Raw genomic sequence first — 56,869 nt, 5'->3', positions numbered from 1 at the left:
CACGAACAGGGCGGCGACGTGCGCAAGGTCGAGGACATGCTGGCGCCACCCGCAGGCAGCGCCGAGGCGCCGGCGATCCGCTTCCTGCGCCAGTACTGCAACTACCTGTCGCCGCGCGGCGGCATGTTCAGCGCCGACACCTGGACCCTGATCGGCACCTATGTCCGCAACACCGGCCTGAACCTGACGATGCTGGTGGCCTGGCTGTGCGCCCTGCTCCTGCTGCCGCGCGTCGCAGTGTGGGCCGTGCACCGCATCGTCGATTCCGGCGGACCGTGGGTCCTGTATGCCGACCTGGCCTGGATGGCGGGCGTGCTGCTGTTCCTCCTCGCCGTGTTCTGCATTGCGCTGAGCATCTCCAGCAAGCCTTCCTCCTCGCGCGGACAGCGCCGCTTCCCGCTGTCGCAAGGCGCGGTGCTCTGGTGGATCAACCTGCCGCTGCTGCTTGCCGGCTTCCTGGGCAGCGTGGGCCTGTGGCAGCACGGCGGCGCGACGCCGTTCTGGGCGGGAGGTGCGCTGCCGGCCCGGGAGCGGCTGTACTGGCTGCTTGCGCCCGGGGTCGCCTACTTCTTCGTGTGGGCCTGCGGCTGGTACCTGGCGCACGACCGCACCAGCGTCTACAGGCGCGCCGGCTACACCTTTTGCGGCGCCGCCCTCGTGGCCGTGATGGCGCTGCTGTGCGCGGCTGCGCGCGCCTTTGCACCAGACACCATGGCCAGGATCATGGCCTCGGACACTTGCGTCTGGCTGCTGATCGGTCTGGTGGCGCTGTGCGTGGCGCTGGTCCTGGCAGGCACCGCACTGGCCGTGTTGCCCCGCCTGCTGCATCCGCATCCCCCGCCGGCCGACCTGAGCGGGCCCGAACTCATGGAGGGTTTCGTGCACCTGCTGTGCGCCGTCGGTGCGCTCGCGACCGGCACGGGGCTGCTGCTGGCCGGCCTGTCCCTGTTGCCCGACCCGCACCTGCACCCGGTGCTGAACAACGCGATCGCCCTAACCACCTTCGGTATGCCCTTGATGATGGCGCTGTTCGCCGGCACCATGACCCTGATGATCGGCCTGATCGGCCGCATGTACAGCGATGCCAGCCGCGAATGGTGGAGCCGCCAGGGCGCCTGGGCCTGGATCTTCGCGCTGGCCTGGGTCACGATGTTCGGCGTGGCGTTCTTCCTGGCGCCGCTGTTGCACTGGGCCTGGCTCACCAGCACGCCATGGACGCACATCAGCACCGCACTCGGCTGGCTGCTCATGACCTGGTTCGGCCTGAAGGCTGGCAGCGGAAGCAAGACGGGAATCTACGGCACGGGCATTCGCGCCACCGATGCGCGTCTCGATCTGGCGGCGCGGCTCGCGCCGTACGTCTTCACCATCGGCGTATTCGCCCTCCTGAGCGCGCTGGTGCAGGCCGTAGTGGCGCCGCCGCAGCTCGCCTGCCCCTCACCGATCAAGCTCACCTGCGTCTACGGGGCGTATACCAGCGCTACTTTGGCGACCGACGGCAACCGGCTGGCCTGGACCTTCGCGATCCTGCTGGGCGCGGCGCTGCTGCTCGGCTGGCGCGTGGACATCAACAAGTTCTCGCTCTACATGCTGTACCGGAACCGCCTGGTGCGCGCCTACTTCGGCGCCAGCAGCTGCGCGCGCAAACCGCACCCCTTCACCGGCTTCGACCCCGGTGACGACCCGCTGCTGGCGGACCTGAAGCAGCAGCGCCCCTGCCACATCATCAATACCTCGCTCAACCTGGTAGGCGGCGAGGAGCTGGCCTGGCGCACCCGCAAGGCAGCATCCTTCACCTTCACGCCGCGCTACTGCGGCTTCGAGCTGCCGGCCGGCTCGGTGGGAAGCGCCGCCGTCCCCGGAGCGACCGGCAGCGATGCTGCGCGCGGCTGCTACCGTCCCACCGGCACATATGGCTCGCGCTCGGGCGCCGGGACCGACGACGACGCCGGCGTGCGGCTCGGGATGGCCGTCGCGGTCTCCGGCGCGGCAGCCAGCCCGAACATGGGCGCGCATTCCTCGCCGCCGCTGAACTTCCTGATGACGATGTTTAACGTGCGCCTGGGCCGCTGGTGCCCGAATCCGCGCAAGGCAGCCTGGCAGCAATCCTCGCCGCGGGTCGGCCTGTTCAGCCTGCTGGCCGAGCTGTTCGGCCTGACCAATGCCGACGCCACCTACGTCTACCTGTCCGACGGCGGGCATTTCGACAACCTCGGCATCTACGAACTGGTGCGGCGGCGCTGCCGCCTGATCATCGCGGTCGACGTGGCCAGCGACGGGGGGCTGGCCTTCGCGGACCTCGGCAATGCGATCCGCAAGGTCGGCACCGACCTGCACGTCCGCATCGATCTCGACGTGTCGAAGCTGGCGCAGCTCGGTGGCGAAGGCCTGTGCGGCGCCAGCTGCGCCGTCGGCACGGTACGCTACAGCCAGGTCGACCAGGGCGGCGTCGATGGCACGCTGCTGTACATCAAACCGGCCATCGTCGGACGCGAGAACGCCGACCTGCTCAACTACCGCAAGGTCCACCCGGCCTATCCGCACGAGAGCTCGGTGGACCAGTGGTTCGACGAGACCCAGTTCGAGAGCTACCGGGCACTGGGCCAGTACATTGGGGAATGCGCGCTGGACGGGGCCGTGGAGGCTGCGCGCACGCGCGATGGCGGGATCGATGTCGCGGTGCTGTGCACGGAGCTGGCGCGGCGGCATGGAAATGCCGCGCAGGGGCAGCGGTGCGAGGAGGTGAGGCGGAACTGGCGCTGACTCAAGCGGCGGCTTCGCCGGCCGCCTCCTTTGCAGGCTCCTCCTCCGCCTTTGGAACCAACCCCATCAACTGCTCCATCAGCTGCGCAAAGCGCTGCTGCCCCGGCTGCAGCCGGTCCACATGCGCCAGCACGTCCTGCGCCTCTTCCATCAACTCGGCGCTGTAGCCGCGCTGCTGCATGTGCGAGATCAGGATCTGCGCCGAGTTGAACAGGATGCGCACGTTGTGCGGCAGCGCCGCGCGGGCATTGCGCATCCACTCGACCGCCTCGGCCAGCTTGTCGGTCTTCCAGAGCAGCACGCCCTGGTTCATCAGGTCGATCGCTTCCTTGCGCGCGCCGCGGATCAGCTTTTCGCCCTCCTCGCCCATGCGCGCCTTCTCGAAGATCTGCTGCACCTCGTCCTGCAGGAAGGTATTGTCGTGGTTGTTGCGGATGACGTAGCACAGCAGGTCGACCGGCGCTTCCTTGACGCCCACTGCGAACAGCAGGGTCGCCATCTCGAGGCAGGTCGGCACGTCGGGACGTTCGGTTGTCGCCTGCAGCAACGCTTCCAGCTCGTCGCCGGCCTTGCGCGCGCGGCGGTAGTCGCCGCTCTCGTGGTACACCAGGCCTTCGGTGATCTTGGTGCGCAGTTCCATGTCCGGATGGTCGGCGCCGAACTCGCGCTGCGCCGCGATCAGCAATTGCAGCGCTTCCTTGGGATCGTTCTTCAGGCCGCACACGCGCGCCAACCCGAGGTAGGCATCCGGCGTCTTGCGGATCGAATACTCGCCGATCGCGATGCACTTGCGGAAGGCCCTCTCGGCCATGCCGACGTTCCCCAGCTTCAGGCTGGCCTGCCCGAGGTTGCGCTGGCGCGGCACGGAATTCGGCGACAGCTTGGCCGCACGCTCCAGCACGTTCAGGGCTTCCTCGTGCTTGCCCATCTTCTGCCAGGCCAGCGCCAGCTGGTCGTAGGCGTCGATGTAGTAGCGGTTCTCGGCGATCACGGTCTGGAACATCTGGCGCGCCTGCTCGAAGTCGCCGTCGGCCATGCGGATCTTGGCCAGCCCGGAACGCGCCCACTGGTACTCGCGCTGCGCCAGCACGCGCTCGTAGGTTTCGCGCGCCTTGGCCGGCTCGCCGCTCTTCTCCATCAAGCGCGCCTTCATGCGCAGCAGGTCGATCTCGTGCGGCTTGTTCACGGCAATCTGCTCGTCGCACAGGCGCGCGGCGCGCAGGTAGTCCTTCTCGGCATAGGCCTGGTCGATCAGGCCGAACACCTGCTTCTTGCGCCAGACGCGGTTCAGGCGGCTCAGGAGCACGCCTTCCGTGATCGGCTTGACGAGGTAAGCATCCGGCTGGTGCTCGGCCGCACCCATCACCGACTCGACGCTCTTCTCGGCCGACACCATCAGGAACACGCTCGAGGGCAGCAGCAAGTTGCGCATGCGCGCCTCTTCCAGCACCTGCTGGCCGTTCTTGCCCTCGCCGAGGTTGAAGTCGCACAGCACCACATCGTAGCGTGTCTTGTTGAGCAGGCCCATGGCCTCGCCGCCGCTCGACGCCTGATCGATGTTGCGCGCGCCCAGGCTGCGCAGGGCTTCGCGCAGCAGCTGGCGCACGCCGATGAAGTCGTCGACCACGAGGTAGGTCTTGGAGGCCCAGTCCACCTGGTCCGAGACCGGCGTGACCAGGGAGCTGACGACGGCGCTCATGGCAGGGTCAGGATGAAGCAGCCGCCGCCCAGCCGGCCGCCGTTTTCAAGGCGCACGGCGCCGCTGCGCCCGCGGTGGCGGTGCATGCGCGCGACCTCGCGCGAGAAGTGCAGGCCGAGGCCGGCGCTGTTGGTCAGGAAGTTGACGCCGGACGCCAGGCCGTTCATCGCCGCACTGCCCGCCGCCAGCAGCGCGGCCGGAAAGCCCGCGCCATTGTCTTCGACGCGGATCTCGAGCCAGCCATCGCGCTCGCGCGCAGCAAGCAGGATGCGGTCGCGCGTGTAGTGCACGGCATTGTTGACGGCATGCGAGACCACGCCGACGATCAGGTCTTCGTCGAAGTGCCAGACCAGCTCGGGATCGATGTCGAGCTCGAACGCGATGCCGCGCGATTCCAGCAGCACGCGTTCGAGGGCGACCACCTGCTCGGCCAGCTGGCCGACTTCGAGCGGCTGCACGTCGAACGGATACTCGGGCGTGCCGACCTGCTTGTACAGCGCCAGCAACTGCATCAGGTTGTCGTTCAGGCGGCGCGTCTGGTACAGCATTTGCGCCATCTGCGGATAGGCCTTCTCGGTCCCAGGGGTGGCGTCGTCGAGCAGGCGTTCGAGCGTGCCGGACAGGACGCTGATCGAATTCTTCATGTCGTGCGCAGTCGACGCGAGAAACATGGACAGGGGCGAATGTGGGTCTTCCATCGGATTGGCTGGATTGCGGCCGAAAAAGTTACCGTAAGTCAATTATACCGCCGGGCGATCTGACACTTTCTGGCGGAATGTAACTTATTGCACTAACGCAACACGTAGGGTGTTCGGCTGTGCCGAATGCGCGTTCAACTCGGGCAAGAACAGACGCATCGTCCATTCACCTGCTGGTTGAACGCGCGGCCGGCTGAGCGCGATCTGGCCCACTGGACCGTGATCTAGTCCACCGGACTAGATCACCCCCTACGACGGACCGCGTGGCATCCTGCGTGCACGCAGCACGAAGCGCGCCGGATCGAGCGCATCGACCAGGTTTGTTTCCAGCGGCAGCGGTTCGCCTTCGAGCTGCGCGGCCAGCAGTTCCGCGCCCAGGGGCGCCCAGATCAGGCCCCGTGACGCATAGCCGAGCAGCGCATGCAGGCCGGGATGGCGCGGCACGTCGCGCAGCCGCTCGGTACTGCCGGCGGCAGCGAAGTCCGGCAGGCGGCCGACCAGCGGCAGGCGGTCCGGGGCCACGCAGCGGAAGCCCACACGGCCCGCCAACGGCGCTCCTTCGGCGGCGGCCGGGTCGGACACGAGGCCGCGCAGGCGTTCGATGTTCTCTTCGTGGCTCGACAGGCGCAGTTGCGGATCGGCGTCGAGGTCATAGGTGGCGCCGGCGCAGGTGATGCCGCCGGCCGCCGGGGTCAGGTAGGCTTCGCGGCACAGCACCAGCGGCAAGGCGGGCAGGCTGCCGCTTGCCAGGTGGCTGACCTGTCCGCGCAGGGCCGCCAGCGGCAGTTCCCGCGATTGCGCCAGGCTGCGCGCACCCGCGCCGTTGGCCAGCACCACGGTCGGCGCCTGCGCGACCACCCTGCCGTCTTCAGCGCGCGCCAGCCATTCGTCCCCATCGTGCTCCAAGGCGATGGTACCGGCGCCGAAGCGGCGCTCCAGCCGGTTGCCGCAGGACTGCAGCATCGCCTCGCACACACTGCCGGGACGCGCCCAGCCTCCCTGCGGGAACAGCCAGCCGCCATCCGGTACGGGAAGCCCGAGCAGCGCTTCGGCTTCGGCACGCTCCAGCCAGCGTGCGAAGTCCGGCGGGTAATGCGCTGCGCGCGCGATGGCGCGCGAGACCTCGGCGTGGCCTGCATCGCGCGCCAATTGCAGCACGCCGCACGCCTGCCCCTCGATGGCGTTGCCGATGCCGCCCAGCTGGCGCCAGGCGCGCAGCGCATACAGGTAGGCGGCGCGGGTCAGGCGGGTCGGGATGTTGTCGTCGCGCGAGAGCAGCGGCATGAAAATGCCGGCCAAGTTGCCCGAGGCTTCCATGCTCGGCGCCGGATGACGTTCGACCAGTGTCACCTGCCAGCCGCGCGCGCACAGGCTGGCGCAGGCAGCGGAGCCGGCCAGCCCCGCCCCGATGACCAGGACCCGCTTCTGCGCTGCCGGCGCTACCTGCGGCACCGGCAGGCGCGGCTTGCGGCTCGCAAAGAGCGCGCTGCTGCCCTCATCGTCGAAGACGAAGCCCTGCGCCTGTAGCGCCGCACGCTGTTCGTCACTCAGTGCGTCGGCATGCAGGCGCGCGCCACTCCCTGCGATGCGTGCCAGCGGCCGCACGAAAGCGGCGCCGGCGATGCCGTGCAGGTAAATATAATCCGGCTGCGCGCCCAGCTGCGCCAGCGCCGCATCCGATGGCGCCGCTAGCAGCGTCAGCGTCAGGCGTGGGTCGTCCTGGGGAATGCGGTGGAAGCCCGGCAGCATGCCATCGGCAAGCGCGACGATGTGCAGCCGTGCGGGGCGCTCGGGATCCGCGCGCCAGGCGTCCTGCAGGGCGCGCACCCGGCCGCCATCGCCGTAGCGCGAGTCGAACACGGTGTAGCGGTCGCGGCCGCGCCAGTGTGCGCGCATATCCACCTCAAGCCCCCGCGAAACAGAAGCAGGCCTTGTCGTGGTCGTTCACCACGCCGATGCCTTGCAGGTAGGCGTAGATGATGGTCGAGCCGACGAACTTGAAGCCCCGCTTCGACAGGTCTTTCGAGATACGGTCCGAGAGCGCGGTCTTGGCGGGGCGCGAACCGTCCGGCCAGTCGTTGACGACCGGCTTGCCGTCGACCCAGCCCCACAGGTAGGCGTCCAGCGTCAATCCCTGTTCGCGCATCGCCAGGTAAGCCTTGGCGTTGCCGATCGCGGCCGCCACCTTCAGGCGGTTGCGCACGATACCCGGATTGGCCAGCAGCTCGGCTACCTTGGCGTCGTCGTAGGCTGCGATTCTGTGCGCGTCCCAGTTGTCGAAGGCGGCGCGGTAGTTGTCGCGCTTGTTCAGGATGGTCTCCCACGACAGGCCGGCCTGCGCGCCTTCGAGGTTCAGCATCTCGAACAGCGTGGTCTCGTCGTGGCAGGGCACGCCCCACTCGTGGTCGTGATAGGCGATGTAGCGCGGATTGGCCATGTTGGCCCAGGAGCAGCGGGTCTGGTTCATCCCCGCAGTATAAACCCGGTGGGCTCAGCCGAGGACCTGGCGGTACAGGTCGAGATAGGCCGCTCCCGCCTTCTCCCAGCTGAACCGGCTCGCATGCTTGCGGGCACGCTGGGCGCCCTCCTCCCGGGCGAAGCGCGCCAGCCCGTCTTTCAGGACCGCGCTCATGTGGTCCGGATCGAAGCTGTCGAAGTAAAAGGCCGCGTCGCCGCCGACTTCCGGCAAGCTGGTGAAGCGCGACAGGAACACCGGGCGGCCGTGGTGCATCGCCTCCAGCACCGGCAGGCCGAAGCCTTCGGCAAGCGAAGGGAACAGGAAGGCGTCGCAATGCGCGTAGTACCAGTCCTTGTCGAACCCGCTGACCGGCCCGGTCACCACCACCCGCTCGGACACGCCGAAGCGCGCCGCTTCCTGCATGATCTTTTCCTTGTAGGGTTCCTTGACCACGCCGGCGACCACGAGCGTGTAGTCATTCGCGCGCAGCAGGGGGACGAGCACATGGAAATTCTTCTTCGGGCAGACCATCCCGACCGCAAACAGGAAACGGCCCTGCGGCACAAAGCGCGGCTGGTGGCCCTCGGGTGCATGGCCCGGATTGGTGCCGTTGTAGATGACCGAAATCTTGCCTTCGGCCTCAGGAAAGAAGCGCAGGATGTCGCCCTTGACGAATTCCGAAATCGCCACAATGCGGTCGGCGCCCTTGATCTTGCGGCTCATGCGCCGCAGATAGCGGTGGTATTTCGCGCTGCCCGGCTGCCGTTCGTACACCTGGTTGAGGTCGTGGACCGTCATCACTGTTTTGGCGCGCACGCGTTCCGGGCCGAAGCGGCAGTACTGGTCGGCGAAATGGACCACGTCGTACTCCCGCTTGCGGGGGAAGTGCCAGCGGTGGTAGCTGCGATGGAGCACATAGGATGCCCCCTCGCCCAGGAAGCCGTCTTGCTGCGGATAGGTGTAGGCGCTCAGCTCGACCTTGCCTTGTCCCTGCCTGGCCAGCTCGCTCGTCAGGCTGTGGCCGAAGGTGTGCAGGCCTGTGTTCTCGAAACGCATGGAGTCGAGGGTGATCAACAGCTTCGGCGTCACGCTGCCGCTTCCTCCTGGCGCTCGCTGCGCTGCTGCTGATTCTGCTGCTGCGTCCTGCGCCAGCCTGCGATCACCTGCGCCACCTGGTGCGCGCTGATTGCGTCCATGCAGCGGCAGTGCGAGGCGTCGGTGCAGTTGCCGCAGGCCTGCTCGCCGCAGAGCGACACGGCCTGCTGGCCAAGCGCGCCCCAGCGGGCAATGTCGATCGGTTTGATCGGGGGGAACAGGCCGAGCGTCGGTCGTCCCAGCGCCGCCGCCACGTGCAGCGGGCCGGTGCCGCTTGCGACCAGGCCGTCCGCCATGCCGATCAGCGCAACCAGGCCGTTCAGGTCGACCTGGCCGCACAGGTTGCGCACGTTCGGGCTGTCCAGCAGCGCAGGCGCCTCGCGCGCCAGCAGTTCGCCCTCGGCCCGGCTGCCCGTGATCCAGACCGCAATGTCGGGGTCGCTGCGCAGCATCGCAGCCAGTTCGGTGTAGCGCGCCAGCGGCCATTCGCGGCCATTGCCGTTGGACTTCGGGTGCAGGATCAGGTTGAAGCGCGATGGGTCGAAAGGATGGTCGGCGCGGGTGTCGCGCGGCGCATGCAGTCCGTACAGGGGCCAGAGCTCGTCCAGGGTCGGCTGGTGATCGATGCCGATCGGCTTGAGCAGGGCGAAGTTCAGCTGGGCTTCGTGCAGCGTGGAACGCGCCCGGCTGAAGTGCGCGAGGCGGTTGCAGCTGATCCAGTGGTGCAGGCGGTGGCTGCTTCCTACCCGGTTCGGCACGTGGGCGCGGCGCGCCGCACGGCCGATCGCCCGGTGCGGGAATGCAAAGATGACGGTGTCGTATTCCTCGTCCCGGAACAGGCGGTCGACGTCCAATTCTTCCAGCGCCAGCACCCGGTCGACATGCCGGCAGCAGCTAACCACCGGCGCGGCATAGGCACGGCACACCATGTCCACCTTGACGCCCGGGACGGCCTGTTTCAGGAAGCCTACCAGCGGCAGGGTGAGGACGACGTCGCCGATGTTATCGGTGCGGCAGATGAGAATGCGTGACAGAGGAGGATGCATAAGCCGGGATTCTGAAGTATCTGCCGGAAGTCATCAAGCATGACCAAGCCATGCCGCTCCCGTCGGTGATTCAACACTGTGTATGTATGCCCGCCCCATCTTTACATGTTCTAGGCAGCAAGACAACAGCTGAGGACCAAAAGGCTACAGGCAGCCCCTTAACCAGTTCTTAATTCACCACATTACACATGCTAAGGTTCGCCTATCTCGGGCTTGCTCCTCTCAATCCAGTTTCGGGCGTCAGGACCTGTTCCAAACAAGCCATTCCCGCCCGGATCTCTACCGGCGTAAACGCCGAAAAGCCCAGCAGCATCCCGGGCGGCGCCGCACATGCCGGGCCGGCCTCCGGGTGGACGTAGTAGGACAACGGGCGCAGGTCAACGCCGGCAGCCATGGCACGCGCCACGGCGTCCGCTTCGCCCAGGGGCCCCGTGATGCGGACGCAGACGTCCAGGCCGGTATCCGCTGGGCCGCAGGCCAGCATGCCACCCAGGCGGCTTTTCAGCGCCCCCAGCATCGCGCCGCGGCGCTCGGCATAGGCATCGCGGGTGCGCCGGATGTGGCGGGCAAAATGGCCCTGCCGGATGAAGTCGGCCAGCACCGCCTGCGGCATCACCGGGCTGTGACGGTCGACCACCGCTTTCGCCTGCGTCAAGGGTTCGACCAAGGCCGGCGGTGCTACCACATAGCCCAGGCGCAGGCCAGGGAACAGCACCTTGGACAGGGTGCCGACGTAGATCACGCAGCCTGCGCGGTCGAGGCTCTGCAGCGAAGCGAGCGGCGGGCCGGTGTAGCGGTATTCGCTGTCATAGTCGTCTTCGACGATCCAGGCGCGGTTCGCCTCGGCCCAGCGCAGCAGCGCGAGGCGCCTGCCCAGGCTCATGGTCACGCCCAGGGGCAGCTGGTGCGAAGGGGTAGCGAAAACCATCGCGGCGTCCGGATAGTGCGTGGCCGCATAAGCGACGTCCATGCCTTCGGCATCGACCGGCACCAGGCACATGCGCGCACCAGCCACCATGAAGGGCGCGGCCGCGCCCTGGTAGCCCGGCGACTCCAGCCACACGCCTTCGCCCGGCGCCAGCAGCAGCTGCGCCAGCAGGTAGAGGGCCTGCTGCGATCCGGTGGTGACGATGATCTGCTCGGGCGTGCAGCGTACCCCGCGCGAGGCATTCAGGTAAGCGCACAGCAGCTCGCGCAGCGGCCTGTGGCCGGCGGCGGCGCCGTAGCCCAGCGGCAGCTCGCGACGGCGCCAGTGGTGCGCTTCCAGCTTGCGCCAGACCTCGAAGGGAAACAGGTCCAGGCCCGGCATGCTCGGCCTGAACGCCCGCAAGGTACCAGAGTGGTGACGTACCCGCGCCATGCTCGACGCCATTGCCAGTCCGCGTGGCGGCAGCGGCCGTGGCCCAACTTGCGTATCCGGCGCGCCGGGCACGATGGCGCCCGGGTTCGCCCCCGGACGCTGCGTCGGGCGCGCTGAAGGCAGGCTGGCGTCCACGAAGGTGCCCTGCCCCACCCCGCCGCGCAGGTAGCCTTCGGCGGTCAACTGCATGTAGGCGGCCAGCACGGTCTGGCGCGACACCTTCAGTTGTTGCGCCAGCGCGCGCGTGGCCGGCAGGCGCGTACCGGGCGCCAGGCGTCCGTGCAGGATGGCGTCCTTCAGCCGTGCATAGAGCTGGCGGAACAGTGGTGTGGCGGCGGTGCGCTCGAGCGGCGCAGCGGTGATCAGGTCGTCGATGTGCATGGCATTGGTACGCTCATCTTCGCCCGGATTGGTACTTTGGGCAAGCCAAATGACCTCGTAAGATGGATGGCCTGACCATCACGGAGGAAAGATGAAGGAATTCGAGGCACGGGTGGCCTGGCAGCGCGCCGGCCAGGCTTTCCTGGACGGGCGCTACAGCCGCGCTCACGACTGGCAGTTCGACGGCGGCCTGCGCTTGCGGGCCTCGTCTTCGCCCTTGTCGGTGCCGCTACCGATGTCCGACCCGACGGCACTCGATCCGGAAGAAGCGCTGGTGGCAGCGGCATCGAGCTGCCACATGCTGTTTTTCCTGTCGATCGCGCGGGAGCAGGGCTTCACGGTGGACAGCTATGTGGACCGGGCCGTGGGCTACCTCGGCGAGGACAATGCGGGCCGCATGGCGATGACCCGCATCGAACTGCGTCCGGCCATCGCATTTGCAGCCGAAGCCGCCGGCGCGCGCCAGCCCACCGGCGAGGAACTGGACGCCATCCACCACGCCGCGCACGAGCGCTGCTATATCGCGAATTCGCTCAAGACCGAGGTTGTGGTCATGCAGGTGCGCTGATGTACCTGCCGACGCGACACCGCCAGCAGGACCCGCGGGCCATGCGGGCGCTGATCAGGCAGCATGCGCTGGGCATGCTCGTCAGCCAGCATCATGGGCTGCCGGACGCCGACCACCTGCCCTTCGAATTCGTCGAGGGGGGCACCAAGGGCTTGGGCCTGCTGCGCGCCCATGTGGCACGCGCCAACCCGGTGTGGCGCCGCGCCAGCCAGCAGGTGCTGGCCGTCTTCCGCGGCCCCGCCGGCTATGTGCCGCCCGACCAGCAGGAAAAGGCCGCTACCGGCGGAAAGGTGGTGCCGACCTGGGACTACCACGTGGTGCACGTGCATGGGCGGCTGCGCGCGATCGAGGAGCCGGGGTGGCTGCTGGACTTCCTGCATGGGCAGACACGGTACCACGAAGCCGGCCAGCCGCACCCGTGGTCGGTAGCGGATGCGCCGCCGGACTATATCGAGGGGATGCTGAAGGCGATCGTCGGGATCGAAATCGATATCGACCGTATCGAAGGGAAGTGGAAAGGCATCCCGCAACGATGATACGGAATGCCAGGGCAGGATCGATACGACGGCTTACTTCTTGTTCGGGATCGGTTCCTTGCCGGTGATGGTGCTGGTGTCATTGCCTGGCGTGCCAGCCGTACCGGTGGCGCCGCGCGCCGTGCGGGCGATCAGTTCGTCCGCGGCCAGCAGGTGCTGCTCGACGATCGGCTGCATCTTCATGGCCAGGGCCTTGATGTCCGGATCCTTGATCTTGTTCATGTTGTCACGCAGCTGCTCGTGGGTGACGCGGTGGTCGCGCCGGCCCGACTGCTTCATGTAGGTGCGATCAAAAATGTCGCCTTTCAGGGCTTCGAGCATGGCGCCCTTGGCCTTGTACTTGACGTTCAGCTCCTTCGGCAATTCAACGCCCTTGGCCTGGGCCAGCGCTTGTACCTCGGCCAGCGTCTTGCTGTGCTCGTCGACCATACGCTGGGCATAGGCCTTGATTTCGGGGTTGACAGCTTTGCTGAGTGCAAGCTTGCCGGTGGCGATCTCGGCCATGTTCGCTTGCGCCATCTCGATCAAGGCGTTGCGGTCTGATCGGTCCAGCTTGGCCGCAGAGCCGCTCGATGATGCAGGGGCGGCGGGGGCGCCGGCAGCTGCGGCAGCGGCCGGCGCCGTGCCTTGCGTGACCGCCTGGGCCTGTGCGGCGCCTGCGGCGAACATTGCGCCTGCGATCGACAGCGCCAGTACACGATGGATACGCAGTGTTTTCTGCATGAGATTCTCCTTGATACACTTGCGTGCAGGCCGGCGGACGCATTGCGCCCGCCGGCGTATCGCTGGCCGGCTGCCTTCCAAGCCAGCCGCCTGCTCCTTGCTGCTTGTTTAACTTCTTACTTGCCCGAGGTGGTGCCGGACTTGGCCGACGACATCTGCTGGGCTGCCTTCAGGTGCTGCTCGACCGTGGGCATCAGCTTGGCGGCCAGTGCCTTGACGTCAGGATCCTTGGCGCTCTTCGCGCCTTTCTGCAGCTTGGCGTGAGTGTCCTTGTGGTCGGCCACGCCCACGGACTTCATGTACTCGCGGTCGAATGCCTCGCCGCTGAGCTTTTCAAGCTTGGCCGAGATGGCCTTGTGCTTGGGGTCCAGTTCGGTCGGCAGGGTGACGCCCTTCTGCTGGGCCAGGGTCTGCACTTCGGTCAGGGCCTTGCCGTGGTCGTCGATCATTTGTTGGGCGAAGGTCTTGACGTCCGGGTTCTGGCTCTTGCTCAGGGCCAGCTTGCCGGTTTCGACTTCGGCCATGTTGGACAGCGCCATGTCGGTGATGGTCTTCCGGTCGGCAGCGCTCAGCTTGGCCGCGCCCGAGCCGGTCGCGCCGGCAGCGCCCGAGGCGCCGGAGGTGGACTGCATCCCGCTGTGGTCCGAAGTCTGCGACTTGGCGCCTTCGGCACGGGTAGTGCCCTGGCTGCCGGAGGCGCCGACCTGCGAGCTGCGGTCTTCCATGCCTTGGCTGCTGGTATTGTTGACGGTACCATCGGCGGCGGTCTTGCCGGTCAGGTTGGGGTTGCCGGTCGCGCTCTGATTGCTCATCGACTGCGCGCTCTGGCCGCTGGTCTGGGCCTGTACGCCGAAGGCGCTGAACATGGCGGCAACGGCGCCAACTGCAAGCAACTTCTTGACGACCTGTTTCTTCTGCATGATGGATCTCCTGATTTTTGAATGGTGGTTGGGGCTGCCGCGCCGGTCTCGGCCGTGCGGCCTCACCTGTCGGTTTGACATCGCGATGTCGAGCGTTTCGAGTGTAGCTCTGCGACTTCTGGAACAGCGCGCGATAGCCGTATTGAAATATTCATGTGATAGGAGGGGTTCATCCCGTGCGCCTGCCACGGCCGCGCGGCGTATAGTGGACCGGCGCGGCCGGTGGCCGTGAAGCGAGGTCATGATGAAAACCGACATATCCCCGATGCACACGTGGCAGGGGCTCCCGCTGAGCCCGGCGCAGAACCGCGAAGTGCTCAATTACATCGCGCGTTGCGACCGCGCTGGCGTCGACTGGAATACGCCCGAGCTGCGGGCCATGCTCGACGACATGCTCAAGCCGCCGGAAGTCGTCGAGGACGGTTGCGATGACATTGCGCATTGCACCGAGAGCGAGGCCTTTGCCGCCACGCACGAGGAACCGGGCGACAGGCTGGCCGACGACATGCGCTGAACCACGCGCGTGGAAACGCGTCAAACGCCTGTCACAATCGGCAGGCAAAATGCGCTTGTCCTTGGGAAGGGATGCTGGCGGCGCAAGCCGCCCTACCGGCGCCGGCGGTCGGGAAATATACCGGCACCAATTCTGTTGCCCTGCGACCGTGCTCCGCGCACGCGCAGGGCTTTGTTTTTACAGCAGCGGGATCAGGATGTCGTAGGCATTGTCCGGGCGATTGCCGTCGTGGAGCGCCGGCGTGTAGCGGCGGTCGTAGCGTTCGATGCGCCAGCCTTCCTCGTCCTGCACCATGCCCAGCTGCTCGATCGCGGCGTAGCCGGTCAGGTAGGTGGCCTGCACGCGCGTCACCGGTCCGCGGTGCGTCAGCATCGCATAGCGGCGTTCCGGGATACGGATGCCGATCATGCCCGGGGGCAGCGAGTTGAGGTCCTGGACCTCGGCGGCGATGCACTCGATGCGCACCCCGTGCTTGTCTTGCAGGCTCACGCCGTAGCGCAACCCATTGGTTTCGCCCAGTTCGCTTTCGCGTTCCAGGAAGGTGCTCCAGATGTCCGGCATATCCGCTTCCAGATCTGAAAGTGGACCTGCAAGCGGCAGCCCGGCGAGCTTCATTTCAGGTAATGTAACAGTCGAGATGTGCATGGTATCGGCTACGCAAGTGGACGAAGAAAATTATAGCCTTAACTCAGTGACAATATTGTCACGCTCGCAATCGTGCGCACCTATTTTTCTCAATCTGGCAGGACAAATGTGCAACAGCGCACACAGCGGTATTGACACCGATCGGTCCAGTGTTGCCCCCCCAGCTTACGCAATACGCACAGGCCGCCTTCGCAACCGTCCACCCTCGCATTCTTGCAGTTCGTCGCAAACGGTCCCCCGGCTCCTTCCTTCTCCCTACAATGGATTCATACCACTTACCGGAGAACACCATGCAACGCCTGATCCTCGCCGCCGTCCTGTCCCTCGCTTCGATCTCGGCCAATGCCGATGAGCAAGTGCGCAGTGTGACGCCTTTCAAGGGCATCGCCGTCCACGGCCCGGTCAGCCTGGTGGTGGAAGCCGGTAAATCCTATTCGCTCAAGGTACAGGGCGACCCGCGCTTCATCGAACGCGTCACCAGCGAAGTGGTGGACGGCGAGCTGCGCCTGGACATGAAGGACAGCACCCGCAACAGCCTGAAAAGTACCGACCGCGTGGTCGTGACCTTGCCTTCCCTGCAGACCTTCAAGGGCGAAGGTGCCGGAGAGATGCGCCTGACCAAGGTGCGCGGCGAGCGCCTGGACGTCAATTACCGCGGCGCCGGCCGCCTGGCCATCGACGGCGAAGTGCGCGAACTGCGCCTGCACGCCCAGGGCGTGGGCGAGGTCGACACCAGGGCCCTGTTCGCGCAGGAGGCCAACGTGAGGTTCGAAGGCATCGGCTCGGTGAACATCCACGCCAAGGAGAAGCTGAATGCCGACGTGCGCGGTATGGGCAACCTCACCTATTACGGCAACCCGCGCGTGGTGAACAAGTCGGTGTCGGGCATCGGCAGCGTGGTCGCCGCCAAATAATCGCCAAGGCCTGCTTAGCGGTTCACGATGTCGAGGAGCACTTCGGCATGGCAGGGGCCGTCGAGCGGGCACCAGCAGGCCAGGTTCTTGCCCCGCAGCGCCACGCGCGCTTCCGCAGCCAGCTGCTGCCCTTCCGGCGTCCCTTCGACCCAGCGCCGGTAGGCCGCCACCGCTTCCGCCACGCTCGGCATGGCCGTGTATTGCTTACCGCCGGGCGTGCCCCCCGGCGTACCCGGCACCGCGTCCGGCATCACCGAGAACGGATTGCCCCAGCGCCCCGGGCGCGCCACCGACACCGTGTTCGGCGGCAGCTTCCAGCCCTTCTTCCTGCTCAGTCGGATGCGGACCGGTTTCATCGCTTCTCCTATAGCCGTGCGCTCTGCGCGTCGCTGTCCCGCGTGCGCTCGCTGCGCCTACTATACCGGTCCGTCAGGTAGTCGGTGCGCCCTCGACGTGGCTGGGGTCGTCCAGGCCCCGGTGGTGCGCAATACCGGGCCGAGGCAGGCCGGGCAGGTCTTGCCGGCCCGCGCTCAGCGCTTTCCAGCCGGGCGGAGCGAGGTGATCGAAGACGGCGTCGCCGATGCGCGAGCGACAGGCATTGCCGGTGCAGAGGAGAGCACGCTCATGGTGGTATTCAATGGATCAGGTCCTGGCGCCGCACACAGGCGTGCACGGGTTGCCGCTGCAGCAGTTCTCGGTAAGGAAGACCAGCAGGTCGTTCATGGTGTCGAAGCGCGCCGCATAGATGATGAAGCGCCCTTCCTGGCGTGCCGTGATCAGGCCGGCATGGCTCAGCTCCTTCAGGTGGAAGGACAACGAGGACGCCGGCATGCCGAGCGCCTCTGCAATCTTGCTCGCTGCCATGCCGACAGGACCGGACTGCACCAGCAGCCGGTAGGTGGCCAGCCGCGATTCCTGGGCCAGGGCGGCCAGCGCCGCGATGGCGGCCTTGGTGTCCATGGTGGCTTCCTTGGTCAATTCCATCATTATCAAATTATAAGGACAATACGCAAATAGTTCGAATGTTATGGAAATCATTTGACAGGATGATGACAAACCGACAGTGCCCGGCAACAAAGTGCCGGCTGCGGTAGAGTGGCAAGCGGCAGCATCGCATCGGGAGAACAGTTTTGTCGGCAGCACGCAGATCGCGTCATGGGGAGCCCTGTACTATGCCTTCGCCGTGCTGGCGCCTGACATCCGGCGCGACCTGCACATCAGCAACGAGACCGCCTTCGCCGCATTTTCCTGGAGCCTGCTGGTGGCGGGCGTAGCGGCGACGCCGATCGGTGCGCTGGTCGACTCGACCTGCTGTCACTGGCGCTGCTGGGGAGCCAGGCATGGGCGGTGGCGCTGTTCTGCCTGCTGTACGGGATGAGCAACGGCATGCTGACGATCGTGCGCGGCACCCTGCCGCGGGTACTGTTCGGCGCCCGCCACTACGGCGCGATCACCGGCGCGATGGCCGCGCCTTCGCTGCTGTTCAAGGCCGCCGCACCGATGATCGCGGCGGCGATCCTGGCCGATGCCTCCGGCCCGGTGCTGCTGCCGCTGATCCTGTTCGGCTGTGCGCTGGCGTCGCTGCTGCTCTACCTGTCCGCAGTCGGCGGGATGCGCGCCCCGGCGCAGGAAGAGGCCGCCCCGCAACGCGAAGCCGCCTGAGCGGGTTTACGCCGCCACGTCCAGCAACGCCGCCAGGTCCTCGAACTTCAGCGGCTTGACCAGGTGCGCGTCGAAGCCGGCGTCGAGCGCACGGCGGCGGTCTGCTTCCTGTCCGTAACCGGTCAACGCGACCAGGCGCACCTGCTCCAGGGCCGGATCGCGCCGCATCTGCGCCGCGATCTCGTAGCCGTTCATGCCTGGCAGCCCGATATCGACGATGGCCAGGCCGGGGCGCTCGCGGCGCGCCAGCGCCAGGCCGTCAAGCCCGTTGTCCGCCTCCAGCACCCGGTAGCCCATCGTCGCCAGCTGCGCCGCCAGCATCTGGCGCGCGTCCTGGTTGTCTTCGATGAGCAGGATGGGCGCCCCAAGCGACGCGTCCTGCGTGGGCTTTGCCGTCGCACCCGGGGTGTCGCCATCTCCCTCGTCGAGCAGCGGCAGGCGCAGGATGAAGGTGCTGCCCTGTCCGGTTCCCGCACTCTCGGCGGAAATCGATCCGCCATGCAGCGCCACCAGGCTGCGCACCAGCGACAGGCCGATGCCCAGGCCGCCCTGCGCGCGGTCGAGCGATACCTTGCCCTGCACGAAGATATCGAACAGCTGGGGCATCAGCTCGGGAGCGATCCCCACGCCCGAGTCGCGCACCGCCAGGCAGGCTTCTCCGCCCCCGTTCGTCAGGGTGATATCGATCGTGCCGCCTTTCGGCGTGTACTTGAGCGCATTGGTCACCAGGTTGCCCACCACCTGCTCGATGCGCGTGCGGTCGGCCAGCACCCAGGCCGGTTCCAGCCGGCAGCCGAGCCGGTGCTCGACCTTGCCGGCGATGCGCAGCGCATCGACCGTCGATTCGATCACCGCGGCCAGGTCCACCGGACGCAGGTCGAGCTGCACCTTGCCGCGGGCCAGGCGGGCCAGATCGAGCAGGTCGTCGACGATGCGGGTCAGGTGCTTGCCCTGCCTTAGCAGGATGTCCTGCGCATGCTCCTTCAGGGCCGGGTTGGCCGCGTCCATGCGCAGCAGTTGGGCCGCGCCGACGATGCCGCTGAGCGGATTGCGCAGCTCGTGGCTCAGCATGGCGAGGAACTCGTCGCGGATCTGCACCTGCTGCTCGGCCACCACGCGCGCTTCCTGTTCGCGCTCCAGCAGCGAAGTCCGCTCGGCCTGCGCCTCGGCCAGCTTGTGTGCAGCCTCGTCGATCGAGCGGTGCAGCTCCTTGACTTCGGCGATGCTGGCGGGAGCCGCCGCGGGCACGCCGCCGTGGCCGAGCGTCGTGGCGGCACTGGCAGCGCCGCGGATCGACGCCACCAGGCGCCGCGCGAAGAACACGGCGGCGCCGGCCGCGCACAGCACCGCGACTAGCATGCCGATGGCCGCCAGGGTCACCGCACGCCGCGCGGCGCCTTCGATCTCCGCCGCCGGCGCCGACACCGCCACCAGCCAGCCGGACATCGGCGAACGGGTGAAGGCGAAGTAGGCATCCACGCCGGCGATGGTTTTCGTCCGCAGCAGGCCCCGTGTCTTGCCGGCCGCCACCCGCAGCAGCTCGGGATTGGCGACCTGGCCGATCCTGTTCGTTTCGCGGCTGCGCGCGATGAAGCGGCCTTCGCGGTCGACGACGGCAAGCGCCCAGCTGGGCGGAACCCTGCGCTGCGCGATCAGCTCATTGAAGTAATCGGTGCCGAACACCGAGGCCAGCACGTAGCGCCGCCCCTCCCCCAGCGGCACCGGGACATTGATGGTCGTGACCGGCACCCGCTGGACGGCGCCCGTGATCAGGCCCGAGACCACGGTGCGCTGGGTGTCGATGACCTGCCGGGTACGCACGCGCACGTAGTCGGGCGGCGGCGGCAAGGGGTCCCCGAGCGGGATCACCGTATTGATGATCTGCTGGCCGGCCGGGTCGAACAGGATCGTGCGGCCGGTCTCGCCGCGGTCGGCACTTTGCGCGTGCTCGTAGAAGGCCTGCATGTCGCCGTGCGCCAGGTGCGGCGAATGCGCCAGCACGCGCAGCGCGGCCTCCGCACTGCTCAGCTCCCGGTCTACCAGCAGCACTGTGGCGCTGACCGTATCTTCCAGTGCCTGGAGCGCATGCTCGCGTTCGGAGCGCAGCAGGGTCTGCAGCGCCACGGCAGCAAACAACGAGATCGGCAGGATGATGGCGCCGATCATGATCAGGAGGTAGGCCCGGATCTTCATGGGGAAGGGACAGTGGGGGAAACGGTAGGAATCGCAGCGCCTGCCGCCGCGATCCCGCATTATGTACATAGTGCCGCCCGGCCCGGCGCACGATGTTCGTGTAGAAACTACCGTTGCCCCGATTCGATCCGCGGCAGCAGCACGGCCAGGATGCCCAGCAGCGGCAGGAAGGACGCCACCCGGTATACGTACTCGATGCCGGTGGTGTCGGCGATGGCGCCCATCACGGCCGCGCCGATGCCGCTGATGCCGAACATCAGGCCGAAGAACAGGCCGGCGATCATGCCCACCTTGTCCGGCACCAGCTCCTGCGCGAACACGACGATGGCCGAGAAGGCGGACGACATCACCAGTCCGATCACCACCGACAGCACGGCGGTCCAGAACAGGCTGGCATAGGGCAGCGCCAGCGCGAAGGGCGCGGCGCCCAGGATCGAGAACCAGATGACGCGCTTGCGGCCGATGCGGTCGCCGATCGGGCCGCCCGCGAAGGTGCCCGCCGCCACAGCGGCCAGGAACAGGAACAGGTACATCTGCGCCGCCTCCACCGATACATGGAAGCGCTCGATCAGGTAGAAGGTGTAGTAGCTCGACAGGCTGGCCATGTAGATGTACTTGGAGAACACCAGCAGCGCCAGCACGGTGAGCGCCCAGATGACGCGCCCGCGCGCCAGGCCGGTGCCGGTATGGACTGCGATTTTCTTCGTCACGCTGCGCAGGTGGCCCGCGTACCAGCGGCTCACGCCGACCAGCACCGCGACCGCCAGCAGCACCAGTAACATGAGCCAGGCGATCCTGCCCTGCCCTTGGCCCACGATGATGGCGGCGGCCAGCAGCGGTCCGAAGGCCGAGCCGAGGTTGCCGCCCACCTGGAACAGCGACTGCGCGAAGCCGAAGCGCCCGCCCGAGGCCAGCCGCGCCACGCGCGAGGCTTCCGGGTGGAAGGTCGAGGAACCGACGCCGATCAGGCCGGCCGCCAGCAGCAGCATGGGGAAGCTGCCCGCGGTCGCCAGCAGCGCGACGCCGCCCAGCGTGACGCACATCCCGGCCGGCAACAGGAAGGGAATCGGGCGCCTGTCGGTATACAGGCCGATCCAGGGTTGCAGGACCGAGGCGGTGCACTGGAAGGTCAGCGTGATCAGGCCGATCTGGGTGAAGCTGAGCGCGAATTCCTGCTTGAGCAGCGGGTAGATGGCGGGCAGCACGGCCTGCACGCAGTCGTTCAGCAGGTGGACGAAGGCGACGGAGAACAGGATCTGCATCACCGCTGCCGGATGTGCGGAAGATGCGGCGGGCGCTTGCGAAGGTGGTATCGACATGAGACGGCAGGCGGTGGAAAGCCTTGCCAGTGTACTACGCGCAGCCGGAAGGCTGCGCCACCGCGTCGAATCCGGCCGCCGCAGCCCCGCCAGGACTAGATGCTGCTTCAGTAGTTCACCGGATAATCCTTCGGGAACCCGCGGCCGCTGAAAGCCTTCTTCTGGGTCCAGTCCTGCGCCGGCGCGGTCCAGAACGTGTCGCTTGCGGGCAGCCCCAGGGCCAGCAGGCTGGTCGAGGCGATGTACATGCTGCCGTTGTTCGAGTACGAATCCCCCAGTCCGGGCTGGTGGCCGCGAAAACCGATGGTCAGGAAGCCGTCCGCCGTGAAGTTGCCGGGCGCATCCCAGATGGCCTTGTGCACCGCATGCAGCGCCGCGCGCACCTGCCCTTCCGGCAGCGAGGCCGGCAACTGCTTGCGCCAGGCCAGCAGCGCCAGCGGCTGGAAGGCGGCGGTACGGTAGGTGAGCGAACGGCCGATCGGCGGGAAACTGCCGTCCGGCCCGACGAAGCGTTCGAGGTGTTCGCAATAGCGCTGGGCGCGCCTGGTCGCTTGCGCCAGCAGTTCCTGGGGCTTGGCCTGCCAGAACCTTCCTTTCTTCGCGACCAGGACGTCGAGCACTTCCAGCAGCATCGGGTAGATGACGTAGGAGTTGTAATAGTCGAAGTGGAAATCCTTGCCGTCCTTGATCCAGCCATCGCCGGCATACCACTCGTTGATCTTGCGGATCGCCCCGTTCATGCGCATCGGATCGTACTCTTCCCCGATCGACAGCAGCCAGGCTTCGTTCATGGCGGCGAACAGCAACCAGTTGGTGTCCGGCGGCTCGACCCGGCGCAAGCCCTTGATTTCCGCAATGATGCGCGCCTTGGTCGCGGCGTCGAGCGGCTCCCACAGGACCTCGGGTGCACGCAGGAGGGCATTGGTGAAGTAGGCGGAATCGACCAACGCCTGGCCTTCCCCGCGCCAGGTCAGGTAGTCCGGGCTGCGCGGATCGACCGCGTTGGCATAGCTTTGCAGCGTCATCTGCCGCAGGCGCTGGCGCAAGCGGCCTTCCGGGGTGTCGTCCACCGGCAGGGCGAGCCAGGGTGCGATGCCCGCCACGAGCCGTCCGAAGCACTCGAGGTAGGCAACCGACTGCCTGCGCCCATCCCAGGTCGGGCTGAGCTCGAGCGGAAACTTCTTTTTCAGTTCACCTTTCGCCATCAGCGCCAGGACCGGCTCGGCCATCCCCTGCAGCAGGCGCAGCATGTAGGTGCGCTCGCCTTCTGCTGCTACTTCGGGTGCGGCGCCGAGGGCCTGGCCGGCGGCGAGCATGCCGGGCACGGCTGGCGCGGCGCCCAGCGCCCGCATGAAGTGTCGTCGTTCCATATCGTCTCCCCTGTTATCGGTCGGCCAGGCGCGCCATCTCGGCCGCGGCCAGCAGCACCGCTCCCACACCGAAGGGCGCGGTCGAGTCCTGGTTCACGACCTGCCCCGGAATCGCGCGCTCGCCGATCGGCTGGACATAGCCGACCTTGCCATCCGCCTGCAGTGCGACGGTGGTGAGGTAATGCCAGCCGCGCTGGGCCGCCGGCAGGTAGGCGTCGCGCGGCAGCAGGCCGTTGTTGATCCCCCACAGCAGTCCGTAGGTGAAAAATGCCGTGCCGCTGGTTTCCGGCCCCGGTGCATGCGCCGGGTCGAGCATGCTGCGGGTCCAGTAGCCCTCGGGCTGCTGGCTGCGCGCCACGGCTGCGGCCATCGCCTGGAAACGCTCGATGTACTTTGCGCGGTAGGAATCGTCTTTGGGAAGTTCCGCCAGCACCTTGGCCAATCCCGCAAACACCCAGCCGTCGCCGCGCGCCCAGAAATCCTTCTTGCCACTGGCGCTCTTGTGCTTCGGAAAGACGTACTTGGCGTCGCGGTAGTACAGCTGTTCCTCCGGGTCGTACATGATGCTGTTCGCGTACTCGTAGTATTCGTGCAGCTTCTCCAGGTACTGGCGGTTGCCGGTGATCCTGTACATCTTCGTCATCACCGGCATCACCATGTACAAGCCGTCGGCCCACCACCAGTAATCCTTGTTGGGGGTGCTCATCTGGTATTCCATCACCTCGCGGGCGCGGGCGATTTTGCGCGGATCCTTGTCCAGTTGATACAGGTCGGCATAGGTCTGGAACGCAATCTGCCAGTCGCCGAACAGGACATGCTCATCGGTCTCGCCATAGTTGTACTTCCATCGGGCCTTGTCGGGCGACTTCGCCCCCATCCAGGCGTTATGCTCGGCCCATTCCTCGGAATAGCGCCGGTAACGCTCGTTGCCGGTCACGCGGTAGGCTTCGATGTTGCCGGTGTGGTAGGCCGCCACGTCCCAGAAAGCCCACTGCTTCGCGGGCGTCTTCGCTTGCCAATACGTGTTGACCTTGTCGATCACGGCGATCGCCTCGTTGCGCTTGATGCCGGCATCTGGTGCCGGTGGCGTGGCACAGCCGCCCAGCACGAAACCCAGCGCAAGCAGGATGCCGGTGAAGTATTTTTTGGGGTGTATGTCGTTCATTGATTGGGTGGGCAGGTAGGTCGCCATTCGAGTACGCCGACTTTCGTCGGGCTAGTAGCCAGGACGCCTTCGGCATCGGCCTGGTGGACGGTTTGCAGGTAGAGGTTGAGCTGGCCGGAGTCGCGCCACAATTCGGTGTCGAAGCTCGGCTCCCACGCTCCCATAGGGCGATCCAGGAGGTCGAACACCTGCCAGCCGCCCGCGCGCAGGTCGGTCGTGCAGGCCACGGACACCTTGTGGCCCCGCTCCGCATCGCGAAACACGACCCAGGCCCTTGGCGCCGCCCCGGCACTGTCGACCAGGATTTGCGGACGGGAGATCGGGATCGCCTTGGTTCCCAGGCCGGACAGCGAGAATGCCGCCCGCCGAAAGGCAAGGTCCTGCGACTGCCAGCCCTTGCCATCGTGGACCACCACGCGGTATTGCGGGACGGCGCTGCCGCTGCTGGTATTGCGCCAATAGCTTGCAATGACGGGGTTGCCATCGCGGTCGGCTGCCATGGCGGTCTGGTTGATCAGTTCACTCCGTTGCGGGATATGCGCCGCCACCTCCGCGGTGCTGGCCGTGATCGGCAGGCGGTAAGGCTCCCCGTTGCTGCGCTCCCAGGTCCGGCCGCCATCCCGCGAGCGGGCATAGGCCAGGTCGTGGTTGCTGGCGACGTCGGGCGACTCGCGCCATACCCAGGAAAGGTGCAAGGTTCCGGTCCGGTCGACGAAGGCCTGCCAGTAGGCGTTGCGCCGCCCTTCCCCGCTCAGGAGATGGTCCTGCAGCCGCTGCCAGGTCCGACTCACCGGGTCGTAGCGGTTGATCACCAGGTCGCCGCGGCCCGAACCGCCGTCACGGTAGAGGAACAGGAGGCCGCCGTCCGGCATGCGGTAGAACTCCGGGTAGGAAACGGACTGTTCGCCGCGCCCGGCCATGGCTTCCTGGGGGCCGAGAGTGAGCGCGCCGGGCGCCATGCCGCGGGCGTAGCGCAAGGGACCGTCGTGGTGGTCCCAGGCCACATGCAGGATGCCGGTACCGTCCACCATGATGCTGATGCTGTTGTGCGCGTCCTTGGCATTGCCCAGGTACTGCGTGGGCGCCAATTGCCAGTCTGTCGCGCCCAGGCGACGCTTGCCCAGCACCACCCTGCCCGTGGCATCGTAGAAGGCGATGTATTGGCTGACTTCATGCGTGACGAGTGAGTTCTTGCGGAACACGACGGCATTGACCGAATTGGCCGACCAGCCATCCGCCACTTCGACGATGCGTACGCCCGCCTGCTGTTTCACAGGTGTCGCGCATGCGCACAGCAGGACAGAACAGGCAAGCCATACTGCGATCGGCAAGGGCCTGGCCAAACGATTCCTTCTCATGATCTCTCCACGCGAATCCCGCTACCTTACTACGCAAAATGCCATGCCCGGAATCAACCTGATGAGCATTATGGGGATGCCCCTGCTACAGCAGGCCGAGTTCCTCTACCATGACCGGTACGAGACTCGATCAGGACATGCCATGACTCTTCATCCATCGCGCCGCAGCTTCCTCGGCGCCGCCGCCGGAACGGCCCTGGCACTGCAGGTACCGGGAGCCAAGGCCGCAGCTCCCCGCTTCGCCGTCGGCGACAAGGACTTCCTTCTCGACGGGAAGCCCCTGCAGATCCGCTGCGGCGAGATGCATTTCGCCCGGGTTCCGCGCGAATACTGGACGCACCGCCTTCGGGCGATCAAGGCCATGGGCCTGAACACGGTCTGCGCCTACCTGTTCTGGAACTACCACGAGTGGCGCGAAGGCCGATACCGCTGGGACGGACAGCGCGATGCCGCGGAGTTCTGCAGGATGGCGCAGGCGGAAGGGCTGTGGGTCATCCTGCGCCCCGGTCCCTACGCCTGCGCCGAATGGGAAATGGGTGGATTGCCCTGGTGGCTGCTCAAGCACCCCGGTGACAATTTCTTGCGCAGCCGGGCGCCCGCTTTCGTGCAGCCGGCGCGGCGCTGGCTGCAGGAAGTCGGCCGGGTGCTGGCGCCGATGCAGGTCACGCAGGGCGGCCCGATCCTGATGGTGCAGGTCGAGAACGAATACGGCTTCTTCGGCGAAGACCGCGACTACATGCGGACCATGCGCCAGGCCCTGCTGGACGCGCGCTTCGATGTCCCGCTCTTCCAGTGCAACCCGACCAATGCGGTGGCCAAGACCCATATCCCGGAACTGCTCTCGGTGGCGAACTTCGGCAGCGACCCGGAACGCGGTTTCAAGGCGCTCGCCGCCGTGCAACAAGGCCCCCTGATGTGCGGTGAGTATTACTCGGGCTGGTTCGACACCTGGGGCACGCCGCACAAGCGCGGCGACAATGCCCGCGCCATCCGCGACATCGACGTCATGCTCAAGGCGAACGGTTCGTTCAGCCTGTACATGGCGCATGGCGGCACCACCTTCGGCCTGTGGGGCGGCTGCGACCGCCCCTTCCGTCCCGATACCACGAGCTACGACTACGATGCCCCGATCAGCGAGGCCGGCTGGCTGGGCGAGAAATTCCGCACCTACCGCGAATGCCTCGGCAGGCACCTGCAAGCCGGTGAAACCCTGCCGGACGCGCCGGCGCACTTGCCGGTGATGGCAATTCCCGCCTTCGCCCTGAGCGAGACCGCTCCCGTCTTCGCAAACTTACCGAGAGCGGTGATCAAGGACGCCTCGCCACGCAACATCGAACAGTACGACATCAGCCGCGGCCTGGTCGCCTACAGCATCGTGCTTCCGCCCGGCCCGGCGGGCAGGCTGGAAGCCGCGAACGCACGCGACCTGGCCTGGGTCTTCGCCGGCGGGCGCCTGCTCGGCACGATGGATACGCGGCACCGCCGCTTCGGCGTCGACCTGCCGGCGCGCACGCGGCCGACCCGTGTTGAGATCCTGCTGTACACGATCGCCCGCGTGAATTTCGGCGTCGAGGTCCATGACCGCAAGGGGCTGCAGGGCCCGGCGATGTTCCGCACCAGGGATGGCGCCGCCCGGGAGCTCACGGGCTGGGAAATCCGCGCCATCGATTTCGGCGACGACGGCGATTTGCCGCCGCTGCGCTGGCACGCCAAACGCGCCGCAGGCCCGGCCTTCTGGCGCGGCAGCTTCGAGGCGAACGAACGGGCCGACACCTTCCTCGACATGTCCAGCTGGGGCCAGGGCATCGTCTGGATCAATGGCCGCTGCCTGGGCCGTTACTGGAGCATCGGCCCCACCCAGACCATGTACCTGCCGGGTCCGTGGATGAAGGCCGGCCGCAACGACGTGGTCGTGCTCGACCTTACCGGACCGCGCGCCAGCCGCATCGAAGGGCGCACCACGCCCATCCTCGACGAGCTGCATCCCGAACGCGACCTTGCGCGGCCGGCAAGCAATGCCCGGCCGCGCCTGGCGGGCGTGACGCCGGTGCATACCGGGCAGTTTGCGAGCGGCCCTGCCACCCAGGAGGCCAGGTTCGAACAGCCGGCACGCGGGCGCCAGCTGTGCCTCGAAGTGGTCGACAGCTTCGACGGCAAGCCGCATGCGGCCGTGGGCGAACTTGCCCTGCTCGGCCTGGAAGGCAAGCCCATGAACCAGAGCGCCTGGACGATCGCCTACGCCAGCAGCGAAGAAGCGCACAAGGAAGATGGTGGCGCCCTGAACGCCATCAACGGCCAGGCAAGCGATTACTGGCATACGGCCTACAGCAAGGGAGTGGCACCGGGTCCGGCGCGGCTGATCATCGATCTCGGCGCGCCTGTCGATATCGCGGGCCTGCGCTACACCCCGCGCCAGGGGCCGGACAGCGTGACGGGCCGCATTCGGCGCTACCGCGTCTATGTCGGCGACCAGCTGGTGCAGCAGATGTAAGCCGGCGCTGCGGGGCGTCAGCATTTCTGCCCAGGCCCTATACTCTCGTTTCGACCTTCTTGCGATGCAGCGCGTCGTAACCCGCAGAGATTGTCATGACGATTGAATTATTGCTGGCGGCAACCAAAGGCTTTCTGTTTGTGCTGGCAACCATGCTGCCTATCCTGAATCCGGCAGCGACAGCACCGATTTTCCTCAGCATGACCGATGGCGCATCGGGCGCGACCCGCACGCTGCTGGCGCGCCGTATCGCGCGCAACATGTTCTGGCTGATGACGGGCTCGATGCTGGTTGGTTCGTACGTGCTCGATTTCTTCGGTATTTCGCTGCCCATCGTCCGCATCGGTGGCGGCCTGCTCCTGGCTTCCGTGGCCTGGCGCCTGTTGGGCGCGACACCGTCCACGCCTGACAGCCGCGCAGCCCTGGCCGAGGCGTTCACACCGGACCATGCACACCGCCAGGCCTTCTATCCATTGACCTTCCCGATCAGCTGCGGTCCGGCCTCGATCTCGGTCGCCATCACGGTGGGCGTTGCCCTGCACGATGTCCAGCTGATGGTGTCGCTGGCGCGCATGGGCGGCGCCCTGCTGGCGCTTGCCGTCATCGGCGTGCTGCTCTATCTCGCCTTTCGCTATGGGGAGCACTTCCTGCGCCTGATCGGCGAGGCAGGAACAGCCGTCTTCCTGCGCCTGACCGCCTTCATCCTGCTGTGCCTCGGCGTACAGATTGTGTGGGATGGGGTCAGCGAATTGTTGCTCGAGATCCTGACTGTCTCTCCCCACATGGTCGCGGCCGAGGCGGCCGACCTGGTCCGGCATGGGAAGATGCTGCATGTTTAAGCTACACCTTGCACGAGGAAGCTGTGCGCTCGGACTGGCGGGCTGCGTGGCCTGGACCGACGTCGTTGCCCAGACCGCGCCCAGTGTCGACTTCTACGGCTCGCTGCGCACCCAGCTCGAGGCGGTCAGCCCGGATCGCGACGATCGCCTGGATGGCTATCTGGGCTCCCGGGACGCCTACTCGCGGGTGGGGGTCAAGATCGACTATCCGCTCGGCAGCCAGCTGGCGCTGACGGGTCACCTGGAGCTTCCCGTCGATTCGGCAAACTTGCGCATGCGCGACCCCTACGACCAGGGCGATGCCAACCGCCCCCATGGAGAGCGGATCAGGCTCGCCCAGATCGGATTGCGGAGCCGATTCGGCACCCTCGGCTACGGCCAGCAGTGGATGCCCTACTACAATGCGGTCGCGGCGCCGGTGGACATGTTCAGCACCTATTACAGCGGCTTTGCGACCTATACCGTCTTTCGCGTGGCCCAGACGCTTTCCTATTCGACGCCCGAAGTCGCTGGGTTTTCACTTAGCGCAGGCTATACCGGCAGCAGCGGCAATGCACGCTCGACCTCGCGTATCGACGCGCCGCGCCGGCAAATCGCGGCCACCTATACCTTCGACAATACCCGCCTTGCCGCAGGCATCGATGACCGGGGCGACGCCGGCGATGGACGCAACCGCCTGTATGGGCTGTCCGCCAGCCATCAAGCCGGCAAGCTCTACCTGGCCGCCAAGATCGAACGTTTCGACACGGGGAACCGTCAGCGCGGCAGCTTCTCGAGCGATGGCAACCAGGCCATCAACCTGTTCGGCAGCTATGCCATGGGCAAGACCACCTTCAAGCTGATGCTCGCGAGAGTGGAAAGTTATGGCGACAACATCGTCCATCTCGGCGTCGACCATCAACTGACGGACGACTTCAGGGTCTTCGCCGAGTATTACCGGGAAGGCGGAACCGCCGTCCTCACACCGCGCCGCGGTGGGCTGGACGACTTCGATGCAGGCATCAGTGGCGGCCAGGCGATTGCCGTCGGACTGCGCTACGATTTCTGATTGCGTCGATCCCTGAACGGGGGCGCCGATGCCGGTACAAGCTTGTGTCGCAGATAAGCAACTCGGCAATACAAGCAGCGCGCCGGACGTGGCTCAAGCGGTCCACAATCAAGCAAGCCCGTCATCGTGGAGTTGCCATGAGAATCGTACTTGCTGCTGCATGCGCTGCATGTGTCGTTGCTCCATCAATGCCCGCAGCGGCGCAGACGGCGCCGCAGCCCCGCATCGAGTTCACTCTCTACGACACGCAAACCGAGCTTCGGAGCCTGTCCGGCGACCCGTTGCCGCTCGCGCCGGCGCTCGGGTGGCAGCGCCATAAACTGAACGCGCGCACGTACAGCGAGCATACGATGGCCATCGATGAGCGGCCGGACGCCGCGCTCGCCTCGAAAACCCACGTCGAGGTAGTGGATGGCCCCGGCTATTCACAGCTCACGGTAGACCAGATCATGGGCGACATGCACGCCGTCGCAGGTTTACCGGGCCATCGCCGGATTGGGCAACGAGTGATTTTTCATACAGCAGCAACGTGGTCCTGACGCTGCCGGCGCGCTCGGTGCTGACGATGAGCGGGAAGATCGATGTGAAGAGCGCCGCTGCACGCGCGCAGAACTATACGTGGTTCGAGCGCAGACTGACCCCGCACCAGGACGGCACCATGGGCAATTTCTTCGTACTCGATACCTGGGCACCGCAGGAAGGATTCAGCATCTCGGCAGTCAATCCACTGGACGTGGAAGCGACGTTTTCCTACTACTCGAGTTTGGGCGGCCTCGCATTTTCCGTGATTGCCGTGCCAGAACCCCCGGCGCCCGCCATGGCGGCCGCCGGCGTGCTGCTCATGGGGGCGGTACTGCGCCGTCAGCGGCGCCGGCTGGCGCCACCTCAGTCTCGACGTATGTGAGGGTCAGTCGAACTTCGAAAAGTCCGGCTTGCGCTTCTCGAAGAAGGCAGTGAAGGCTTCCTTCGCTTCCGGCGCCAGCAGCATGGCGGCAAAACGCTCGTTCTCGGCGGCGATGGCCGCTTCGATACCTTCGAGGCGCGGACGCTTCATCAGCGCCTTGGTGGTGCGGATCGATGCAGCCGGCAGCGCCACCAGCTTGGCGGCCTGCTGTTCGGCGAAGGTGCGCAGCTCGGCGGCCGGCAGCACGCGGGTGACCAGGCCCATCTCGAAGGCTTCCTGGGCGCCGAAGGCTTCGCCCAGCAGCAGTTTCTCGGCGGCGCGCGGATAGCCGGCCAGCTGCGGCAGCAGCAGCGAGGAGCCGAATTCCGGGCACAGGCCGAGCTGGGTGAACGGCACCGAGAACTTGGCGTTGTCGGCGCAATAGACCAGGTCGCAGTGCATCAGCATCGTGGTGCCGATGCCGATGGCGGCGCCGGCGACGGCGGCGATCACCGGCTTGGTCGAGCCGTGCAGGGCCCGCATGAACTGGAAGACCGGGCGGGCTTCGCTTGGTACGCCCGGCACCGGGGCCGAATTCTTCATGAAGTCGTCGAGATCGTTACCGGCGGTGAAGATCTCCGGCTTGCCGGCGATGAGGATGGCGCGTATGGCGGTATCCTGCTCGGCATCGAGCAGCGCGTCGGCCATCATTTGATACATCGCGGCGGTGATCGCGTTCTTGCGCTCGAGGCGGTTGAATTCGATGGTCAGGAGGCCGTTGGCCTTGTTGATCAGCATGTCCATGTTTCAGGGTCTCCGATTTTTCTTGGGCTAGATGACCGCGTGGGCGCACGGCAGGCCACTGGCCTCCCGTGCCCTGCCTACCCTACGTTAAATATGCATGTGGGCGGAAGATCCGCCCACATTTTGTAGGGTGGGCGGGTCTCCCGCCCACGCGGTGATACGTGGCGGCTGCGTAATCGCGCCGCCCTCTTCCATTAAACGCGCTCGATGATGCCTGCGGCGCCCATGCCGGCACCGACGCACATCGTCACCATGCCGTACTTCAGGTTGTTGCGGCGCAGTGCGTGCACGACGGTCGCGGCGCGGATCGCGCCGGTGGCGCCCAGCGGGTGACCCAGCGCGATCGCACCGCCCATCGGGTTGACCTTCGACATGTCCAGGCCCAGGTCGCGCGCCACGGCCAGCGCCTGTGCGGCGAAGGCTTCGTTCAGCTCGATCCAGTCCAGCTGGTCCTGGGTGATGCCGGCGGCGGCGCAAGCGACCGGGATCGCGGCCTTCGGGCCGATGCCCATGATTTCCGGCGGCACGCCGCGCACGGCGAACGAGGAGAACTTGGCCAGCGGAGTCAGGTTGTGCTCGCGTAGGATCTTCTCGCTGACGACGATCAGCGCACCGGCGCCGTCCGACATCTGCGACGAGGTCGCGGCGGTGACGGTGCCCTTGGCGGCAAAGACCGGCTTGAGCTTGGCCATCGATTCGATCGAGGCATCGGCGCGCGGGCCTTCGTCCATGTCGACGGTGCGGCGCGAAACCTTGATCTCGCCGGTTTTCAGGTCCGGCGTGCGGGTGATGATTTCGACCGGGGTGATCTCGTCCTTGAAGAAGCCCGCCTGCTGCGCGGCGATGGCGCGGCGGTGCGATTCCAGGCCGAAGGCGTCCTGGTCTTCGCGCGACACCTTCCACTGCTCGGCCACCTTCTCGGCGGTCAAGCCCATGCCGTAGGCCAGGCCCACGTTCTCGTCCTTGAAGGTCTCCATGTTAATGGACGGGTGGTGACCCATCATCGGGACCATCGACATCGATTCGACGCCGCCGGCGATCATCACGTCGGCTTCGCCCACGCGGATGCGGTCGGCCGCCATGGCCAGGGCGGTGATGCCCGAAGCGCAGTAGCGGTTGACGGTGACGCCGCCCACGGTGTTCGGCAGGCCTGCCAGCACCACGGCGTTACGCGCCACGTTGAAGCCCTGCTCCGCTTCCGGGAAGGAGCAGCCGACGATGGCGTCGACGATCAGGGCCGGGTCCAGGTTCGGCACGGCTGCCATGGCGCCGCGGATGGCGTGCACCAGCAGGTCGTCCGGGCGGGTCTTGTTGAACATGCCGCGTGGCGCCTTGCCGATCGGGGTACGGGTCGCTGCGACGATGTATGCGTCTTGAAGTTGTTTGCTCATGATTGTGTCGTCCTGTTCGTTCGTCGCTTAGTTGCGCACCGGCTTACCGTTTTGCATCATGCCCATGATGCGTTCCTGGGTCTTCGGATTGCTCAGCAGCGCGATGAAGGCCTTGCGTTCCATGTCGAGCAGCCACTGCTCGGACACGACGCTGCCCTGGTCGATGTCGCCGCCGGTCACGATCTCGGCGATGGTGTCGCCCAGGTGGTAGTCGTAGGCCGAGATGAAGCCGCCGTCACGCATGTTGACCAGCTGGCCGCGGATCGTCGCCCAGCCGTAGCGGCCGGTGACGGTGACCGGGCGGCGCGCCGGGGCGCGGTAGCCGGCGTCGAACATGGCGCGCGCGGTGGTCTTGGCCACGTGCAGCAGTTCGTACGGGTTGAAGACGATGATGTCGTCTTCCTTCAGGTAACCCATGGCCTTCGCTTCCAGGGCCGACTTCGACACCTGCGCGGTAGCCGCGTTGGTGAAACCGGTCTTCAGGAATTGCAGGATGTCGTTGCCCTTGGCCTCAAGGAAGGCGCGCACGGCCGCTTCCTTCAGGCCGCCACCGGCCGGCACCAGCCCGACGCCGACTTCGACCAGGCCAATATAGGACTCGATCGAGGCCACGCGCTTCGATGCGTGCAGCGCCAGCTCGCAGCCGCCGCCGAGCGCCAGGCCCGCGACAGCGGCAACCACCGGGATGTTCGAGTACTTCATCTGCATGAAGGTGTCCTGCAACTCGCGCACCATCGGTTCCATCGCCTTGGCGCCGCCCATCATGAAGGCCGGCAGGGCCGACTGCAGGTCGGCGCCGGCCGAGAAGGCACCGCCTTCGGCCGCGTCGGTGTTCCAGATCACCAGGCCCTTGAAGTTCTTTTCTGCTTCGGCCAAGCCACGCTGGATGCCGCGCACCACGCCTTCGCCGATGACGTGCATCTTGGTCTTGAGCGAGATGATGAGGACATCGTCGCCCGAGTGCCACAGGCGCACCGAGTCGTCCTCGAACACGGTGGTGCCGAAGGTCTTCGGATCATTGGTGCTCGAGCCCACCACCGGCGCGCGGAACTGCTGGCGCTGGTAGACCGGCAGGTCGGACACAGGCACGTAGGCGTTCTTCGAGGCCGAGTACGAACCTTCGGCGGTGTGCACGCCCTTCTCGGCGACCGGGCCTTCGAACACCCAGCTTGGCAGCGGTGCGTTGCACAGGGCCTTGCCTGCGTCGATGTCTTCCTTGACCCACTGGGCGATCTGGGTCCAGCCGGCGGCCTGCCAGGTCTCGAACGGACCGACGCTCCAGCCGAAGCCCCAGCGCATCGCGAAATCGACGTCGCGCGCGTTGTCGGCAATGGTGTCGAGGTGGAAGGCGATGTAGTGGAAGGCGTCACGGAAGATCGCCCACAGGAACTGCGCCTGCGGGTTGGTCGATTCGCGCATGGCCTTGAACTTCTTGACCGGGTCCTTTTCTTTCAGGATGCGGCCGACGATGTCGGCAGCCTTGGCGCCGCTCGGCACGTATTCGCCGGTGGCGAAGTCCAGGCGCTGGATTTCCTTGCCGACCTTCTTGTAGAAGCCGCCGCCGGTCTTCTGGCCCAGGGCGCCCTTCTCGATCAGCTTGGCCAGTACGTCAGGCGTCTTGTACAGGCTGAAGAACGGATCGTCCTGCAGGGTGTCCTGCATGGTCTTGATGACGTGGCCCATGGTGTCCAGGCCCACGACGTCGGCGGTGCGGAAGGTACCCGACTTGGCGCGGCCTAATTTTGCGCCGGTCAGGTCGTCGACCACGTCCACCGACAGGCCGAACTTCTCGGCTTCGTGGATGGTGGCCAGCATGCCGAAGATGCCGACGCGGTTGGCGATGAAGTTCGGGGTGTCCTTGGCGCGCACCACGCCCTTGCCCAGGGTCGAGGTCAAGAAGGTTTCCAGCTGGTCCAGGATCTCCGGACGGGTCGCGGCGGTCGGGATCAGTTCGACCAGGTGCATGTAGCGCGGCGGGTTGAAGAAGTGCACGCCGCAGAAGCGCGCCTTCAGTTCGTCGTCGAAGCCTTCGGCCAAGGTATTGATCGACAGGCCCGAGGTGTTCGAGGCGAAGATGGCGTTCGGGCCGATGTGCGGAGCGACCTTCTTGTACAGGTCGTGCTTCCAGTCCATGCGTTCGGCAATGGCTTCGATGATCAGGTCGCACCCGAGCAGCGCCTCGAGGTTGTCCTCGTAGTTGGCCACTTCGATCAGGGCCGCGTCGTCCTTGTTGCCCAGCGGGGCCGGCGACAGCTTCTTCAGGTTCTCGATGGCGCGCAGGACGATCCCGTTCTTCGGGCCTTCCTTGGCGGGCAGGTCGAACAGCACGACCGGCACCTTGGCGTTCACGCAGTGCGCAGCGATCTGCGCGCCCATCACGCCGGCGCCCAGCACGGCGACTTTCTTGACGATGAAATTGGACATTCTTATTTCCTTGGATAAGTCGTGGCCCCGCCAAGCTGGCAGGACCACGTGATGGTGTGTTAGAACAGGTCTGCGTCCATGGCCAGCAGGTTCGATGCACCCGAACGTGCCTGGCGGATCAGCATGGCGGTTTCCGGGTACAGGCGGGCGAAGTAGAAGCGCGCGGTGTGCAGCTTGGCTTCATAAAACTTGTCATCGGAATCCTGTTTGGACAGCGCGATCTTCGCCATCTGCGCGAAGAAGTAGCTGAACACCAGGTGGCCCACGACGCGCAGGTAAGGCACGGCGGCCGCGCCCACTTCGTCCTGGTTCTGGAAGGCCTTCATGCCGATTTCCATGGTCAGCTTGCCGACCTTGTCGCCGAGCTCGCCCAGCGGGGTCACGAATTCCGACATCGACTCGTCCAGACCGTTCTCTTCGACGAAGTTCTTGATTTTTTCGCCGAAGGCGCGCAGCTTGGCGCCGTTGTCCATCAGGATCTTACGGCCAAGCAGGTCGAGCGACTGCACGGTGTTGGTGCCTTCGTAGATCATGTTGATGCGGGCGTCGCGCACGTACTGCTCCATGCCCCATTCGCTGATGTAGCCGTGGCCGCCGTACACCTGCATCGCTTCCGAAGTGGCGATCCAGCCGTTGTCGGTAATGAAGGCCTTGACGATCGGGGTGAGCAGCGCGACTTCGCCGGCGGCTTCCTTGCGCACTTCTTCGTCCGGGTGGTTCAGTTCACGGTCGATCTGCAGCGCCACGTACGAGGTCAGGGCGCGCGCGCCCTCGGCGTAGGCCTTGGCGGTGAGCAGCATGCGGCGCACGTCCGGGTGCACGATGATCGGGTCGGCCGGCTTGCTAGGGTCCTTCGGGCCCGACAGCGAACGCATCTGGATGCGCTCCTTGGCGTAGACCAGCGCGTTCTGGTACGCGACTTCGGTCAGGCCCAGCGACTGCATGCCGACGCCCAGGCGGGCGGCGTTCATGAACACGAACATCGCCTGCAGGCCCTTGTGCGGCTGGCCGATCAGGGTGCCGATCGCGCCGTCCAGGTTCATCTGGCAGGTGGAGTTGCCATGGATGCCCATCTTCTCCTCGATGGCGCCGCAGGCGATGCCGTTGCGCTCACCGACGGAACCGTCGGCGTTGACCTTGAACTTCGGCACCAGGAACAGCGAGATGCCCTTCGAGCCTTCCGGAGCGTCCGGCAGGCGCGCCAGCACCAGGTGGACGATGTTTTCCGACATGTCGTGCTCGCCGGCCGAGATGAAGATCTTGGAGCCGGTAATTGCATAGGTGCCGTCGGCCTGCGGTTCGGCCTTGGTGCGCAGCAGGCCCAGGTCGGTGCCGCAGTGCGCTTCGGTCAGGCACATGGTGCCGGTCCATTCGCCCGAGACCAGCTTCGGCAGGTACAGCTTCTTCTGCTCGTCGGTGCCGTGCTCCTTCAGGCACTCGTAGGCGCCGTGCGACAGGCCCGGGTACATGGTCCATGCCTGGTTCGAGGAGTTCAGCATCTCGTAGAAGGAGTTGTTCAGGGTGACAGGCAGGCCCTGGCCACCGTATTCCGGATCGCAGGCCAGCGCGGCCCAGCCGCCTTCGACGTACTGTTTATACGCTTCCTTGAAGCCCTTCGGGGTGGTGACGGCCTTGGTGGCGGCGTCAAAGTGGCAGCCTTCGCGGTCGCCGCTGTGGTTCAGCGGGAACAGCACTTCCTGCGTGAACTTCGCACCTTCTTCGAGCACCTGGTTGATGATGTCGGCGTCGATTTCCTGGTAGGCAGGCAGGTTCTTGAACTCTTCGCTGACATTGAGGAATTCGTGCAGAACGAACTGCATATCCCGGATTGGCGCGACGTACTGACCCATGGTTTTCTCCTGAACGAAGGTAAAAATATATTTGACTGGATGGCCTGGTTATTGAGCCGGGGTGCCTTGCGGCGGATTTGGGTTGCGGTAGTTCTCGACCAGCCGCTCGAAGCCGCGGCGTGCACGCTCGACCGCGCCCGGCATGCGCAGGAAGCGGGCGTCGTGGTGCAGGGCCAGGATCAGCCCGTACATCTCGTAGACCAGCTGCTCGGCGTCGGTGTCGGGCCGCAGGTGGCCGACCTCGATCGCCTGGTGCGCGGCGCGCTGCAGGGCGCCCTGCCAGGCCTGCACCATCTTGACCAGCTCCTCGCGGATCGGGCCCGGACGGTCGTCGTATTCGACGGCGCCGCTGATGTAGATGCAGCCGGACGCAATCTCGACCGACACGCGCGCCAGCCAGCGGTCGAACATCGACTGCAGGCGCGGCAGGCCGCGCGGCTCGTGCACGCTCGGGAAGAACACTTCCTGCTCGAAGCGGTGGTGGTACAGCTTGACCACCTCGAGCTGCAGGTCTTCGCGCGAACCGAAGTGCGCGAACACGCCGGATTTGCTCATGTTCATCCGGTCGGCCAGCACGCCGATGGTAAGGCCTTCGAGGCCGTCGCGGCTCGACAGCTCGAGCGCCACGTCCAGGATCGCTGCCCGCGTGAGTTCGCCCTTGCGCATGAATTTGGCTGATGTAGTAATGACTGCCCCTGAATCGAAAAAATCCGAACGCTCGTACTATTATCTACCAGAGTTGAAATGTCAAACGGGAACTTAGAGGCGAGATTCTATTGATGCAGGACAACGGCAGATGGAGAAACCATCCGCAGGACGTTCCCGGCCGGATGCGGGCGGGACAACGTTGTCGCAGATGTAAAGGTACCGCATTTTTGACGCTTGTGGTGCACGGGCAGCATTGTGCAAAGCCCGTGCACCGATGACATGTCACTAGGTCGCCAGCATGCGCAGCACCAGACCCGTGATATAGGCGCCATAGGTGCCGAGGGCATAGCCGAGCACCGCCAGCAGCACGCCGACCGGCGCCAGCGCCGGGTGGAAGGCGCTGGCCACCACCGGCGCCGAGGCGGCGCCGCCGACGTTGGCCATCGAGCCGACCGCGAGGAAGAACAGCGGCGCGCGGATCAGCTTCGCCACCAGGAGCAGCAGGCCGCCGTGCACCGCGATCCAGATCAGGCCCAGCAGGAACAGCCATGGGCGGTCGAGCAGCGCATTCAGGTCCATCTGCATGCCGATGGTCGCCACCAGGAAGTACAGCATGGCCGAACCGATCTTCGATGCCCCGGCGCCTTCCAGGCCGCGCGCTTTCGTGAAACTGAGCAGCAGGCCGAAGGTGGTCGCAAACACCACGATCCAGAAGAAGGACGAGGTCAGGCTGTAGTCCTGCAGCCGCCATTCCTGCGGCAGGCCGGCGATCCAACCCACGGTCGGGCCGGTCAGGGCATGCGACAGGCCGGTGACGCCCAGGCCCACGGCCAGGATGACCATGATGTCGGCCAGGGTCGGCACGCGTGCATGCTCGGCCTGGAAGGTCTCGATGCGCGCCTTGAGGGCATTGATGGCGCTCAGGTCGGCGCCGGTCCAGCGGTCAAAAGCCTGGGCGCGCCCCGTCATGAACAGCAGCACGGCCGTCCACACGTTGGCCACCAGCACGTCGACCGCGACGAACTGGCCGAACACATTGGCCTCGACCTCGAACACTTCCTTCATGGCGGCCTGGTTGGCGCCGCCGCCGATCCAGGCGCCGGTAATCGTGGTCATGCCACGCCAGGTTTCGCCCGCAACCGTCTCGGGGTGAATCACCCGCATGATCTCGAACGAGGCGACTGCGCCGAGCATGATGCCCGCGGTACCGGTCAGGAACATGATGATCGCCTTCGGGCCGAGCCGGACGATGGCGCCGAAGTCGATGGCGATACAGAGCAGCACCAGCGCGCTCGGCAGCAGGTAGTCGCGCGCCACCGGGTACAGCTTCGACAGGCTACCGTCGATGACGCCCAGGGTGTTCAGGATGGCCGGGACCAGGTAGCACAGCAGCAGGGCCGGGACGTAGGTATAGAACTTCTTCCAGAAGCCGTCGGGCCGCGAAGCGGACCAGAACACGAGGCCGAGGATCGTTGCGAGGATGCCGAGCACGACGGCATCGTTGGTCACCAGTGGAACAGCAGTCTGCATGGAAATAACATGAAGAGGTTGGCGGAGACCGCCAAGCCGCTTCGCGCATTCTCATGCGCCTCAGCGATCCTTGCGGCCGGGACATCGCATTCTACATTCCCCGGAGCAAAGAAGGCCGAGATTTGCCTGCACAAATGTTTCTGCCCTATTCCTCGCCGATGCGCGTCATGGCGCGCCGGTCGCGCTTGGTCGGCCGGCCCTTGATGTCCATGCTTGGCTCGGGGAACAGGCGGCGCGCCGTTTTGTCGTTCTCGCGCTTGGCGATGCTCTCGTCGGTCTCGAAATACAGGGTGCGGGCGACCGGCGCCGGGCCGCGCGTTCCCGAAATGGCGGCCACGATCACTTCCCAGCGGTCCGAGCCGTTGTCGATGAAAATCCTGTCGTTTACCTTGACGTTGCGCGCCGGCTTGACCGGCTCGCCGCCGATGCGCACGCGGCCGCGGTCGACCGCGTCGGCCGCCATCGAACGCGTTTTAAAAAAGCGCGCCGCCCACAGCCATTTATCGATGCGTACGTTGTTGTCTTCCATAATCCGATCCATTCATGCATAGCCGATCGCGAAGATCCGCATGGCCAGTTTATACATCAAGTAGGCTGCTCCATAGCTCGCACGCTTGAACCAGCCGATGTGCGCGAATTCCTCGGCGCGCACCGGCACGCCATCGGCGATGCCGCGCTCGATGTGGGCGCGCATGGTAGCAGCAAACTTCTCGTCCAGTACGACGACGTTGGCTTCCTGGTTCAGGAACAGCGACAGGCCGTCGCAGTTGCTCGATCCGACCGTGGCCCAGTCGTCGTCGACCACCGCCACCTTGGCATGCAGCTGGGTCTTGCGGTATTCCACCACCCGGATGCCGTCGGCCAGCAGCTTCGGATAGAAGGAATGGGCCACCATGTCCTGGATGCGGAACTCCCCTACCCCGATGAGCAGGGTCACCTGCACGCCGCGCCGCGCCGCGTGGGCCAGCGCCTTGCGGAACTTGCGTCCCGGGGCGAAATACGGCGTGGCCAGCAGCACGCTGTGCCTGGCGCGGCCCAGCGCCTGCAGGTAGGCACGCTGGATCGTGGAACGGTTGCGCAGGTTGTCGCGCACCACGAAAGCGGCGCGCGCCGGGTGCGCGCACGACTCCGGCGGCTCCCTGCGCATTTCCCTGAACAGCTCGATGCGCTGCCGGATCTTGAGTCGGCCGGCGCGCAGCCATTGCCCCTGGGCCTCGTCATGGATCTGGGCCACCAGGGGGCCGCGTACCTGCACCGTGAAATCCCAGCGTGGGGCCGGCAGCCGATGGTGGTCGGCGTGGTCGCACTGCCAGTCGTCGTTGATATTGATGCCGCCCACGAAGGCGACTTCGCGGTCCACGACGGCGATCTTGCGGTGCGAACGCGCGATGCCGCGCCGGCACCAGGGATTGAACACGCGGTACTGGACGCCTGCTTCCGCGAAGGCGGCGCCGAGGCGCTTGGCGGGGAGGTGCTCGGTGCCGATCCAGTCCACCAAGACCCGCACCTTGACCCCGCGCCGCGCGGCACGCATCAAGGCGTCCCGCACGGCTTGGGCGGTGTCGTCCTCGCCGAAGATATAGGTTTCGAAGAAGACCTCGTACTGCGCCGCATCCAGCGCCGCGATCAGCGCCGGGAAGTAGGCGATGCCGCTTTCCAGGAGGGTGACGTCGTTGTTGTCGATGAAGCTGACGTGGCGCATGGCCTGCAAGGATGCTAGGCGAGCTGAAGTTCCGCCACGATCGGTGCGTGGTCGGACAGCCTGGCCCACAGCGGGCCGTGCATCACCTGCGCGTTGTCCACCTTGAAACCGCGTACGTAGATGCGGTCGAGGCGGAACCAGGGCAGCATGGCCGGAAAGGTGCGCGCCGGCGCCAGGCGCGGCTGGCGGCGCGGGGGCGGCTGGCGGCCGGCCCAGCTGCGCACCATGTCGCCCAGCGGCGAATGCGGTCCGAGTTCGTCGAATACCTCCTTGACGCCGAGCGCGTTGCGCAGGCGGTCGCTAAGGGTGTTACGCCAGTCGTTGAAGTCGCCGGCGATGATGACCGGCTCCCCATGCGATGAAGCATTGACGTGCTCGATCAGGGCGTCGGCCTGGCGTCCACGGCTGCCTTCGAACAGGCCCAGGTGCACCACGTAGCAGTGGACTTTGCCGGCCTGCGTGTTCAGCACGCAGTGCAGGATGCCACGCTGTTCGTAGGCATGGTCGGACACGTCGTGGTTGTGCGAATTCTCGATCGGGAAGGCACTCAGCAGCGCATTGCCGTGGTGGCCATGGTCGTACACGGCATTCATGCCATAGGCACTGTGGTGCTTCTCGTTCTTGAAGTAGTCGTACTGCGCGGTTTCGGGCCAGTGCCGGTGCGCATGGTCTTCCTTGCCGTAGCGTGCCTGGAAGCGGTCGTGCCGCCCCTGCACCTCCTGCAGGAAGACGATATCGGCGTTGAATTCCGCAATTGCTTTCTTGAGAGCGATCACCCGGGGCGTACTACGCAATGACGAGACGCCCTTGTGAATGTTGTAGGTAGCCACACGAATTTTCATGGGAACATTCTAACCGCATCGGGCGGTTGTCCTCGTGGAACGAGGCCCTATTGTGCGCTGCCGGGTGATCTGTTCGCGGGGCCAGCCCGCTGTGTTCAGACAAAGGCCATCTGGTTGGACACGGCTTCGTGGCCGCTCACGATCATCCGGCGCGGACGCGTCGATGCTCGGGACACTTCGTCGTTCGACACCAGAGGCCCGGACAACCGCAAGCCGGACAACAGGTCGATCTGGATGCAGCCGTTGCCGATGCTGATCTCTTTTACCTTATTGTCGTTCTTCAGTTCGAGGTCCATGTTTTCTCCCTGTAGATCTATCTGGTTAGAGTTGCGTCGCGAAAATTGTTACAAGCGACCTCATCGACGATATGCTAGAGATTGACGACTGTCAAACGACGAATCTATCGTGCAAATGAGAAAAATACTAATTTCCTTCGGTAAATTAATTACCAAAATCATCTCGAAAAACTCAGCAATATCCGCAAAAACAACAGTTTATGAGAGCAAATTAGCATCAAATGCGCGCTAATGAGCTGACAGTTGTCAAGGAAGTGAATAACTGTGCACGAAAAAAAATTCGGTAGCTGTTGTGCTATCACGACAGTTTATTTTCCCGCGGAAATTAACAATTCCCCTATGCATGGGGGATAGTTCACAAAAATTACTCAGCGGAATGGACCTGACGGGGCAGCTGCAGGATGGCCTCGGCGTTCGAGGATGAGAAGCAGCGGTCCGCTGCCTCAAGGTAAGGCAACCACGCGTATTGCGTGTGCTCGCGCGGACTGAGGATCACGGCGATGTCGCGCGGGACGCAGACCGAGAACACGTGCTCGGTATTGTGGGTGACGCCGGGAGCGTAGCGGTGACGCCAGACCGGGTAGATTTCGTAGATGTTGGAGAGCTGCCAGTCGTGCAGGCGGATCCGCTGTCCGTCGGCCATGATGCCGGTTTCCTCGAACAGTTCGCGGGTGGCGGCCTGGATCAGGGGTTCGTCGTGGGCATCGAGCGAGCCGGTGACGGATTGCCAGAAACCCGGGCGGTCGGCGCGCTCGATGAGCAGCACCTCCATGTCGGAGGTATGGATGACGACCAGGACCGATTCGGGGATCTTGTGGGGCATGGGCAGATAAAACAAACGCGGGCGCAGCCATTATATGGCCAGGCCCGCGTTGGCTGGAGGCATGGCCGGCAATGCCGGCCATCCATGCGATTTAAGCGACCTTCGGCTCGTTACGCAGGCGGATATGCAGTTCCTTGAGCTGCTTCTCGTCGACTTCCGAAGGCGCGTTGGTGAGCAGGTCCTGCGCACGCTGGGTCTTCGGGAAGGCGATCACGTCGCGGATCGATTCCGAACCGGTCATCAGGGTGATGAGGCGGTCCAGGCCGAAGGCCAGGCCACCGTGCGGCGGCGCGCCGTACTGCAGGGCGTCGAGCAGGAAGCCGAACTTCAGCTGGGCTTCTTCGGCGTCGATCTTCAGGGCGCGGAACACCTTGCTCTGCACGTCTTCGCGGTGGATACGGATCGAGCCGCCGCCCAGTTCCCAGCCGTTCAGGACCATGTCGTAGGCCTTGGCGACGCAAGCGCCCGGGTTGGTCTCGAGCATGTCCTCGTGGCCATCCTTCGGCGCGGTGAACGGGTGGTGGGTGGCGTTCCAGCGGTCGCCGTCTTCGTCGTACTCGAACATCGGGAAGTCGATGACCCACAGCGGCGCCCAGACGTCGTCGAACAGGCCGGCCTTCTTGCCGAATTCCGAGTGGCCGATCTTCACGCGCAGCGCGCCCATCGAGTCGTTGACGACCTTGGCCTTGTCCGCACCGAAGAAGATCAGGTCGCCGTCTTCGGCGCCGGTCAGTTCCAGGATCTGGGACAGGACTTCGTCCGAGATGTTCTTGACGATCGGCGACTGCAGGCCCTCACGGCCCTTGGCCTTCTCGTTGACCTTGATATAGGCCAGGCCCTTGGCGCCGTAGATGGCGACGAACTGGGTGTAGGCGTCGATTTCCGAACGCGGCATCGAACCGCCCTGCGGCACGCGCAGGCCGACCACGCGGCCGCCGGCCATGTTCGCGGCGGAATTAAACACCTTGAACTCGACCGACTTCATCAGCTCGGTCAGTTCGGTGAACTGCAGCTTGACGCGCATGTCCGGCTTGTCCGAACCGTAGGAGCCCATGGCGGTGGCGAAGTCCATCACCGGGAACGGGTTCGGCAGGTCGATGCCGGCTGCGTTCTTGAAGACGACGCGCATCATGTCTTCGAACAGGTCACGGATTTCCTGTTCGGTCAGGAACGAGGTTTCGCAGTCGATCTGGGTGAATTCCGGCTGGCGGTCGGCGCGCAGGTCTTCGTCGCGGAAACACTTGGTGATCTGGTAGTAGCGGTCGAAGTTGGCGACCATCAAGAGCTGCTTGAACAGCTGCGGCGACTGCGGCAGCGCGAAGAAGTTGCCCGGGTTGACGCGCGACGGCACCAGGTAGTCGCGTGCGCCTTCCGGGGTCGACTTGGTCAGCATCGGGGTCTCGATGTCGATGAAGCCCAGGTTGTCCAGGTACTTGCGCACTTCCATCGACACCTTGTAGCGCAGGCGCAGGTTGTGCTGCATCTGCTGGCGGCGCAGGTCGAGCACGCGGTGGGTCAGGCGGGTGGTTTCCGACAGGTTGTCGTCGTCCAGCTGGAAAGGCACCGGCACCGAAGCGTTCAGCACTTCCAGGTTGGTGGTGTTGATCTCAATCTTGCCCGACTTCAGGTTGGCGTTGGCGGTGCCTTCCAGGCGGTTCACCACCGTGCCGGTGATACGCAGGCAGTACTCGTTGCGCACGTGCTCCGCGGCCTTGAACACCTCGGCGTTATCCGGATGGCAGACCACCTGCACCAGGCCTTCGCGGTCGCGCAGGTCGATGAAGATCACGCCGCCGTGGTCGCGGCGACGGTGCACCCAGCCGCACAGGCTGACGGTTTGGCCCAGCAGTTCCTCGGTGACGAGGCCGCAGTAGTGAGTACGCATGGAGGACATAGTTTTCGTTCCAGGTTGGTTGATTCGGTTAGGCCGCCGTCGCATGCGCCGGCCCCTGTTCTTTGCTTGCTGCGTTGTTCTTTTTTATTCCGGAGCGACGACGCCCATCGAGACGATGTGCTTCAGGGCCGCGTCCACGGACATGTTCAGTTCCACGACCTTGCTGCGCTCCATCATCAGGAAGAAGCCCGAGGTCGGGTTCGGGGTGGTCGGCACGTACACGCTCACGTAGTCGCCCACCAGGTGGTTCTTCACGTCGCCGCCCGGCACGCCGGTCAGGAATGCGATGGTATAGGAATCCGCGTGCGGGTACGGGATCAGCACCGGTGTGCGGAACGCGTTGCCCGAGGACGAGAACAGCGTGTCCGAGACCTGCTTGACGCTGCCGTACAGCGAGCTGACCACCGGGATGCGCTTCATCACGCGGTCGCCCACGCGCACGATATACCTACCGACCAGGTTATTCGTCAGCAGGCCGGTGAGGAAGACGATGGCGAGCGTCAGGACCGCGCCGAAGCCAGGCACGTCCATGCCGAACATGTTGCGCGGCTGCCAGGCTTCCGGCACGAACAGCAGCGACTGGTCCAGGGTGCTGATGATCATGCTCAGCACCCAGGCGGTGATCACCAAGGGCACCAGCACCAGCAGACCGGTCAGGAAATATTTGCGCATCACGTTCTCTTGTTCTTGTTCGGGCTGCGGCCTTCGGCCGCAGCTTTTACTTGTCGAGTACTCAAGTACTGCTCTTGTCGCCGCCTGCCGCCGCCGGGGCCGGCGTGCTGGCCGCACTGCTGCCGCTGTCGGACGAGGTTGCAGCCGGGGCCGCAGTGCCGCTGGCCGTACCGGTCGCCGGCGCGGTGCCGCCACGGAAATCGGTCACGTACCAACCCGTGCCCTTGAGCTGGAAGCCGGCAGCGGTCACCTGTTTTTTGAAGGCTTCCTTGCTGCACGACGGGCAGACCGTCAGCACCGGGTCAGAAATTTTTTGCAGTACATCTTTGGTAAAACCGCATTCATCGCAGCGGTAGGCGTAAATCGGCATCTTTGACTCCGCAAAAATCTTCAAAACCCTGAATTATAAAGCTTTTACGGGAGGCGTTGCCTATCCAGGCCGCAGTCGGCGGCCCAGGGCAGCCCCGGCTGTCACCGCAGGTGTTGTTTTTCGTCATCGTCTTATACTGTTTCGTTTGCTCAAGAACAGGCTCGGGTGATTAAATAGCATCTTTCTTAAGAACATGATGGCAACAGGCAAGCCTTGCTGCCCACAGTTAAGAAGAAACAGAAGATTTTGCGCGGTGCTGCACCGCCGCTGGTCCGTAAAAGAACGCTGTACTTATGAAGCCCGCCTATGCGGGCTTTTCTTTTGTCTGTCGTAGGGTGGGCAGGTTTTCCTGCCCACGCGTTCAACCGGCGCCAGCACGGCCGCAGCGGATCACCTCATCGCTATCACCGCGTGGACGGGGAACCCGCCCACCCTACGGCACACGGTATGCTTAACGGCGCTGCCAGACCATCCAGCGTTCCTTGCCAGCGAAGATCGGAATCGAGTCGGCGACTGGCGCATCCTCGACGAGGTCGAAGGTCGGCGCCAGCAAGGCGTCCAGCCCTGCCCTGTCGATCCCGAAGGGCGGACCTTTTACCGTTTGGTCAAAAAAGAAGAAGCCGCCCAGCCGGCCACCCGGCGGAAGCAGCTCCGCCCAGCGCGCCGCAAGCCGTGGCCGCATGGCGGGCGGCAAGGCGCACAGGAAGGCGCATTCGTAGATGAATTCGAGCGATTGCGGTGGTTCCCATGCAAAGAAATCCGCCTCCACGACGCGTTCACCCCACTGCCCCGCCAGCGCCTTGCCGCGCGCTACCGCCTCCGGCGCGAAATCGATCGCGAACGCATCCCAGCCGGCTTCGCTCAGATAGACCAGTTCGTAGGCACTGCCGCAGCCGGGAATCAGGGTCCGGAGCGGCGCCGGGCTGCGCGCCACGAAGTCGCACACGGCCTGCGGCACGCCGCCGCGGTCCCAGGGAGTAAACGATCTGGCAAAACGCTCGTCCCAGAACTGCGGATCGAGCGGATCGCGGCTGGCAAAGCTCGGCGGATCAGCCGCCATGCATCAGGCTGTAGCCGGCGGCGATGCTGCCCGCCAACACTACCACGGCTGCCAGGAAGGCCAGCAGGCGGTTGGTGCGGCGCTGTTCCAGCAGCACCAGGGCAAGCAGGTCGGTCTGCGATACCGGCTGGCCGTGGTGAGTGCCCGTCACGCTCGAATGCGCCTGGCGCTCCAGCGTCTGGTGCAGCAGGCGCGGCAGTTGCGGGAAGATGTGGGCGTAGCGCGGTGCCTCGGCGCGCAGTCGCTCGACCATGCCCTGCCAGCCCACCTGCTCGCTCATCCAGCGCTCCAGGTGCGGCCTGGCGGTCTTCCACAGGTCGAGTTCGGGGTCGAGCTGGCGGCCCAGGCCTTCGATGTTGAGCAGGGTCTTTTGCAGCAACACCAGTTGCGGCTGCACCTCGACGTTGAAGCGGCGCGAGGTCTGGAACAGGCGCAGCAGGATCTGGCCGAAGGAAATGTCTTTCAGTGGACGATCGAAGATCGGCTCGCAGCAGGCGCGCACCGCGGATTCGAGTTCGTCGACGCGGGTGTCGCGTGGCGCCCAGCCCGATTCGATGTGGGCCTCGGCCACCCGCTTGTAGTCGCGGCGGAAGAAGGCCAGGAAGTTCTGCGACAGGTAATCCTTGTCGAAGTCGTTCAGGGTGCCGACGATGCCGAAGTCGAGGGCGATATAGCGGCCGAAGGTTTCCTTCTCGATCGACACCAGGATGTTTCCGGGGTGCATGTCGGCGTGGAAGAAGCCGTCTCGGAACACCTGGGTGAAAAAGATCTCGACGCCATCGCTCGACAGCTTCTTGAGGTCCACGCCTTCGGCCGCCAGGCGGTCGATCTGCGACACCGGGACACCGCGCATGCGCTCCATGACGATCACGCTGCTAGAGCAATAATCCCAGTACATCTCCGGCACCATCAGCAGGTTCGATTCCGCAAAATTGCGGCGCAGCTGACTGGCATTGGCGGCCTCGCGCATCAGGTCGAGTTCGTCGTGCAGGTACTTGTCGAACTCGGCCACGACTTCGCGCGGTTTCAGGCGGCGGCTTTCGGCCCAGACCTTCTCGATCAGGCGCGCGGCCATGTCCATCAGCGCCAGGTCTTCGTCGATGGTCTTGCGCATGCCGGGACGCAGCACTTTTACCGCGACCTCGGTGCCGTTCTTCAGGGTAGCAAAGTGCACTTGCGCAATCGACGCCGAGGCCACCGGCACCCGGTCGAAGCTGCCGAACAGCTGGTCAGGATGGGCGCCGAGCGCCTCGGTGATCTGGGCGATCGCCAGGTCGGAATCGAAAGGCGGTACGCGGTCCTGCAGCAGCGACAGCTCGTCGGCAATATCCTGCGGCATCAGGTCGCGCCGGGTGGACAGCACCTGGCCGAACTTGATGAAGATCGGCCCCAGCTCTTCGAGTGCCTGGCGCAGGCGGATGGCACGCGGCGAGGTAATGCGGCGCCAGAAGAACAGGGTGCTCATGAAGCGCGCGGTGCGTGGCGCATGCAGGCTCGTGACCGCGATTTCATCGAGACCGTACTTGGTCGCGACGGTAAGGATTTTCAGCAGGCGCAGGAATTTCAATATCATCAGTTATCCGGACTCAGTATCACACTCGGGCGGCCCGCGCCAGGGGGCGTGGCCTGGGCCTGCGCCTGCGCCAGGCGCTGCTCCAGTTTCGCGATGCGCTTGGCGGTGCGCTCGACGTCGTCGCGCAGGCGCACCACGTCGGCGGCGAATTCGTTCACCGCGCTCGGGCGCACCAGCACCGGCCGCTCTTCCAGCAGGAACTCGGCCACGTTCTCGGCCAGCCGGCGCCCGGCGCCCAGCACGCCGGTGGCGGTGCCCTTTGTCCCCTGCACCAGGCCGCGTGCGCCGAGCGGACCGACGATGCGCTCCAGGTCATACTCGGCATCCCAGCGCAGGCCCTTCGACAGCGTCGAGATGGCGTTGGCAAACTCGGCGTCGCCCTCGATCTTTACATACGAAAAGGCCCGGTCGCGATTCTGGGCAATGAGCGGCAGGTCGGTCAGCTTGACGCGGATGGTCACGTTCGCCGGGCCCTCGGCCGTGCCGGGCTCGAGCATGCCATCGCGCGCCACGCGGAGGCGCAGCGCGAGCTTGCCGCCGCTTCCAAAGTCAATACAGGCTTCCTTGCCGGCATGGCGGACGAGCGATTCGCGCGCCCAGGCTTCCTGGACCAGCAGGTGGTTGATCGTGGCGACGGCAGGCGTCGCCAGCATGGCAGAACTCGGGAACATGGCAGCAAAGGTGAATGGAAAAAACCTAAAAAAAACCGCCCGGTGTTAGCGGGCGGTTCGATCTTACCAGTTTGCCGGGGACAAACCCGGCAGCACGAATATTAACTGGAAAATATTATGCGACCTGCTGGATACCGGCCAGCACCCAGCCGCCCTGGCCCGACAGCGGCTTGGACATGTTCCAGACTTCCACGAAAGGCTCGGCCGGCGCGTTCGGGGCGGTACGGATCATGCCGTTGAACTGCACGCTCGCCAAGTAGTCGGTGGCGGTGGTCTCGATGCCCAGCAGCTGGCCGTCGATCGTCACCACGTCGGTGAAGTCGGTGGCACCGTTGCGCTCCTGGATCTGCATCTTCAGCTCGGCGAACACTTCCGGCGACGTGAACTCGCGCAGGTCATTGGTGTCGCCGCGGTCCCAGGCGGCCTGCATGCGGATGAAGGACGCTTTCGCATGGCGCAGGAAGGCCTCCTGGTCGAAGTCGCCCGGCACGCCCCACTGCTGGTGCATGGCCGGGGCAGCGCTGTCAGGCTTGCCCAGGTTAACGTTACCAAACTGCGCGCCACCGAACTGGTTCTGGCTCTGGAAACCCGCAGGCTGGCGCAGGCCGGAACCGATTTCCGGGGTCGAGACTGCACCGGCGGCCGGGTTCGGCGAGGCGCCGGCCGGCACCGGGTTGGTGTAGCCGCCGCCGAAGGCCGGGTTGGCCGGGGTGTCCTTGCGGCGGAACATGCGCACGATGAACAGCACGGCCAGCGCCAGCAGGCCGATCATGAGGATCGCCGAGATCGCGCTCGCCAGTGCGCCGCCGATGCCGAGGTGCGACAGCAGCGCGCCCAGGCCGAGGCCCAGCAGGGCGCCGCCGAGGATGCCCTTCCACATGCTCGGACGCTTGGCCTGCGCGGCAGCGGCCGCACCGGCGGCGCCGGCCGCTGCAGGAGCGGCGGCGGGCGCGCGCTGCGGCTGCATGCCCGGGGTCGGCGCCGGCGCCGGGGCCTGCATCTGCTTCACGGGTTGCGACTGGCGGCCGATCGAGCGCTTGCCGCCCATCGGGCGCGCAGTCGCTTCCGCGATCATCGATACTGCGGTGATCGCCAATACCATCGTTGCGACGAATTTTTTCATGTCAGCTTCCTCAGTGTTCTTACACGCATTTATTACAGCTTAATACCGGTGTGCAATGCAGCCACACCCGCCGTCAGGTTGTGATACTGGACCCGCTCCAGTCCCGCGTCGAGCATCATGGACTTCAGGGTTTCCTGGTCCGGATGCATGCGGATCGATTCCGCCAGGTAGCGATAGCTTTCGGCATCGCCTGCAATCTTCTGGCCCAGCCACGGTAGCACCGAAAACGAATACAGGTCGTACGGCTTCTGCAGCGGCGCAATCACTTTCGAGAACTCCAGCACCAGCAGCTTGCCGCCCGGCTTCAGCACGCGGCGCATCTCCGCCAGTGCCTGGTCTTTGTGCGTCATGTTGCGCAGGCCGAAGGCCACGCTGACACGGTCGAAATAATTGTCCGGGAACGGCAGCTTTTCTGCATCACACAGCAAAGTTGGGGTCACCAGGCCCTGATTCAATAGTCTATCCCGGCCCACGCGCAGCATCGATTCGTTGATGTCGGTGAGCCAGACCTCGCCGGTGCGGCCCGCCTGCCTGGCAAAGGCCTTGGCCAGGTCGCCGGTGCCGCCGGCGATGTCGAGCACCTTGAAGCCCGGACGCACGCCCGCCTGCGCGATCGTGAACATCTTCCAGGCCCGGTGCAGGCCAGCCGACATCAGGTCGTTCATGACGTCGTATTTCGAAGCGACCGAATGGAAGACCTTGGCGACTTCCTGGACCTTCTGGTCCTCGGCAACGGTCTTGTAGCCGAAGTGGGTGGTATTGGTCATATATGCCTGCGGTGTAGGGTTGCCGCATTATACAAGCTGGGCGCTGCGTTGCCGGACGCCTGGAAGGCTGCGCACGCTTGCATTTTTTACCGACAGCAAACATTTCCTCTTTGTATAATCGTCAATTCCGCTGCTGGGCGGAGCTCCTTGCCATGCGTATCCGAACCCGCCTCCTGATCCTGGTCTTATCGGTCCTGGTACCGTCCTTCATTGCGGCGGCGCTAGCGGTGTCCTACGTCTATCGCGAAGAACAGAAATCGCAGGCGCAGAGCGTGGGCGAGGCCACGCGCGCCTTCGCGCTCATGGTCGACAACGAACTGCAGGCGCGCACCGCCGTCCTGCGTACGCTGGCCAGCTCGCCTTCCTTGCACGGCGGCGACCTGCGCGCCTTCTACGAGCACGCCCGGCGCATGGCTCCCGCCTGGGATACCGCCATCGTGCTGGCCGATCTCGAAGGGCGGCAGCTCGTCAACACGCGCCGGCCATTCGGCGCGTCCCTGCCGACGCGACGCTCATCGAACGTCGGCGACTTGATGCGGCGCGGCGGTCCCGCCGGCACCTACGTGTCCGACCTCTTCATGGCGCCGATCGGCAAGATCTACGATTACACGGTGCAGGTGCCGGTCCTGGTCGACGGCGCGCTGCGCTACCACCTGCTGCTGGGCGTCAGCGTGGCGACTCTGCAGGAATTGGTCGAACGCCAACATTTCCGCAACGAGTGGATCGCCACCATCGTCGACCGCCAGGGTGTGGTGCTGGCCCGCTCCCGTACCCCAGAACGATTTGTCGGAAAGCCGATGCGCACCTCGAGCCGTGAACTCCTGAAACGCTCCCGGGAAGGCGTCTACGACAGCCGTACGCTCGATGGCATCGACGTGCGCGCTTTCTACAGCACGGTGCCCATGTAGGAATGGAAAGTACTGGTCAGCATTCCAGTCAGCGAAACCCGGCGCGTGCCGCTGCAGGCGACGGCGATGCTGGCCGGGCTGATGGCGGCGCTGCTCGCGGCCGGCGTGCTGGCAGCGCGCTGGCTGGCGCAGCGTGCGATCGGGCCGATCGAGCACCTCGGCCTGGCCGCCGACGAACTCGGCCAGGGCAAGGAACCGAGCTACCGGCCGCAGGGCATCGCCGAAATCGACAGCGTGGCGCAACGCATGCTCGATGCCGGCCGCCAGATCCGCCATGCGCAGCAGGAGCTCGAACGCCGGGTCGCCGAAGCAGTCGCCGCCACCGAACGGGCGCAGGGCGCCCTGCTCAAGTCGCAGAAGCTGGAAGCCCTGGGCCGCCTGACCGGCGGCATCGCCCACGAATTCAACAACCTGCTGCAGACCCTGAGCACCGCGCTGCAACTGGCCGAGCTCAAGACCAGGGACGAGCCGGTGCGTGGCCTGCTGCAGACCTGCAAGAAGACCGTGCAGCGCGCCACCGGCCTCACCGGCCAGCTCGGCTCCTTCGGGCGCATCCAGGAAGCGCGCCAGGAAACGGTGGATGCCTGCCAGCAGCTACGAAGCGCGCGCCAGCTGATGAGCGGCGCGCTGCGCGAGGACATCGCGCTGCAGATCGCATGCGACGAGCCGGCCTGGCCCGTGAGAATCGAGCCCCTGCAGTTCGACCTTGCGCTGCTGAACCTGGCCGTCAATGCACGCGACGCCATGCCGCGCGGCGGCATGCTGCGCATCGAGGCACGCAATGTCACCCTGGCCCATCCCCTTGGCACCTTAGCGCCCGGCGACTATGTGCGCGTGACCGTCAGCGACACCGGCAGCGGCATGACGCCCGAGGTGCTGGCGCGCGCCCTCGACCCTTTCTATACCACCAAGGGCCAGGGCCAGGGCACCGGCCTCGGCCTCCCGCAAGCCTACGCCTTCGCCCTGCAATCGCAAGGCCTCTTGCAGCTCGACAGCGAACCTGGCAAGGGGACGCGGGTGGACATCTACCTGCCGCGCGCGCAACAGCCGGCCGAACAGCCGCCGGCGCCGCCGGACGATATGCCACTGCCGCGCGGCCGCGGCACCGTGCTGTTCGTCGAGGATGACCCGCTGGTGCGCGAAGCGGTGTCGCACGCGCTCGAGGACGCCGGCTTCGAGGTGCTGGCGGCGCACGACGGCGAACAGGCCGTGGCCCTGCTCGACGGCGGCGCCCGTCCTTGCCTGGTGTTCTCCGACATCGTCATGCCGGGTAGCGTGAGCGGCATCGACCTGGCGGGTATCGTGCGCCAGCGCGACCCCGGCCTGCCGGTGGTGCTGGCCACCGGCTATACCGAGCGCCAGGCCGCGATTCCAGGCGTGCAGGTACTCGCCAAACCCTACGCGATCGAACGCCTGGTGACCCTGCTCGCCAGTACCGCTGCCAACAGCAAACCCTAAAGATAAATACTCTAATGCATTGATTCCTGTAGGAATTTTTGCGATGTAGATTACCAACTCAACAATACTCGTGCGCCGAAAGGTGGCCGTTTCTGTTTAAATAACGGTCAACACGGTGTCGGACGAATCCGGCATTCATCCCCCGGTTTCCTAGAAAACGTCCGGGTGGCCAGCCGACGATGTCGCCTGCATTACCAGTAATAACGAATAACAACGAGGTTAATGTGTCGGTCAAACGACTCTTATGCATTACGACTGAGGGGAACGCAGGCGTGCGTGCCGCCTGCGGGGAGTTGCGGGGCTGGGACGTGTGCACGGTCGACAGCATCGCAGCCGCGCGCAAGGTGCTGGCACAGCAGCACTATCCGGTCGGGCTCCTGCTCGACGGCGACGGCAGCCTCGAGCACGACGACACCGAACGCTTCCTGCAGCAGCAGCACCACATCCGCTGGATCGGCGTCTTCGGTCCCGACCTCCTGCACCGGCCGCAGCTGCGCCACGCCATCGCCACCCACCTGTGCGATTTCCATACCCGTCCGGTCGACACGGTCCGCCTGCACCATTCACTCGGGCACGCGCACGGCATGGCGATGCTGGCCAAGTCCACGCCCCCGCACAAGCGCGCGTCCAGCAGTCGCCGTATCGACGGCAACTCGGTGGCGATCCGGCGCCTGCGTGCCCACATCGACAAGATCGCCGCGGTCGATGCGCCGGTGCTGATCTCCGGCGAGAGCGGCAGCGGCAAGGAACTGGCGGCGCAGGAAATCCACGCGCAGTCGCCGCGCGCCGGCGGCCCCTTTATCGCAATCAACTGCGCCGCGATTCCGCCCTCGCTGATCCACTCCGAACTGTTCGGCTACGAACGCGGCGCCTTCACCGGAGCGGCCAAAGAGAAACAGGGCCTGATCGAAGCGGCATCCGGCGGCAGCATCTTCCTGGACGAAATCGGCGACCTGCCGCTCGACCTGCAAGCCAGCCTGCTGCGCTTCCTGCAGGAACGCACCATCTACCGTGTCGGCGGCACCCGCACAGTGACGGTCGATGCGCGCGTGATCGCCGCCACGCACGTCGACCTGCCCAGGGCAGTGGCCGAAGGACGCTTCCGCGAAGACCTGTATTACCGCCTCAGCGTGTTCCCGATCCGGGTACCGCCCCTGCGCGAACGTAAAGACGATCTTCCCCTGCTCACCGAGATCATATTTAACAAATTTGCTGACGAAAAGAGCCCACAGCTCAAGGGCGTCAGCAAGCAGGCCCTGCGCGCCATGGCCCAGCATCATTGGCCGGGAAATATTCGCGAGCTCATCAACCGCATGCGGCGCGCCATGGTGTTGGCGGAGCACCGTCTCATCATGCCCGAAGACCTCGAACTGGCACCGCAGGACGACGCCATCATCCTGCGTGACGGCCTCGATCATTCTCGGGGCAGCGCCGAGCGCACCGCCATCTGGAACAGCCTGGCCAAGTGCGGCAACAACATCAGCCAGGCCGCGCGCGAGCTCGGTGTCTCGCGCATGACGCTGTACCGCCTCATGGCCAAGCATTCGATCGCCCCCTGACCAAGTCCTGGCCCGGCCCTTTCCCCGCCTTCCTTTCCTCCTACATCCTTGAAGCAAGCGCGTTGTCGCGCTTGCCCCTGCACGCCTGTACCCGCTGTTACAGCCTGATACAGTCCGGTGACAATTCCGTGACAACTGTCACAACTTTGAGACAACTTTTTTCAGAGTTATTGAACTCCCTCATCAATTCAGTCCTACAAACTTGCTCAGCATAAAAACCATCAATTTAATCAAAGACTTGCGAAGCAAAAACGAGCTGGCACGCAAACTGCTAATAGGAGGATGGACCGGTGACATGGAACGCCGGGCATTTCAACTTTTTCAGTGATTCACAAAGGGGAGTAACAGATGAAGCGCACTATTCTGGCGACCGCAATCGCCCTGTCGTTCGGCGTGGCACATGCACAAAACTCCAACACCGTGGACCGCGTCCGCGGCGACAACACCCAGACCACGAACGTCGACCGTTCGAACAACAGCACGAACACCGACAGCAGCGACCGCTCGGATAACAGCACCCGCACCAACACGAACACGAACACGAATACCGACAGCAGCGACCGCTCGGACAACAGCACCCGTACCAACACCAACACGAACACCAGCACCGACAGCAGCAACCGTTCGACCACCAACACCGATAACAGCGACCGCTCGACGACCGACAACAGCGACCGCTCGATGACCACCACGAACACCACCACCAACACCGACAGCAGCGACAATTCGGACAACAGCTCGCGCGATTCCTCGGGCCAGAACCGCAGCACCGGCTCGTCCAACGCTTCGGCAGCCGGCGCAGCCGCCGCCAACAACGGTGGCAACGCGACCTCGAGCATGAGCAACTCCTTCAACACCTCGACCGCCAACTCGACCAGCACCCTGAACGGCAACGTCAGCGGCAACAACATCCACAACATCGGCAACGTTGCCGCCAACAGCGGCAACGCCAACGGCGCAGCCGGCACCGGCGCAGCAGGCGGCGTCGCCACCGGCGGTGCAGCCAACGGCGCTGACGGCGCTGCGGGCGGCGCAGCCGGTAGCGCCAACGGCGCATCGGCCGGTGCAGGCGGCCAGGGCGTGAGCGGCGCGGCTTCGAGCGGCGCAGCCTCGATCGGCAACGCAGCCGGCGGCGCAGGCGGCGCAGGCGGCAACACCGGCAACGCATCGAGCGGCATGGGCGGCTCGGGTGCAGCAGGCGGCATGGGCGGTTCGGGCGCTGCCGGCGGCTTCGGTGGCGCAGGCGCAGGCGGCAACGCCGGCGGCGCAGGCGCAGCCGGCGGCTCGGGCGGCTTCGGTGGCGGCGCGACCGCAACCGGCGGTTTCGGCGGCGGTTCGACCGCAACCGGCGGCCTGGGCGGCGCATCTGGCGCTACCGGCGGCATGGGCGGCGCAGGCGCGTCGGGCGCTGCAGGCACCGGCGGCCTGGGCGGCGATGCCACCGGCGGCGCGGGCGGCAGCACCGGCGCCCTCGACGGCGGCAACGGCGGCAACAACGGCGCCACCACCGCAGGCAACGGCGGCTTCGGCGGCGGCTCGGGTGCCACCGGCGGCGCGGGCGCAGCAGGCGGCAACGGCGGCATGGGCGGCATGGGCGGCTCCTCGACCGGCTCGACCCAGACCGCATCGAGCGGTGCAGGCACCGGCGCTGCCGGCCAGGGCGATAACGGCGCAAGCAGCGGCGCAGTCATGCCTGGCACCGATGGCGGCACCGGTGGCACCAGCGGCACCGCAAGCATCACCGGCGGCTCGGTGGCCTCGGGCGCCAGCACCAACGGCGACACCATGAACACCGGCGGCGATTCGACCTCGGGCGCCGGCGGCGCAGGCGCAGCGGGCGGCATGGGCGGCTCGGG

The 56,869-nt window shown here is 65.6% G+C and carries 53 protein-coding genes (1 of these 53 cut by a window edge); 16 read left to right on the top strand and 37 right to left on the bottom strand.

Annotation, left to right across the window (positions count from 1 at the left end; genetic code table 11):
• Positions 1–2,763 carry the 3' portion of a patatin-like phospholipase family protein gene (locus MA09_RS16125; RefSeq protein ID WP_081897640.1) on the top strand. 471 nt of this gene lie to the left of the window's left edge, so the window shows 2,763 of its 3,234 coding nt (coding positions 472–3,234); the start codon falls outside the window, past its left edge; it ends in the stop codon at positions 2,761–2,763.
• A gap of 1 nt (position 2,764) precedes the next feature.
• On the opposite strand, the gene MA09_RS16120 is transcribed toward MA09_RS16125, so the two are convergent.
• The 7 genes from MA09_RS16120 to MA09_RS16090 form a co-directional block, all read right to left on the bottom strand.
• Entirely contained in the window at positions 2,765–4,462 is a 1,698-nt protein-coding gene (locus MA09_RS16120; protein WP_036250685.1) for a tetratricopeptide repeat protein, read from the bottom strand.
• Positions 4,459–5,160: a sensor histidine kinase KdpD gene (locus tag MA09_RS16115; protein WP_036250683.1), complete on the bottom strand. Its 702-nt coding sequence runs from the start codon at positions 5,158–5,160 to the stop codon at positions 4,459–4,461. The genes MA09_RS16120 and MA09_RS16115 overlap by 4 nt, the downstream gene beginning before the upstream one ends.
• Before the next feature lie 249 nt (positions 5,161–5,409).
• Positions 5,410–7,056, bottom strand: a complete 1,647-nt coding sequence (mnmC, locus tag MA09_RS16110) for an FAD-dependent 5-carboxymethylaminomethyl-2-thiouridine(34) oxidoreductase MnmC (RefSeq protein WP_051933523.1) — start codon at positions 7,054–7,056, stop codon at positions 5,410–5,412.
• Between the two features lie 7 nt (positions 7,057–7,063).
• The gene (locus MA09_RS16105) at positions 7,064–7,627 is read right to left on the bottom strand and encodes a DNA-3-methyladenine glycosylase I (RefSeq protein WP_036250678.1); all 564 of its coding nucleotides are present in this window, start codon (positions 7,625–7,627) and stop codon (positions 7,064–7,066) included.
• Positions 7,628–7,651: 24 nt separating this feature from the next.
• Positions 7,652–8,707: a glycosyltransferase family 1 protein gene (locus MA09_RS16100; protein ID WP_051933522.1), complete on the bottom strand. Its 1,056-nt coding sequence runs from the start codon at positions 8,705–8,707 to the stop codon at positions 7,652–7,654.
• Entirely contained in the window at positions 8,704–9,759 is a 1,056-nt protein-coding gene (locus MA09_RS16095; RefSeq protein ID WP_051933521.1) for a glycosyltransferase family 9 protein, read from the bottom strand. Before MA09_RS16095 ends, MA09_RS16100 begins: the two co-directional genes overlap by 4 nt.
• 202 nt (positions 9,760–9,961) lie before the next feature.
• Positions 9,962–11,500: a PLP-dependent aminotransferase family protein gene (locus MA09_RS16090; RefSeq protein ID WP_036250676.1), complete on the bottom strand. Its 1,539-nt coding sequence runs from the start codon at positions 11,498–11,500 to the stop codon at positions 9,962–9,964.
• A gap of 91 nt (positions 11,501–11,591) precedes the next feature.
• On the opposite strand from MA09_RS16090, the gene MA09_RS16085 reads away from it, so the two are divergent.
• Both MA09_RS16085 and MA09_RS16080 read left to right on the top strand, forming a co-directional pair.
• Positions 11,592–12,068, top strand: a complete 477-nt coding sequence (locus MA09_RS16085) for an OsmC family protein (protein WP_036250673.1) — start codon at positions 11,592–11,594, stop codon at positions 12,066–12,068.
• Positions 12,068–12,604 (top strand): FMN-binding negative transcriptional regulator, encoded by a 537-nt coding sequence (locus tag MA09_RS16080; RefSeq protein ID WP_036250671.1) that lies wholly within the window; start codon positions 12,068–12,070, stop codon positions 12,602–12,604. Before MA09_RS16085 ends, MA09_RS16080 begins: the two co-directional genes overlap by 1 nt.
• 33 nt (positions 12,605–12,637) lie before the next feature.
• Here MA09_RS16080 and MA09_RS16075 read toward each other — a convergent pair whose 3' ends face one another.
• Both MA09_RS16075 and MA09_RS16070 read right to left on the bottom strand, forming a co-directional pair.
• The gene (locus MA09_RS16075) at positions 12,638–13,327 is read right to left on the bottom strand and encodes a DUF4142 domain-containing protein (protein WP_051933520.1); all 690 of its coding nucleotides are present in this window, start codon (positions 13,325–13,327) and stop codon (positions 12,638–12,640) included.
• A gap of 116 nt (positions 13,328–13,443) precedes the next feature.
• Positions 13,444–14,247, bottom strand: coding sequence for a DUF4142 domain-containing protein (locus MA09_RS16070; RefSeq protein ID WP_081897639.1), 804 nt, complete (start codon positions 14,245–14,247; stop codon positions 13,444–13,446).
• A 241-nt stretch (positions 14,248–14,488) separates the two neighbouring features.
• Between MA09_RS16070 and MA09_RS16065 the strand changes: the two genes are divergently transcribed.
• Positions 14,489–14,761, top strand: coding sequence for a hypothetical protein (locus tag MA09_RS16065; RefSeq protein WP_036250669.1), 273 nt, complete (start codon positions 14,489–14,491; stop codon positions 14,759–14,761).
• 177 nt (positions 14,762–14,938) lie between these two features.
• On the opposite strand, the gene MA09_RS16060 is transcribed toward MA09_RS16065, so the two are convergent.
• On the bottom strand, positions 14,939–15,406 hold the full coding sequence (locus tag MA09_RS16060; protein WP_036250667.1) for a GyrI-like domain-containing protein: 468 nt from the start codon (positions 15,404–15,406) through the stop codon (positions 14,939–14,941).
• A gap of 290 nt (positions 15,407–15,696) precedes the next feature.
• On the opposite strand from MA09_RS16060, the gene MA09_RS16055 reads away from it, so the two are divergent.
• The gene (locus MA09_RS16055; RefSeq protein WP_036250664.1) at positions 15,697–16,320 is read left to right on the top strand and encodes a GIN domain-containing protein; all 624 of its coding nucleotides are present in this window, start codon (positions 15,697–15,699) and stop codon (positions 16,318–16,320) included.
• A 14-nt stretch (positions 16,321–16,334) separates the two neighbouring features.
• Here the strand turns inward: MA09_RS16055 and MA09_RS16050 are convergent, their stop codons facing one another.
• From MA09_RS16050 to MA09_RS16045, 3 genes are all read right to left on the bottom strand, one after another.
• Positions 16,335–16,676, bottom strand: coding sequence for a DUF4326 domain-containing protein (locus tag MA09_RS16050; RefSeq protein WP_036250661.1), 342 nt, complete (start codon positions 16,674–16,676; stop codon positions 16,335–16,337).
• 73 nt (positions 16,677–16,749) lie between these two features.
• Positions 16,750–16,959 (bottom strand): hypothetical protein, encoded by a 210-nt coding sequence (locus MA09_RS24665; RefSeq protein WP_152594690.1) that lies wholly within the window; start codon positions 16,957–16,959, stop codon positions 16,750–16,752.
• 3 nt (positions 16,960–16,962) lie between these two features.
• Complete coding sequence (locus tag MA09_RS16045) at positions 16,963–17,280, bottom strand: helix-turn-helix transcriptional regulator (RefSeq protein ID WP_036250748.1); 318 nt, start codon at positions 17,278–17,280, stop codon at positions 16,963–16,965.
• A 103-nt stretch (positions 17,281–17,383) separates the two neighbouring features.
• Here MA09_RS16045 and MA09_RS24660 point away from each other — a divergent pair, with 103 nt between their 5' ends.
• On the top strand, positions 17,384–17,698 hold the full coding sequence (locus MA09_RS24660; protein ID WP_152594686.1) for a hypothetical protein: 315 nt from the start codon (positions 17,384–17,386) through the stop codon (positions 17,696–17,698).
• Positions 17,668–17,982 carry a hypothetical protein gene (locus MA09_RS16040; RefSeq protein ID WP_036250659.1) on the top strand — a complete coding sequence of 105 codons (315 nt, stop codon included), beginning with the start codon at positions 17,668–17,670 and terminating at the stop codon, positions 17,980–17,982. Before MA09_RS24660 ends, MA09_RS16040 begins: the two co-directional genes overlap by 31 nt.
• A 6-nt stretch (positions 17,983–17,988) precedes the next feature.
• Here MA09_RS16040 and MA09_RS23775 read toward each other — a convergent pair whose 3' ends face one another.
• The 5 genes from MA09_RS23775 to MA09_RS16015 all read right to left on the bottom strand — a co-directional run bounded on the left by MA09_RS23775 (position 17,989) and on the right by MA09_RS16015 (position 25,387).
• Positions 17,989–20,175 carry an ATP-binding protein gene (locus MA09_RS23775; RefSeq protein ID WP_051933517.1) on the bottom strand — a complete coding sequence of 729 codons (2,187 nt, stop codon included), beginning with the start codon at positions 20,173–20,175 and terminating at the stop codon, positions 17,989–17,991.
• A gap of 107 nt (positions 20,176–20,282) precedes the next feature.
• Positions 20,283–21,437: an MFS transporter gene (locus MA09_RS16030; RefSeq protein ID WP_200883079.1), complete on the bottom strand. Its 1,155-nt coding sequence runs from the start codon at positions 21,435–21,437 to the stop codon at positions 20,283–20,285.
• 164 nt (positions 21,438–21,601) lie between these two features.
• Complete coding sequence (locus MA09_RS16025) at positions 21,602–22,864, bottom strand: DUF2264 domain-containing protein (protein WP_036250654.1); 1,263 nt, start codon at positions 22,862–22,864, stop codon at positions 21,602–21,604.
• A gap of 13 nt (positions 22,865–22,877) precedes the next feature.
• Entirely contained in the window at positions 22,878–24,029 is a 1,152-nt protein-coding gene (locus MA09_RS16020; RefSeq protein ID WP_081897638.1) for a glycoside hydrolase family 88 protein, read from the bottom strand.
• Positions 24,026–25,387 carry a BNR repeat-containing protein gene (locus MA09_RS16015; protein WP_051933516.1) on the bottom strand — a complete coding sequence of 454 codons (1,362 nt, stop codon included), beginning with the start codon at positions 25,385–25,387 and terminating at the stop codon, positions 24,026–24,028. The genes MA09_RS16020 and MA09_RS16015 overlap by 4 nt, the downstream gene beginning before the upstream one ends.
• Positions 25,388–25,529: 142 nt before the next feature.
• Between MA09_RS16015 and MA09_RS16010 the strand changes: the two genes are divergently transcribed.
• The 5 genes from MA09_RS16010 to MA09_RS15990 all read left to right on the top strand — a co-directional run bounded on the left by MA09_RS16010 (position 25,530) and on the right by MA09_RS15990 (position 30,669).
• On the top strand, positions 25,530–27,878 hold the full coding sequence (locus MA09_RS16010; protein ID WP_036250650.1) for a beta-galactosidase: 2,349 nt from the start codon (positions 25,530–25,532) through the stop codon (positions 27,876–27,878).
• A gap of 95 nt (positions 27,879–27,973) precedes the next feature.
• Complete coding sequence (locus MA09_RS16005; RefSeq protein ID WP_051933515.1) at positions 27,974–28,717, top strand: MarC family protein; 744 nt, start codon at positions 27,974–27,976, stop codon at positions 28,715–28,717.
• Positions 28,710–29,765, top strand: a complete 1,056-nt coding sequence (locus MA09_RS16000) for a porin (protein ID WP_036250647.1) — start codon at positions 28,710–28,712, stop codon at positions 29,763–29,765. Before MA09_RS16005 ends, MA09_RS16000 begins: the two co-directional genes overlap by 8 nt.
• A 137-nt stretch (positions 29,766–29,902) precedes the next feature.
• Positions 29,903–30,304: a hypothetical protein gene (locus MA09_RS15995; protein ID WP_152594683.1), complete on the top strand. Its 402-nt coding sequence runs from the start codon at positions 29,903–29,905 to the stop codon at positions 30,302–30,304.
• Positions 30,295–30,669 carry a hypothetical protein gene (locus MA09_RS15990; protein WP_036250641.1) on the top strand — a complete coding sequence of 125 codons (375 nt, stop codon included), beginning with the start codon at positions 30,295–30,297 and terminating at the stop codon, positions 30,667–30,669. The genes MA09_RS15995 and MA09_RS15990 overlap by 10 nt, the downstream gene beginning before the upstream one ends.
• Positions 30,670–30,672: 3 nt before the next feature.
• On the opposite strand, the gene MA09_RS15985 is transcribed toward MA09_RS15990, so the two are convergent.
• The 19 genes from MA09_RS15985 to ubiE all read right to left on the bottom strand — a co-directional run bounded on the left by MA09_RS15985 (position 30,673) and on the right by ubiE (position 51,088).
• Positions 30,673–31,452, bottom strand: coding sequence for an enoyl-CoA hydratase (locus MA09_RS15985; RefSeq protein WP_036250638.1), 780 nt, complete (start codon positions 31,450–31,452; stop codon positions 30,673–30,675).
• A gap of 194 nt (positions 31,453–31,646) precedes the next feature.
• The gene (locus tag MA09_RS15980; protein WP_036250635.1) at positions 31,647–32,843 is read right to left on the bottom strand and encodes an acetyl-CoA C-acyltransferase; all 1,197 of its coding nucleotides are present in this window, start codon (positions 32,841–32,843) and stop codon (positions 31,647–31,649) included.
• Positions 32,844–32,870: 27 nt separating this feature from the next.
• The gene (locus tag MA09_RS15975; protein ID WP_036250633.1) at positions 32,871–35,267 is read right to left on the bottom strand and encodes a 3-hydroxyacyl-CoA dehydrogenase/enoyl-CoA hydratase family protein; all 2,397 of its coding nucleotides are present in this window, start codon (positions 35,265–35,267) and stop codon (positions 32,871–32,873) included.
• Positions 35,268–35,326: 59 nt separating this feature from the next.
• Positions 35,327–37,117: an acyl-CoA dehydrogenase C-terminal domain-containing protein gene (locus MA09_RS15970; protein WP_036250630.1), complete on the bottom strand. Its 1,791-nt coding sequence runs from the start codon at positions 37,115–37,117 to the stop codon at positions 35,327–35,329.
• Between the two features lie 48 nt (positions 37,118–37,165).
• On the bottom strand, positions 37,166–37,783 hold the full coding sequence (locus tag MA09_RS15965) for a TetR/AcrR family transcriptional regulator (protein ID WP_036250627.1): 618 nt from the start codon (positions 37,781–37,783) through the stop codon (positions 37,166–37,168).
• A 267-nt stretch (positions 37,784–38,050) separates the two neighbouring features.
• Positions 38,051–39,295, bottom strand: a complete 1,245-nt coding sequence (locus MA09_RS15960; RefSeq protein WP_036250625.1) for a DUF819 domain-containing protein — start codon at positions 39,293–39,295, stop codon at positions 38,051–38,053.
• 145 nt (positions 39,296–39,440) lie between these two features.
• Positions 39,441–39,824, bottom strand: a complete 384-nt coding sequence (locus MA09_RS15955) for an RNA-binding S4 domain-containing protein (protein WP_036250622.1) — start codon at positions 39,822–39,824, stop codon at positions 39,441–39,443.
• A gap of 12 nt (positions 39,825–39,836) precedes the next feature.
• On the bottom strand, positions 39,837–40,997 hold the full coding sequence (gene clsB / locus MA09_RS15950; protein ID WP_036250620.1) for a cardiolipin synthase ClsB: 1,161 nt from the start codon (positions 40,995–40,997) through the stop codon (positions 39,837–39,839).
• 14 nt (positions 40,998–41,011) lie between these two features.
• A complete protein-coding gene (locus MA09_RS15945) occupies positions 41,012–41,839 on the bottom strand; it encodes an endonuclease/exonuclease/phosphatase family protein (RefSeq protein WP_036250618.1) in 828 nt (275 codons plus the stop codon).
• A gap of 95 nt (positions 41,840–41,934) precedes the next feature.
• Positions 41,935–42,135 carry a hypothetical protein gene (locus tag MA09_RS15940; RefSeq protein ID WP_036250617.1) on the bottom strand — a complete coding sequence of 67 codons (201 nt, stop codon included), beginning with the start codon at positions 42,133–42,135 and terminating at the stop codon, positions 41,935–41,937.
• Between the two features lie 364 nt (positions 42,136–42,499).
• Positions 42,500–42,958 carry a dihydroneopterin triphosphate diphosphatase gene (nudB, locus tag MA09_RS15935; protein WP_036250616.1) on the bottom strand — a complete coding sequence of 153 codons (459 nt, stop codon included), beginning with the start codon at positions 42,956–42,958 and terminating at the stop codon, positions 42,500–42,502.
• A 91-nt stretch (positions 42,959–43,049) separates the two neighbouring features.
• Positions 43,050–44,843: an aspartate--tRNA ligase gene (gene aspS, locus MA09_RS15930; RefSeq protein WP_200883081.1), complete on the bottom strand. Its 1,794-nt coding sequence runs from the start codon at positions 44,841–44,843 to the stop codon at positions 43,050–43,052.
• 93 nt (positions 44,844–44,936) lie between these two features.
• Entirely contained in the window at positions 44,937–45,524 is a 588-nt protein-coding gene (locus MA09_RS15925) for a DUF502 domain-containing protein (RefSeq protein ID WP_036250612.1), read from the bottom strand.
• A gap of 61 nt (positions 45,525–45,585) precedes the next feature.
• Entirely contained in the window at positions 45,586–45,894 is a 309-nt protein-coding gene (locus MA09_RS15920; protein ID WP_036250610.1) for an FmdB family zinc ribbon protein, read from the bottom strand.
• 451 nt (positions 45,895–46,345) lie between these two features.
• Complete coding sequence (locus MA09_RS15915; RefSeq protein WP_036250607.1) at positions 46,346–46,954, bottom strand: methyltransferase domain-containing protein; 609 nt, start codon at positions 46,952–46,954, stop codon at positions 46,346–46,348.
• Positions 46,944–48,527, bottom strand: coding sequence for a ubiquinone biosynthesis regulatory protein kinase UbiB (gene ubiB, locus MA09_RS15910; RefSeq protein WP_036250605.1), 1,584 nt, complete (start codon positions 48,525–48,527; stop codon positions 46,944–46,946). Before ubiB ends, MA09_RS15915 begins: the two co-directional genes overlap by 11 nt.
• On the bottom strand, positions 48,527–49,180 hold the full coding sequence (locus tag MA09_RS15905) for an SCP2 domain-containing protein (RefSeq protein WP_229440756.1): 654 nt from the start codon (positions 49,178–49,180) through the stop codon (positions 48,527–48,529). Before MA09_RS15905 ends, ubiB begins: the two co-directional genes overlap by 1 nt.
• 133 nt (positions 49,181–49,313) lie before the next feature.
• On the bottom strand, positions 49,314–50,321 hold the full coding sequence (locus MA09_RS15900) for a Tim44 domain-containing protein (RefSeq protein ID WP_036250602.1): 1,008 nt from the start codon (positions 50,319–50,321) through the stop codon (positions 49,314–49,316).
• 32 nt (positions 50,322–50,353) lie between these two features.
• Positions 50,354–51,088 carry a bifunctional demethylmenaquinone methyltransferase/2-methoxy-6-polyprenyl-1,4-benzoquinol methylase UbiE gene (ubiE, locus tag MA09_RS15895; RefSeq protein WP_036250600.1) on the bottom strand — a complete coding sequence of 245 codons (735 nt, stop codon included), beginning with the start codon at positions 51,086–51,088 and terminating at the stop codon, positions 50,354–50,356.
• Between the two features lie 152 nt (positions 51,089–51,240).
• Between ubiE and MA09_RS15890 the strand changes: the two genes are divergently transcribed.
• The 4 genes from MA09_RS15890 to MA09_RS23770 form a co-directional block, all read left to right on the top strand.
• A complete protein-coding gene (locus MA09_RS15890; protein WP_036250597.1) occupies positions 51,241–51,996 on the top strand; it encodes a cache domain-containing protein in 756 nt (251 codons plus the stop codon).
• A 45-nt stretch (positions 51,997–52,041) separates the two neighbouring features.
• Complete coding sequence (locus tag MA09_RS15885; RefSeq protein WP_152594682.1) at positions 52,042–53,454, top strand: ATP-binding protein; 1,413 nt, start codon at positions 52,042–52,044, stop codon at positions 53,452–53,454.
• 179 nt (positions 53,455–53,633) lie between these two features.
• Complete coding sequence (locus MA09_RS15880) at positions 53,634–55,013, top strand: sigma-54 dependent transcriptional regulator (protein ID WP_081897637.1); 1,380 nt, start codon at positions 53,634–53,636, stop codon at positions 55,011–55,013.
• A gap of 348 nt (positions 55,014–55,361) precedes the next feature.
• Positions 55,362–56,869, top strand: a 1,508-nt coding sequence (locus MA09_RS23770; protein ID WP_051933511.1) for a hypothetical protein, incomplete at its 3' end; no start/stop codon positions are given.

The sequence above is a fragment of the Massilia sp. BSC265 genome, assembly GCF_000740675.1.
Classification (GTDB): Bacteria; Pseudomonadota; Gammaproteobacteria; order Burkholderiales; family Burkholderiaceae_D; genus Telluria.
This window is presented reverse-complemented; position numbering and strand designations above follow the sequence as displayed.

Bases quoted from the DNA above. Each gene is read 5' to 3' on its own strand.
- MA09_RS15965 (WP_036250627.1), bottom strand. From the start codon at position 37,783: ATGCGCAAGGGCGAACTCACGCGGGCAGCGATCCTGGACGTGGCGCTC.
- MA09_RS16000 (WP_036250647.1), top strand. From the start codon at position 28,710: ATGTTTAAGCTACACCTTGCACGAGGAAGCTGTGCGCTCGGACTGGCG.
- MA09_RS16050 (WP_036250661.1), bottom strand. From the start codon at position 16,676: ATGAAACCGGTCCGCATCCGACTGAGCAGGAAGAAGGGCTGGAAGCTG.
- MA09_RS15920 (WP_036250610.1), bottom strand. From the start codon at position 45,894: ATGCCGATTTACGCCTACCGCTGCGATGAATGCGGTTTTACCAAAGAT.
- MA09_RS16055 (WP_036250664.1), top strand. From the start codon at position 15,697: ATGCAACGCCTGATCCTCGCCGCCGTCCTGTCCCTCGCTTCGATCTCG.
- MA09_RS15890 (WP_036250597.1), top strand. From the start codon at position 51,241: ATGCGTATCCGAACCCGCCTCCTGATCCTGGTCTTATCGGTCCTGGTA.
- MA09_RS16115 (WP_036250683.1), bottom strand. From the start codon at position 5,160: ATGGAAGACCCACATTCGCCCCTGTCCATGTTTCTCGCGTCGACTGCG.
- MA09_RS15980 (WP_036250635.1), bottom strand. From the start codon at position 32,843: ATGAGCAAACAACTTCAAGACGCATACATCGTCGCAGCGACCCGTACC.
- MA09_RS15940 (WP_036250617.1), bottom strand. From the start codon at position 42,135: ATGGACCTCGAACTGAAGAACGACAATAAGGTAAAAGAGATCAGCATC.
- MA09_RS15985 (WP_036250638.1), bottom strand. From the start codon at position 31,452: ATGGACATGCTGATCAACAAGGCCAACGGCCTCCTGACCATCGAATTC.
- MA09_RS16060 (WP_036250667.1), bottom strand. From the start codon at position 15,406: ATGCACATCTCGACTGTTACATTACCTGAAATGAAGCTCGCCGGGCTG.
- MA09_RS16025 (WP_036250654.1), bottom strand. From the start codon at position 22,864: ATGGAACGACGACACTTCATGCGGGCGCTGGGCGCCGCGCCAGCCGTG.
- MA09_RS15970 (WP_036250630.1), bottom strand. From the start codon at position 37,117: ATGGGTCAGTACGTCGCGCCAATCCGGGATATGCAGTTCGTTCTGCAC.
- MA09_RS15955 (WP_036250622.1), bottom strand. From the start codon at position 39,824: ATGGAAGACAACAACGTACGCATCGATAAATGGCTGTGGGCGGCGCGC.
- MA09_RS16095 (WP_051933521.1), bottom strand. From the start codon at position 9,759: ATGCATCCTCCTCTGTCACGCATTCTCATCTGCCGCACCGATAACATC.
- MA09_RS16015 (WP_051933516.1), bottom strand. From the start codon at position 25,387: ATGAGAAGGAATCGTTTGGCCAGGCCCTTGCCGATCGCAGTATGGCTT.
- MA09_RS15960 (WP_036250625.1), bottom strand. From the start codon at position 39,295: ATGCAGACTGCTGTTCCACTGGTGACCAACGATGCCGTCGTGCTCGGC.
- MA09_RS16045 (WP_036250748.1), bottom strand. From the start codon at position 17,280: ATGGACACCAAGGCCGCCATCGCGGCGCTGGCCGCCCTGGCCCAGGAA.
- MA09_RS16065 (WP_036250669.1), top strand. From the start codon at position 14,489: ATGATGAAAACCGACATATCCCCGATGCACACGTGGCAGGGGCTCCCG.
- MA09_RS23775 (WP_051933517.1), bottom strand. From the start codon at position 20,175: ATGAAGATCCGGGCCTACCTCCTGATCATGATCGGCGCCATCATCCTG.
- MA09_RS15945 (WP_036250618.1), bottom strand. From the start codon at position 41,839: ATGAAAATTCGTGTGGCTACCTACAACATTCACAAGGGCGTCTCGTCA.
- MA09_RS16005 (WP_051933515.1), top strand. From the start codon at position 27,974: ATGACGATTGAATTATTGCTGGCGGCAACCAAAGGCTTTCTGTTTGTG.
- nudB (WP_036250616.1), bottom strand. From the start codon at position 42,958: ATGCCCCACAAGATCCCCGAATCGGTCCTGGTCGTCATCCATACCTCC.
- ubiB (WP_036250605.1), bottom strand. From the start codon at position 48,527: ATGATATTGAAATTCCTGCGCCTGCTGAAAATCCTTACCGTCGCGACC.
- mnmC (WP_051933523.1), bottom strand. From the start codon at position 7,056: ATGCGCGCACACTGGCGCGGCCGCGACCGCTACACCGTGTTCGACTCG.
- aspS (WP_200883081.1), bottom strand. From the start codon at position 44,843: ATGCGTACTCACTACTGCGGCCTCGTCACCGAGGAACTGCTGGGCCAA.
- MA09_RS15880 (WP_081897637.1), top strand. From the start codon at position 53,634: ATGTCGCCTGCATTACCAGTAATAACGAATAACAACGAGGTTAATGTG.
- MA09_RS16105 (WP_036250678.1), bottom strand. From the start codon at position 7,627: ATGAACCAGACCCGCTGCTCCTGGGCCAACATGGCCAATCCGCGCTAC.
- MA09_RS15975 (WP_036250633.1), bottom strand. From the start codon at position 35,267: ATGTCCAATTTCATCGTCAAGAAAGTCGCCGTGCTGGGCGCCGGCGTG.
- MA09_RS16120 (WP_036250685.1), bottom strand. From the start codon at position 4,462: ATGAGCGCCGTCGTCAGCTCCCTGGTCACGCCGGTCTCGGACCAGGTG.
- MA09_RS16070 (WP_081897639.1), bottom strand. From the start codon at position 14,247: ATGCAGAAGAAACAGGTCGTCAAGAAGTTGCTTGCAGTTGGCGCCGTT.
- MA09_RS15925 (WP_036250612.1), bottom strand. From the start codon at position 45,524: ATGCGCAAATATTTCCTGACCGGTCTGCTGGTGCTGGTGCCCTTGGTG.
- MA09_RS16085 (WP_036250673.1), top strand. From the start codon at position 11,592: ATGAAGGAATTCGAGGCACGGGTGGCCTGGCAGCGCGCCGGCCAGGCT.
- MA09_RS16090 (WP_036250676.1), bottom strand. From the start codon at position 11,500: ATGCACATCGACGACCTGATCACCGCTGCGCCGCTCGAGCGCACCGCC.
- clsB (WP_036250620.1), bottom strand. From the start codon at position 40,997: ATGCGCCACGTCAGCTTCATCGACAACAACGACGTCACCCTCCTGGAA.
- MA09_RS16010 (WP_036250650.1), top strand. From the start codon at position 25,530: ATGACTCTTCATCCATCGCGCCGCAGCTTCCTCGGCGCCGCCGCCGGA.
- MA09_RS15915 (WP_036250607.1), bottom strand. From the start codon at position 46,954: ATGGCGGCTGATCCGCCGAGCTTTGCCAGCCGCGATCCGCTCGATCCG.
- MA09_RS16030 (WP_200883079.1), bottom strand. From the start codon at position 21,437: ATGCAGATCCTGTTCTCCGTCGCCTTCGTCCACCTGCTGAACGACTGC.
- MA09_RS15905 (WP_229440756.1), bottom strand. From the start codon at position 49,180: ATGCTGGCGACGCCTGCCGTCGCCACGATCAACCACCTGCTGGTCCAG.
- MA09_RS16020 (WP_081897638.1), bottom strand. From the start codon at position 24,029: ATGAACGACATACACCCCAAAAAATACTTCACCGGCATCCTGCTTGCG.
- MA09_RS16080 (WP_036250671.1), top strand. From the start codon at position 12,068: ATGTACCTGCCGACGCGACACCGCCAGCAGGACCCGCGGGCCATGCGG.
- ubiE (WP_036250600.1), bottom strand. From the start codon at position 51,088: ATGACCAATACCACCCACTTCGGCTACAAGACCGTTGCCGAGGACCAG.
- MA09_RS15900 (WP_036250602.1), bottom strand. From the start codon at position 50,321: ATGAAAAAATTCGTCGCAACGATGGTATTGGCGATCACCGCAGTATCG.
- MA09_RS16075 (WP_051933520.1), bottom strand. From the start codon at position 13,327: ATGCAGAAAACACTGCGTATCCATCGTGTACTGGCGCTGTCGATCGCA.
- MA09_RS15995 (WP_152594683.1), top strand. From the start codon at position 29,903: ATGAGAATCGTACTTGCTGCTGCATGCGCTGCATGTGTCGTTGCTCCA.